At 51.2% G+C, this 57,671-nt stretch carries 52 protein-coding genes (2 of these 52 cut by a window edge); 23 read left to right on the top strand and 29 right to left on the bottom strand.

The features are described from left to right. Both ACE5KN_RS08770 and ACE5KN_RS08765 read right to left on the bottom strand, forming a co-directional pair. Positions 1–1,919, bottom strand: partial view of an alpha-glucuronidase family glycosyl hydrolase gene (locus ACE5KN_RS08770; RefSeq protein WP_375526617.1) — the 5' portion only. 202 nt of this gene lie to the left of the window's left edge; the window shows 1,919 of its 2,121 coding nt (coding positions 1–1,919); it begins with the start codon at positions 1,917–1,919; its stop codon lies beyond the left edge, outside the window. Positions 1,920–1,943: 24 nt separating this feature from the next. Beyond that, positions 1,944–4,166 (bottom strand): glycoside hydrolase family 52 protein, encoded by a 2,223-nt coding sequence (locus ACE5KN_RS08765; RefSeq protein ID WP_375526616.1) that lies wholly within the window; start codon positions 4,164–4,166, stop codon positions 1,944–1,946. 172 nt (positions 4,167–4,338) lie between these two features. Here ACE5KN_RS08765 and ACE5KN_RS08760 point away from each other — a divergent pair, with 172 nt between their 5' ends. Further along, on the top strand, positions 4,339–5,256 hold the full coding sequence (locus ACE5KN_RS08760; RefSeq protein ID WP_375526615.1) for an AraC family transcriptional regulator: 918 nt from the start codon (positions 4,339–4,341) through the stop codon (positions 5,254–5,256). A gap of 165 nt (positions 5,257–5,421) precedes the next feature. On the opposite strand, the gene ACE5KN_RS08755 is transcribed toward ACE5KN_RS08760, so the two are convergent. Beyond that, complete coding sequence (locus tag ACE5KN_RS08755; protein WP_375526614.1) at positions 5,422–6,165, bottom strand: SDR family oxidoreductase; 744 nt, start codon at positions 6,163–6,165, stop codon at positions 5,422–5,424. A 230-nt stretch (positions 6,166–6,395) separates the two neighbouring features. On the opposite strand from ACE5KN_RS08755, the gene ACE5KN_RS08750 reads away from it, so the two are divergent. The 7 genes from ACE5KN_RS08750 to ACE5KN_RS08720 all read left to right on the top strand — a co-directional run bounded on the left by ACE5KN_RS08750 (position 6,396) and on the right by ACE5KN_RS08720 (position 12,737). Then, the gene (locus tag ACE5KN_RS08750; RefSeq protein ID WP_375526613.1) at positions 6,396–6,773 is read left to right on the top strand and encodes a MerR family transcriptional regulator; all 378 of its coding nucleotides are present in this window, start codon (positions 6,396–6,398) and stop codon (positions 6,771–6,773) included. 448 nt (positions 6,774–7,221) lie between these two features. After that, positions 7,222–7,794 (top strand): hypothetical protein, encoded by a 573-nt coding sequence (locus tag ACE5KN_RS08745; protein WP_375526612.1) that lies wholly within the window; start codon positions 7,222–7,224, stop codon positions 7,792–7,794. 39 nt (positions 7,795–7,833) lie between these two features. After that, positions 7,834–8,160 (top strand): hypothetical protein, encoded by a 327-nt coding sequence (locus ACE5KN_RS08740; RefSeq protein ID WP_375526611.1) that lies wholly within the window; start codon positions 7,834–7,836, stop codon positions 8,158–8,160. A 134-nt stretch (positions 8,161–8,294) separates the two neighbouring features. Further along, positions 8,295–9,652, top strand: a protein-coding gene (locus ACE5KN_RS08735; protein ID WP_375526610.1) for an IS1182 family transposase whose coding sequence is annotated in 2 segments (ribosomal slippage) — positions 8,295–8,862 and positions 8,862–9,652 — 1,359 coding nt in all. Because the reading frame shifts where the segments join, the coding sequence is not laid out codon by codon here. Positions 9,653–9,988: 336 nt separating this feature from the next. Further along, positions 9,989–10,498 (top strand): RNA polymerase sigma factor, encoded by a 510-nt coding sequence (locus tag ACE5KN_RS08730; RefSeq protein WP_375526609.1) that lies wholly within the window; start codon positions 9,989–9,991, stop codon positions 10,496–10,498. Positions 10,499–10,519: 21 nt separating this feature from the next. Continuing rightward, positions 10,520–11,980 (top strand): hypothetical protein, encoded by a 1,461-nt coding sequence (locus ACE5KN_RS08725; protein WP_375526608.1) that lies wholly within the window; start codon positions 10,520–10,522, stop codon positions 11,978–11,980. A 223-nt stretch (positions 11,981–12,203) separates the two neighbouring features. Then, the gene (locus tag ACE5KN_RS08720; protein ID WP_375526694.1) at positions 12,204–12,737 is read left to right on the top strand and encodes a GNAT family N-acetyltransferase; all 534 of its coding nucleotides are present in this window, start codon (positions 12,204–12,206) and stop codon (positions 12,735–12,737) included. A gap of 128 nt (positions 12,738–12,865) precedes the next feature. Here ACE5KN_RS08720 and ACE5KN_RS08715 read toward each other — a convergent pair whose 3' ends face one another. The 13 genes from ACE5KN_RS08715 to ACE5KN_RS08655 all read right to left on the bottom strand — a co-directional run bounded on the left by ACE5KN_RS08715 (position 12,866) and on the right by ACE5KN_RS08655 (position 27,904). Then, positions 12,866–13,288: a hypothetical protein gene (locus ACE5KN_RS08715; protein WP_375526607.1), complete on the bottom strand. Its 423-nt coding sequence runs from the start codon at positions 13,286–13,288 to the stop codon at positions 12,866–12,868. A 299-nt stretch (positions 13,289–13,587) separates the two neighbouring features. Further along, complete coding sequence (locus ACE5KN_RS08710) at positions 13,588–15,354, bottom strand: polysaccharide deacetylase family protein (RefSeq protein WP_375526606.1); 1,767 nt, start codon at positions 15,352–15,354, stop codon at positions 13,588–13,590. Positions 15,355–16,035: 681 nt separating this feature from the next. Then, entirely contained in the window at positions 16,036–16,980 is a 945-nt protein-coding gene (locus tag ACE5KN_RS08705) for an aminopeptidase (RefSeq protein ID WP_375526605.1), read from the bottom strand. A gap of 74 nt (positions 16,981–17,054) precedes the next feature. Beyond that, on the bottom strand, positions 17,055–17,726 hold the full coding sequence (locus tag ACE5KN_RS08700; RefSeq protein WP_375526604.1) for an AroM family protein: 672 nt from the start codon (positions 17,724–17,726) through the stop codon (positions 17,055–17,057). A 96-nt stretch (positions 17,727–17,822) separates the two neighbouring features. Next, complete coding sequence (locus tag ACE5KN_RS08695) at positions 17,823–18,755, bottom strand: DUF1177 domain-containing protein (RefSeq protein ID WP_375526603.1); 933 nt, start codon at positions 18,753–18,755, stop codon at positions 17,823–17,825. Between the two features lie 45 nt (positions 18,756–18,800). Further along, positions 18,801–19,862, bottom strand: coding sequence for an S-methyl thiohydantoin desulfurase family protein (locus ACE5KN_RS08690; protein WP_375526602.1), 1,062 nt, complete (start codon positions 19,860–19,862; stop codon positions 18,801–18,803). Positions 19,863–19,873: 11 nt separating this feature from the next. Continuing rightward, positions 19,874–21,481, bottom strand: a complete 1,608-nt coding sequence (locus ACE5KN_RS08685) for an OPT/YSL family transporter (RefSeq protein WP_375526601.1) — start codon at positions 21,479–21,481, stop codon at positions 19,874–19,876. A gap of 19 nt (positions 21,482–21,500) precedes the next feature. Next, positions 21,501–22,394 carry a DMT family transporter gene (locus tag ACE5KN_RS08680; RefSeq protein ID WP_375526600.1) on the bottom strand — a complete coding sequence of 298 codons (894 nt, stop codon included), beginning with the start codon at positions 22,392–22,394 and terminating at the stop codon, positions 21,501–21,503. 15 nt (positions 22,395–22,409) lie between these two features. Then, the gene (locus tag ACE5KN_RS08675) at positions 22,410–23,069 is read right to left on the bottom strand and encodes an aspartate/glutamate racemase family protein (protein ID WP_375526599.1); all 660 of its coding nucleotides are present in this window, start codon (positions 23,067–23,069) and stop codon (positions 22,410–22,412) included. 123 nt (positions 23,070–23,192) lie between these two features. Then, positions 23,193–24,725 (bottom strand): PucR family transcriptional regulator, encoded by a 1,533-nt coding sequence (locus ACE5KN_RS08670; RefSeq protein WP_375526598.1) that lies wholly within the window; start codon positions 24,723–24,725, stop codon positions 23,193–23,195. A 243-nt stretch (positions 24,726–24,968) separates the two neighbouring features. Continuing rightward, on the bottom strand, positions 24,969–26,009 hold the full coding sequence (locus ACE5KN_RS08665; protein WP_375526597.1) for a DUF4179 domain-containing protein: 1,041 nt from the start codon (positions 26,007–26,009) through the stop codon (positions 24,969–24,971). Between the two features lie 160 nt (positions 26,010–26,169). Then, on the bottom strand, positions 26,170–27,348 hold the full coding sequence (locus tag ACE5KN_RS08660; protein WP_375526596.1) for a DUF4179 domain-containing protein: 1,179 nt from the start codon (positions 27,346–27,348) through the stop codon (positions 26,170–26,172). Next, positions 27,332–27,904: an RNA polymerase sigma factor gene (locus tag ACE5KN_RS08655; protein ID WP_375526595.1), complete on the bottom strand. Its 573-nt coding sequence runs from the start codon at positions 27,902–27,904 to the stop codon at positions 27,332–27,334. The genes ACE5KN_RS08660 and ACE5KN_RS08655 overlap by 17 nt, the downstream gene beginning before the upstream one ends. Before the next feature lie 218 nt (positions 27,905–28,122). Here ACE5KN_RS08655 and ACE5KN_RS08650 point away from each other — a divergent pair, with 218 nt between their 5' ends. After that, the gene (locus tag ACE5KN_RS08650; RefSeq protein WP_375526594.1) at positions 28,123–28,710 is read left to right on the top strand and encodes a TetR/AcrR family transcriptional regulator; all 588 of its coding nucleotides are present in this window, start codon (positions 28,123–28,125) and stop codon (positions 28,708–28,710) included. A gap of 70 nt (positions 28,711–28,780) precedes the next feature. Continuing rightward, positions 28,781–29,491, top strand: coding sequence for an MBL fold metallo-hydrolase (locus ACE5KN_RS08645; protein ID WP_375526593.1), 711 nt, complete (start codon positions 28,781–28,783; stop codon positions 29,489–29,491). 370 nt (positions 29,492–29,861) lie between these two features. On the opposite strand, the gene ACE5KN_RS08640 is transcribed toward ACE5KN_RS08645, so the two are convergent. From ACE5KN_RS08640 to ACE5KN_RS08615, 6 genes are all read right to left on the bottom strand, one after another. Continuing rightward, positions 29,862–30,716: an SDR family oxidoreductase gene (locus ACE5KN_RS08640; RefSeq protein WP_375526592.1), complete on the bottom strand. Its 855-nt coding sequence runs from the start codon at positions 30,714–30,716 to the stop codon at positions 29,862–29,864. After that, positions 30,713–31,807: a mannonate dehydratase gene (uxuA, locus tag ACE5KN_RS08635; protein ID WP_375526591.1), complete on the bottom strand. Its 1,095-nt coding sequence runs from the start codon at positions 31,805–31,807 to the stop codon at positions 30,713–30,715. Before uxuA ends, ACE5KN_RS08640 begins: the two co-directional genes overlap by 4 nt. A 94-nt stretch (positions 31,808–31,901) precedes the next feature. Next, a complete protein-coding gene (locus tag ACE5KN_RS08630) occupies positions 31,902–32,579 on the bottom strand; it encodes a GntR family transcriptional regulator (protein ID WP_375526590.1) in 678 nt (225 codons plus the stop codon). Between the two features lie 165 nt (positions 32,580–32,744). After that, positions 32,745–33,611: an SDR family oxidoreductase gene (locus ACE5KN_RS08625; protein WP_375526589.1), complete on the bottom strand. Its 867-nt coding sequence runs from the start codon at positions 33,609–33,611 to the stop codon at positions 32,745–32,747. A gap of 84 nt (positions 33,612–33,695) precedes the next feature. After that, the gene (locus ACE5KN_RS08620; protein ID WP_375526588.1) at positions 33,696–34,019 is read right to left on the bottom strand and encodes a DUF3219 family protein; all 324 of its coding nucleotides are present in this window, start codon (positions 34,017–34,019) and stop codon (positions 33,696–33,698) included. A 226-nt stretch (positions 34,020–34,245) separates the two neighbouring features. After that, positions 34,246–35,619 (bottom strand): alkaline phosphatase, encoded by a 1,374-nt coding sequence (locus ACE5KN_RS08615; RefSeq protein WP_375526587.1) that lies wholly within the window; start codon positions 35,617–35,619, stop codon positions 34,246–34,248. A 346-nt stretch (positions 35,620–35,965) separates the two neighbouring features. Between ACE5KN_RS08615 and ACE5KN_RS08610 the strand changes: the two genes are divergently transcribed. Beyond that, entirely contained in the window at positions 35,966–37,348 is a 1,383-nt protein-coding gene (locus ACE5KN_RS08610) for an exosporium glycoprotein BclB-related protein (protein WP_375533063.1), read from the top strand. A gap of 81 nt (positions 37,349–37,429) precedes the next feature. Here ACE5KN_RS08610 and hxlB read toward each other — a convergent pair whose 3' ends face one another. Both hxlB and hxlA read right to left on the bottom strand, forming a co-directional pair. After that, positions 37,430–37,987: a 6-phospho-3-hexuloisomerase gene (gene hxlB / locus ACE5KN_RS08605; RefSeq protein ID WP_375525708.1), complete on the bottom strand. Its 558-nt coding sequence runs from the start codon at positions 37,985–37,987 to the stop codon at positions 37,430–37,432. Between the two features lie 5 nt (positions 37,988–37,992). After that, the gene (hxlA, locus tag ACE5KN_RS08600; RefSeq protein ID WP_375525709.1) at positions 37,993–38,631 is read right to left on the bottom strand and encodes a 3-hexulose-6-phosphate synthase; all 639 of its coding nucleotides are present in this window, start codon (positions 38,629–38,631) and stop codon (positions 37,993–37,995) included. 246 nt (positions 38,632–38,877) lie between these two features. Between hxlA and ACE5KN_RS08595 the strand changes: the two genes are divergently transcribed. Continuing rightward, on the top strand, positions 38,878–39,729 hold the full coding sequence (locus ACE5KN_RS08595) for a polysaccharide deacetylase family protein (protein ID WP_375525710.1): 852 nt from the start codon (positions 38,878–38,880) through the stop codon (positions 39,727–39,729). Positions 39,730–39,817: 88 nt separating this feature from the next. Here the strand turns inward: ACE5KN_RS08595 and ACE5KN_RS08590 are convergent, their stop codons facing one another. After that, positions 39,818–40,147, bottom strand: a complete 330-nt coding sequence (locus ACE5KN_RS08590; RefSeq protein ID WP_375525711.1) for a winged helix-turn-helix transcriptional regulator — start codon at positions 40,145–40,147, stop codon at positions 39,818–39,820. Between the two features lie 128 nt (positions 40,148–40,275). Beyond that, positions 40,276–41,532 carry a peptidase T gene (pepT, locus tag ACE5KN_RS08585; protein WP_375525712.1) on the bottom strand — a complete coding sequence of 419 codons (1,257 nt, stop codon included), beginning with the start codon at positions 41,530–41,532 and terminating at the stop codon, positions 40,276–40,278. Between the two features lie 162 nt (positions 41,533–41,694). On the opposite strand from pepT, the gene ACE5KN_RS08580 reads away from it, so the two are divergent. Then, positions 41,695–42,777, top strand: a complete 1,083-nt coding sequence (locus tag ACE5KN_RS08580) for a DNA alkylation repair protein (protein WP_375525713.1) — start codon at positions 41,695–41,697, stop codon at positions 42,775–42,777. Positions 42,778–42,782: 5 nt separating this feature from the next. Here ACE5KN_RS08580 and ACE5KN_RS08575 read toward each other — a convergent pair whose 3' ends face one another. Continuing rightward, the gene (locus ACE5KN_RS08575) at positions 42,783–44,237 is read right to left on the bottom strand and encodes an alpha-amylase (protein ID WP_375525714.1); all 1,455 of its coding nucleotides are present in this window, start codon (positions 44,235–44,237) and stop codon (positions 42,783–42,785) included. 368 nt (positions 44,238–44,605) lie between these two features. Between ACE5KN_RS08575 and ACE5KN_RS08570 the strand changes: the two genes are divergently transcribed. Continuing rightward, positions 44,606–45,322, top strand: a complete 717-nt coding sequence (locus ACE5KN_RS08570; protein ID WP_375525715.1) for an HNH endonuclease — start codon at positions 44,606–44,608, stop codon at positions 45,320–45,322. 77 nt (positions 45,323–45,399) lie between these two features. On the opposite strand, the gene ACE5KN_RS08565 is transcribed toward ACE5KN_RS08570, so the two are convergent. Then, positions 45,400–45,795, bottom strand: coding sequence for a rhodanese-like domain-containing protein (locus ACE5KN_RS08565; protein WP_375525716.1), 396 nt, complete (start codon positions 45,793–45,795; stop codon positions 45,400–45,402). A 463-nt stretch (positions 45,796–46,258) separates the two neighbouring features. On the opposite strand from ACE5KN_RS08565, the gene ACE5KN_RS08560 reads away from it, so the two are divergent. The 3 genes from ACE5KN_RS08560 (at position 46,259) to ACE5KN_RS08550 (ending at position 49,140) form a co-directional block, all read left to right on the top strand. Beyond that, positions 46,259–46,690 carry a DUF1641 domain-containing protein gene (locus ACE5KN_RS08560; RefSeq protein ID WP_375525717.1) on the top strand — a complete coding sequence of 144 codons (432 nt, stop codon included), beginning with the start codon at positions 46,259–46,261 and terminating at the stop codon, positions 46,688–46,690. Positions 46,691–46,739: 49 nt separating this feature from the next. After that, on the top strand, positions 46,740–47,921 hold the full coding sequence (locus tag ACE5KN_RS08555) for an NAD(P)/FAD-dependent oxidoreductase (RefSeq protein WP_375525718.1): 1,182 nt from the start codon (positions 46,740–46,742) through the stop codon (positions 47,919–47,921). A 376-nt stretch (positions 47,922–48,297) separates the two neighbouring features. Further along, complete coding sequence (locus ACE5KN_RS08550) at positions 48,298–49,140, top strand: hypothetical protein (RefSeq protein ID WP_375525719.1); 843 nt, start codon at positions 48,298–48,300, stop codon at positions 49,138–49,140. Between the two features lie 37 nt (positions 49,141–49,177). Here ACE5KN_RS08550 and ACE5KN_RS08545 read toward each other — a convergent pair whose 3' ends face one another. Continuing rightward, complete coding sequence (locus ACE5KN_RS08545) at positions 49,178–50,236, bottom strand: stalk domain-containing protein (protein WP_375525720.1); 1,059 nt, start codon at positions 50,234–50,236, stop codon at positions 49,178–49,180. A gap of 497 nt (positions 50,237–50,733) precedes the next feature. On the opposite strand from ACE5KN_RS08545, the gene ACE5KN_RS08540 reads away from it, so the two are divergent. The 6 genes from ACE5KN_RS08540 to ACE5KN_RS08515 all read left to right on the top strand — a co-directional run. Further along, a complete protein-coding gene (locus tag ACE5KN_RS08540; protein ID WP_375525721.1) occupies positions 50,734–53,037 on the top strand; it encodes a copper amine oxidase N-terminal domain-containing protein in 2,304 nt (767 codons plus the stop codon). Positions 53,038–53,147: 110 nt separating this feature from the next. Beyond that, positions 53,148–53,360 carry a cold-shock protein gene (locus ACE5KN_RS08535; protein WP_375525722.1) on the top strand — a complete coding sequence of 71 codons (213 nt, stop codon included), beginning with the start codon at positions 53,148–53,150 and terminating at the stop codon, positions 53,358–53,360. 111 nt (positions 53,361–53,471) lie between these two features. After that, positions 53,472–53,615, top strand: coding sequence for an RAxF-45 family protein (locus tag ACE5KN_RS08530; protein WP_355322539.1), 144 nt, complete (start codon positions 53,472–53,474; stop codon positions 53,613–53,615). 101 nt (positions 53,616–53,716) lie between these two features. After that, entirely contained in the window at positions 53,717–55,657 is a 1,941-nt protein-coding gene (gene abc-f / locus ACE5KN_RS08525; RefSeq protein ID WP_375525841.1) for a ribosomal protection-like ABC-F family protein, read from the top strand. An 83-nt stretch (positions 55,658–55,740) separates the two neighbouring features. Further along, positions 55,741–56,697, top strand: a complete 957-nt coding sequence (locus tag ACE5KN_RS08520) for a nucleoside hydrolase (RefSeq protein WP_375525723.1) — start codon at positions 55,741–55,743, stop codon at positions 56,695–56,697. Between the two features lie 196 nt (positions 56,698–56,893). After that, a protein-coding gene (locus tag ACE5KN_RS08515) for a HipA domain-containing protein (RefSeq protein WP_375525724.1) crosses the window boundary here: on the top strand, positions 56,894–57,671 show its 5' portion. It continues 482 nt past the right edge of the window; the window shows 778 of its 1,260 coding nt (coding positions 1–778); it begins with the start codon at positions 56,894–56,896; the stop codon falls past the right edge of the window.

The raw sequence follows: 57,671 nt of genomic DNA, 5'->3' as shown, positions 1-57,671 counted from the left end.
TGGGAGTCATAAATGTGCTGGATTACTGTTTTGCCGGAATGCAGAACATGGGTATACGGTACGTGATGGAAGAAGAGCAGCAGCTCATCGGGGCAGCTCTCCAGCGATTCGTACAGCTCCGTATTGGGACCGATGTACTGTGCAGCATATCCGGTGCCGCCGGCGGCCGTCCGGTTGACGCCGATCCCGCTGCAGTCGGCAAAATGGTAGGTGCCCCATTTGGAGTATTCGTAGCCGTCCACGTTCGGGCCGTAATGATGATCCGGATTCACCATCCAGCCGACCCCGAGCGGGGCGGTGTAGGACTCATAAATACTCCAGGAATCCAGCAGCATGCGGGACACGGCCGCTATGACCCGTTCATTGGAACCAAAGGTCATTCTGATCCATTCGTTAGCAATGCCTTCGGCGGACAGCTCGGGATTCCACGTCAGACGGCCGTACCCGTATAAATTGGATTGGGCAAGCAGATGGCCCGTCCAGTTAGCGTCGGAGCCAATGTTGGAGACGGCGGCAATGCCGCATGTCCCGCTCTTGCCGAACAGCGAACCGTCCGCGATCTGCTTGACCGTCGAACCTTTACCCCTGGCATAGGTGTCAAAGTTCAGCACTTCCTTCCATTGCGGAACAAGATAGCATAAATGCCGCTGCTGCCCGGTGTACTCCTGCGTGATCTGGAATTCCAGCATCAGATTCGTCCGTTCCATCGCGCCAAAGAGCGGGGAGACAGGCTCCCGCACCTGAAAGTCCATCGGGCCGTTCTTCACCTGCAAAATGACGTTGTCATGGAACAGGCCGTCCAAAGGCTTAAAATGGTCATAGGCAGCCCGTGCGCGGTCGGTGGAGCGGTCGCGCCAATCCTGCTTGCAGTTGTACACGAAGCAGCGCCAGATGACCAGCCCGCCGTACGGCTGCAGCGCCTCTGCCAGCATATTGGCTCCTTCCGCATGATTGCGCCCATAGCTGAACGGCCCGGGACGGTTTTCAGAATCGGCCTTTACGAGAAAGCCGCCGAAGTCCGGAATGGCCGCATAGATCTTATGCGCGGTCTGCTTCCACCATTCCGCCACCTCAGGGTCGAGCGGATCGGCTGTGGCCAGTCCGCCGACTTCAATGGGGCTGGCATAATTGATGCTGAAGAAGGTCCGGATGCCGTAAGAGCGGAATACAGCCGCCAGCCTCGACGCGTCGGGAAGGAAGCGCTCCGTTATGAGCTGCGACTCCACCCGGTGCACATTCACATTGTTGATGGCAATGGCATTCAGCCCGGCGGAGGCGAGTAGGCGGGCATAATCGCGAATCCGGCCCATATCCTTGGTGATTTCGTTATTTTTGTAAAAAATGGACCTGCCCGCATAACCGCGCTCAATGCTGCCGTCCATGTTATCCCACTGATTGATCATGCGCAGCGGATTGGACGGGTTCTCCAGCAAATCAAGCTTCTGTACATCCGCGCCGGTCTGCAGCAGCCGCAGCAGGTGAAAGGCGCCATACAGCACGCCCTTCGCCGTCTGCCCGGCCACCGTAACGCTCCCGTCCTCCACATTCGTCCGAATGCGGTAGCCTTCCTCGGCCGTCTGCTCCTGCTCCGCTTCGGTGAAAGCCTGCCGCACCTGCGGATTACCCGCAAACGTGCCGATTAAGATGTGGCCGCCGTCCGTGGTGGCCGCCGCCTGCTGGATTGAGCCGGTGTACTCCCGAATCAAGCCGGTGCGCTGCCGAATGAGGCTGGGGCGCAGCCGGAACAGGGAAGCGATCCCCCGCTCCAGCTCCTGTACGGCCGACTCCAATATTTCATCCGCTTCAGTGACGGCGATGCTGGCGCACCACTCCGGCATACTGGCTCCCGGTACGGGGCGGTACCGCAGCCAAGCCTCATACCCGGACTGAACCCTGTCAGCGCTGATGTAGTTGTACATGTCATGTCCTCCCGGAAAATGCCGTCAGGCAAATTGCTTGAATTGCTCTTGCAGCCCGGCTGTCAGCCGGTTTCCTTTTCCTTCAAATAACCACAGAATGGTGGTCACACCGCGCGGATAATATTTGCTGCCGATAATGTCTCCGGCCAGAATCTGGTCGCTCCAGGCCCAATAGGAGTGCTCTGGATGGGTCAGCCACGCGGTATGGGCGGCATCGGCGGCGTGCCCTTCCTGCTCCCAGGCAAGTCCGAGGAGTTCGCGGGCGATGAATTGGCACAGATAGATTTTGCTGAGCCAGGAGTTGTTGCTGGTGGAGGAGAGCTTCCAGCCTCCGTCCTCGAACAGGCAGGTTCCCGGCACAAGCACCGTCTCCAGGTGCTGCTTGAGCGTCTGCAGGTAGGGACCGAAGCGGCCATCCGCCTTAAGGGCATCTTCACAGCCGGTGAAGTACGGGAAGATCAGGCCTTCGATGGCGGGAATGATTTTGGAATCATTGCCCTCCGCGATGACGGCCGGGATGTACCCGCCATCCGTCATGTGGCTGGTGATCGTAGCGGCACATCTGTCCGCCTGCTGCCCTGCTTCATGGGAAAGCTCCGTGAGCCCCCCGGCGGCAAAAAGCTTCTCCAGCGCGACATATACCGCCCAGCATTTGCCCGCCAGATAAATATTGTTTCGCGACTGCCCCAGAGAGACGTCCAGGCTGTCATACGTGGTGATTTCCGCTCCGCCGAGCGTGCGCGAGCTGTCCAGGCCCATGAGGCCGTTGCGCTTGTCGGCTTCGGGGTGATCGCGGTTCAGCATGCTCTGGAAGCATTCCTGTATAACAGGCAGCATGCGCTCCGTAAACTCCCGGTCTTCGGTCTGCTCTATATATACCAGCGCACAGCACAGCCAGTTAACCAGCTCCTCATGGCTCATATAGGAGAAGCAATCATCAATGCCGGCCAGCTCATAGGCGGAATATCCCGGACGGGAGAACACATTGGCAACACCTACGTCATGGGTGAACGCGATGCCTCCAGAATATTTGCGGTCCTCGCCCGGGAAGAACACCTGGTCATGGTAGCTGTAGCGGTTCACGAACAGCTCCAGCTCGTTGCGGACGGTCCACGGGTTCATCAGCAGCTCGAAGTACAGCTGGTCGGCCGTCAAATCCAACGTATTCATCATCCGGTATTCGCCTTCGTTAACGATCCAGAGCGGCTCTCCGTCCGCGTCCAGCAGCTGCGTGCTGCCATAGTAGCTGTGAATGGCATGTGCCAGCATAAAGGATTGGTCGGCGGACAGGCCCGTCGCTTCGATCCAGCCGTCCGCTGCAGCGCAGGAGGCGGTGAGCTCCTTGAAGCGGCCCAGAGCGTAGCCTGAGACCTCCTCAATATTGGCGAACAGGTGGGTGTAATAATACGATGCATCAATGCCGGAGGTCACCAGACCGTCGCGGTAGAAGCATACGGCAAACCTGTATGTCCGCTTTTCTCCCGCAGGCACTTCCATCAACAGCGCTCCCGTGCCGCCGAGGCCGAAGGTCAGATTTTCCGCAAGCTTTTCTCCAAGGATTTTTTCAATGGTAAAACCGAGCGCGGGCACGACGCTGTCATCGTCGGATACGATCGCTGTGCTGCGGCCCTGGCCGATTCCTTTACCGCCAGCAGCGGGCTGGCCGATGATGCGCATCGCGCTGTACGGGTCGCTTCCTTCATAGCCGAAGAAGGCTCTTCTCGGGAAATGGCCCTGTGTGTTGTCCACGGTCAGTTCAACGAATACGGCAGGCACAAGAGCGGCCTTCAGTTCTTCTTCGCCGCTTGTGCCCGGCTCCGGTACGGGCCGGACAGGGGAGTAAATTCGGAACGTCAGATCACCGGCGTGCCATGTATCGGTGCCCGCCTTATATTCGCGCGAGATGGCTGCTTCATCGAACGGCAGCAGTTTTATCACGGAAGGATGGTCCCCGCTGTTCGGATTTTGCGGATTGCTTCCATTCGGATGGGAGGGGGAGATTTCATCCGTTTCTTTATCCTTTTTCTCCACATCGTATCTGGCGCTTTCATCCTGAACAGCCGTGAAGAACGGCAGCGCTTCATAGACTTTCCCGTCGCGTGATTGCAGTCCGATATACACGTTCTCGTCGGCCGGCTTGCCGAGCTCAATGCCAAGCCCGCCTTTGGCGCCGCGGAAGCCAAGCGTGAAGCTGGCAAATGCTCCGATCGGCGCATGCTGCGCATTAAAGAATATATTTGACGTCATGACTGAAACCCCTTTCAATTAGAGTTGAATTGTGCTCCGCTGAATTGTTCAGCTACAGCCTATCACGGGGCGGACGGGGGAGCCATTGACAAATCGCGCAAACATTTACCCAAATCGGGCTCGTCCCGGTATATACTGTCATTAATCATATTACGGAACAGGAGGAGTGAAAATGGGAATAAGCTTTGTCCCGCCCAAGCCGGGCAGCAGCATGGAGGAGGTCTTTTTCCCCGATGTGCGGACGACGGTCAATCTGTTTGCCATCCATACGCGCCGGGTGAGCAGCGGCTGGGATTATCCTGCGCATGAGCATCCCCAATACGAGATTAATGTTGTGCTGGACGGAGAGCAGCATATGACTGTGGAGGGAAAACAATACGTGCAGCAGGCCGGGGATCTGATGCTGCTGCGTCCGGGGATCGTTCACTCAAGTAAAAGCGGGGGAGCAGCCTTTACTTATTTTTGCATGCATTTTGATATCGATGACAAGCTGTTTCTGTCCCTGCTCGCCCGCCTGGAGCAGGAGCTGTTCCCTGCGGACGGAGCGGTGGCGATGCAGCTGCAGCCTGCGCTCGCCAAGCTGCTTGATCTCGCGGAGTCCGAGACTGGAAATACCGTCGCCCGCCGCATGCGAATGCAGTCCGCAGTGTTTGAGCTGTTTGCCGTCCTCTGGGAGGCGGTATCAAGCGAGGCGGCCGGCCTCTCCGCGGGCGCTTATGACCGGACCGAGCTGGCACACCAGATCGCCAGCCGCCTCCAGGGCATAGCCAATCAGACATTCCGGCAGGGAACGGAAGAAACGGGACACTATGGCATCGACGATATCGCGGCTGAGCTTGGCATCAGCGTCTCCCACTGCAGCCGTGTGTTCAGGCAGGTATTCGGAGAGTCGCCGCGCACATACCTGTCCAGGCTTGTTCTGCATGAAGCGAAGCTGTTGCTGGCCGATCCCGCCATGCCTGTGCAGCAGATTGCGGCCATGCTCGGCTACAGGGATATCGCCCATTTCAGCAGACAGTTCAAGCGCTGGTCGGGGATGTCTCCAAGCGAATTCCGGCGGATGGAAGCCGTTCGGCAGGGGGAAGGATAAGAAAGTGTCTGTGGGCGTATTTTCACAGAAAATGGCCTCATTTGGAGGGGCATTTGCTGCGAATAAAAGTAGGCTTCAGCTCCGCTGAAGCCTATATGCTCTTTAATCTAAAAAAGCAAAAAGGACGAGGCCAGTTTAAGACAGGCCTCGTCCTTTTGGTCGGCTTTACAGGCTTTGCGATGTAGGTCTGACAATCAATTCATTGATCATCACATTTGCAGGCTGCTGGATGGCAAACAGAACGGTGTTGGCAATATCGCTTGGATCAAGCTGCTGCCACTCCTTGCTGCCCAATTGTTCCAGGGTAGGATAGATCGAATCGTCCGTGATGGTGCCGTACAGCTCCGTTTCCACCGCGCCGGGGGAGATCAGGGTTGTGCGAATGTTTTGCTTCGCGCCCAGCTCCGTCCGCATTCCTTCTGTCAGAACCCGTACTGCAGTTTTGGTTGCACTGTAGACGGAGCTTGAAGGGAAGGTAAGATGTCCGGCGATGGATGAGAAGTTGATAATATGTCCTTCGTTTCGTTCTTCCATATGCTTGTACACAGCCGCCATGCCATAAAGCACGCCCTTGATATTGACGTCAATCATGCGCTCCCATTCGTCCACCTTCAAATGGCGGAAAAAGGACAGCGGCATGATGCCCGCATTGTTAATCATAATGTCAATTTGCCCAAAGGTTTGAATCGTGGCTTCAGCCAATGCTTCGACATCGTTGCGTGAAGTCACATCCGTTACTTTATAGCTGGCTTCGCCTCCAGCGCTGCGAATTTCCTCCTGCAGCTGCTGCAAACGCTCTTCCCTGCGTGCGGCCAGCATGACTTTAATGTCATGTTGGGCGAGAAGTTTTGCGGTGGCAGCTCCCATTCCGCTGCTTGCACCTGTAATGATAGCCACTTTTTGCTTCATTTCGAATCTCTCCTTGTTTTGGATGTTAGTGCCCAGTCTCAACTGGCTTGAATTTATCTTAGCTAATATAGTAAACTCTAAGTCAAGTGTGGAATTGTAATAAAATAAAACATAAATAAATCCTTTATTTATAAGGTTTTATCTTGGTTTAGAGGATGGTTTTTTTGTGAAATAAGCGCTAATCCAAGGGGATTGTATTATAGTTAACTCTAACATATGGAGGGTAAATAATGTCCACGATTAAAGAAGTGTCGGAGGAAACAGGAATCACGGCGTATACGCTGCGCTATTATGAGCGGGAGGGAATACTGCCTGGGGTCAAACGCGATGAAAGCGGCAACCGCTTTTACGATGAAGAGAGTATGGAGTGGCTGAATTTTATTTTGGCGCTGCGCTCTACAGGCATGCCGCTGTCCGAAATCAAGCAATACGTTGACTGGTACCAGGAAGGGGAGAACACGCTGTCCATCCGCAAACAATTGATGCTTGATCATAAGGCAAAGGTGGAAGAGGACCTTAGACAGACTTATAAGTATCTGGAGCAGATTAATTACAAATTGGCGCTGTATGACATGCAGGAGAAGGGGTTAATGAAGATGCTGCCTTAAGAAGGAAATCTCATACCGGTAGAAGAACAACCTGAGTTTTAAATCAAAAAAAGGAAAACAACGGCTTTTCTAAGAGAATGCATTAGAGAACGGAACACGTGTGTCTATCGTCTGTGAAAATGCAGCCTTCCCGAATGGAGATGCTCAACCAGAAGGCCGTGAAATAATACAATAGTTGTATTCTCTTAATAGTTAGATGTTCTTGGCTTTCTGGTAGCAACTAATCTATTATTTTGAAAAAAATGGGTTGATTTCCCTGTGATTATATTGTATATTGAGAGTACGGATTGGGTATTTATACCAGATAAATATTCATCAAACAAGGTAAAATGTAATATTTAGTTACACAAATTATCTTATGTTAATGTATGTTTCTCTGTTGGATCAACATATGTGTAATATTTCACATATGTTATCTATAAAAAATTATTGGAGGTAGTGATTAGTTATGAAAAAGCAAATTGCCGCATTACTGATGTCAACTTCTCTGGTATTACCCATGGCTGCAGTTGCCTCTGCAGAAAGTTCCTCATCTGATGATGTTTTAATCAATGCTACTAATTCAGACTCAGAGGTTTCAATTACTAACTTAGGTCCATCCGGTAATGATGCTTACTTTGCATCCAATCCTTCAGTCTTTACAGATAAATCTAATGATTCTATAATTAAACCGATGGATACAGACGGTCAAAACATGTCTTATAAATTTAGTGGTGTAAGATCTAACATTCATTCAAAAGATCCTTTACCGGTACATAGATATGGGAAGATTAGTCTTACTTTAGTACAGACTACTGGTCCGGCTTCCCGTGTACCTGCTGCAGCTACATATCAATTTGCTACTTTGGACGGTAGTTTAAAGTCTGACGCCATTCTGGTTGATGGAGAAGTCACGAGCCCAGCGAAAACAATCACATTCTCAAATGTTCCAAAAGGAACAGCAAGTAAACCGGTATATTTATTTATTGTAAATAAAACCTCCGACGGTAGAGAGATTTCTGGAAATGGGTATACAAATTAATTGGGAAAGAGGTGCATCAAACTGCAATTCAAACACCGAATGATATCTGTGCTGGCATTGAGCGCTGTTGCTTTAACTGGAATTTCGACAAGCATTATTCATGCCAATAGCGATGTCCAAAGTGTCACATACACCGATGTCCAGAGTGATTCAGAAAGTGTCGTATATACGCCTTTACCCCCTAGTCTTCAAAATCAAGTGCCAGATCAGATCTACACGGAAAATGGACATTATGTAAAAACAGATTTGCCAGAAGAAAATTTCAGTCAGGATGAAGTCGTCCACGATTTCCGACAGACAACGGTTCAAACCAAAGTGATCATTGATTATGGAAATACTTATGTGAAGGTAGAAGATAGCAAATAGAGCTAAAGGACGGCCCAACGGGCCGTCCACAGCCTGTTGAGAAACCCTCAACAGGCTATTTTTTATTTTCGTTATTTATCTGTTCACCGCGTTAATATGATATAATATAGTTATTCTAACAAGGCGGTGGTTGCATGCTTCGCTCCAATTCCCATGTGCAAAACAGCTACGAATTTGTTTGTTTAGAAGAACTCGTTCCCCAAAATCATTTGCTTCGCAAGATTCATAAACACATCGATTTTTCCTTCATTCTAGATAAAGTGCGTCCCTATTATTGTGAAGATAACGGACGTCCTTCGGTCGATCCCATTATGCTTTTCAAAATGATGTTCATTGGTTATCTGTATGGTATTCGTTCGGAACGCCAGCTTGAACAGGAAGTTCAACTCAACGTGGCCTATCGCTGGTTTGTCGGTTTAGGTTTGACGGATCGCGTTCCGGACCACAGCACCTTGAGCTTAAATCGCAAACGACTTCAGGATAGTGATGTGATCCAAGAAATCTTCGACCATATTGTATTTAAGGCCATTGAGCTTCGGATGGTCGCAGGCCGTGTATTGATCACCGATTCAACCCACCTCAAAGCCAATGCCAACAAGCGCAAGCACGTCAAACAAGAAATCGCAAAGAGTGTTAAAACCTACCTGGATGACTTGGACGAGGCCGTTCAGGCGGATCGAGCTGCTCATGGAAAAAAGCCCTAAAACCCCGGAAGGAGGTGACCCAGACCAAGGAGACAAAAGTGAGTACAACGGATCCCGAGAGCGGGTATATGGTGCGTGACGGCAAGCCGGAAGGCTTCTTTTATTTGGATCACCGGACGGTTGACCATAAATACAACATTATTACGGATGTACATATTACACCTGGAAATGTTCATGACTCGACACCTTATCTTGAACGCCTTGAAGTGCAAACGAAGAAGTTCGGATTTGACAAGACCCTGGAGGCTGTTGCCCTGGACGCCGGCTATTACACCGCCGACATTTGCAAAAAACTGCATACCAAGAAGATTTATGCCGTCATTGGCGGTAGGAGCTACACCCCAGCAAAGGGCTTGATCGCCAAGTGGCGATTTAAGTATGAGCACGAACGCGACTTGTATATCTGTCCACAAAAACAGGAGTTGACCTATGCCACAACGGATCGGGAGGGTTACCGTCAATACAAATCGGACCCCAAGATTTGCAAGGATTGCCCGTTGCTTGAGGAGTGTACGCGTTCAAAGAACAAGCAAAGAGTCTTAACCCGACATGTCTGGCAGGACAGCAAAGAGTGGGTGAAGCAAAACGGGCGCTCGCGCTCGGGCAAATATCTGTACCGTCTCCGATACCAAACGATTGAGCGAAGTTTCGCGGATGCCAAAGAGCTCCATGGACTTCGCTATTGCCGGTTTCGCGGCCAGAAAAAAGTCTTGGAGCAAGCGCTCATGACTGCCATCTGCCAAAACGTCAAGAAGATCGCCAACCACCTGGCCAAGCTGGCCGGATAGGGCGATCTTCTTGTTTTCATAATGCTAATACTTCAGGATTTTATTTCATTATCCAAACGAGCCCCAAAAACAGGGCTTTGTCAACAATCTGAGGACGGCCCAACGGGCCGTCCATTTTTTTGAAGGGTGATTTCAAAAAGTGAAACGAAGTAATGAAGAATGAGTGTTAGCTTGTCTGATCGGCGGTCTTGCCTGGGATACAAACCGGGGAAAAGACCGCCAAATTTGTGTTATCCTAAAAAATTCAATCGTTTTTCTTCCTAGCAGCGTCTTAACTTAGGAATCAAAAATATTAGCCTCCACATATTAGACAGATAGAGAGAAAGGGGGAGGGGTATGGTGGAAAACACAATGAGCAAGCCAAGAATGTCACGGTCACAGCTTATGGATGAAGATACATTCTACGAGCGCCTGTCTGCCGAGCAGCGCAGGCTGTACACTATAGCCTTGAGCTATATGCGCACTGAAGCGGATGCGTTGGAAGTAGTACAGGAAGTATCTTGCCGTGCCTGGATGAAGCGCAGCAAGCTCAAGGATGAGCAGTCCTTCAGGCCCTGGCTGATCCGCATTACGATCAACTGCTGTATGGATGAGCTGAGGAGGCGGAAGCGTGTATTTCCTGCTGCGCATTTGCAAGAGGATGCGGCTCACGAAATGAAAAGCAATGACAGGATCGATTTGAAGAGGGCAATGGACCGGATGAAACCGAAGTACAGGCATGTTGTCGTTTTGAGATATTACCAGGACATGACGATTGCCGAGATTGCGAAGGTGCTGAAAAAGCCGGAAGGCACGATAAAAACCTGGCTGCGTGAAGGCCTCAAGCAGCTGCGTGGTTATCTCTAGGAAGCTACAGGAGGTGGATGGATGATGGGACAAAATGAAGAGCAACTATTAAGCAAGGATGCTTACGAGATTCACCGTACCGCAGAAAGGCTGGAAGAAGCAAGGCTGTCAGCCGCTGTCCGAAATGGCATGGTTCGCGGCAGAAAACGCGGAGCGCGCCGCAATTATTCTTTGGGAGCTGGAATGGCGGCATCGTTCGTGGTGCTGGTATTACTAGGCATTTCCTTTATAGGAGCTTCTACGGTTGGTGTTGGCACTGATACAGCGCAGAGAAGCACTCACCGTGAATGGAGCGGTTTTGCCCCCTTTCTCGCCATTAATGATCCCATACTCTCAAATGCATTGCAGCAGGATTTGGTCACACCTGTATATCTAGGTGTCGAAAAAAATGGATACGAGCTGGATATGGCCGGCGCGGTAACCGACGGACGGAAAATATATCTTTTGTACAGTGTGCATAACAATACGGATAAAGAAATGATGACAGCGGGCAACACCCTGAGCTATGGAGGTGTAGAAGTCAGTTCATATAGAGCGATGTTGGCTATACCGCCGGGAGATTCACTGATCCGCCCGGGTGAAACCACGTATTTTGCATATTCCGCCAACCTTTCACCAGAGGCTCAATATACGAAAGAGGTAAATTTTACGGTAACCCTTACAGAAACTTCTGCGAAAGCATTGAGTTCCAGCAGCGGCAAACACCGCACCGACCTCGAGGTTGCTTTTAATCTGGACCCTGATATGCTGAAGGACCGTATTCAAACCTATAAATCGGATCAGGTGCTTACGGTCGCCGGACAACGCATCATCGTTCAACAAGTGGAATATACTCCACTGAATTCCTACGTGGATTTGGAGTATGATCAGACGAACGACAAACAGATTTTTGAACTGATTTATCCTGTTTTAAAGGGAACGAAAGGGGAGGAGAGCGAACGATTGGGTTATCGCAGTTCAGACATACAGTACAATATAATCATGGGGAAAGACTATCCGTATGATTGCACCTTGATATTCAAAAACAGCCATTTCGATCGGCATGACAGTGCGTCGTTTGCTGTGGCGGGAATTTCCGCTTTGGACAAGGATAAAATGAAACTTGTGGTTGATCTTGACAAAAAGCGAATCATCGAATCGCCTGTTTCAGGAATAAAAATCGTAAAAAAAGACGGGGAATTGGGCAGTGCAGGGTCTGTCATGTTCCAGCATGAAGTGCCAAAATCCTTTAGAAGCAGCTTCTATTTCAACCTGCAGCTGTCCAACAAATTCATTGACGCCAAAGGCCGGACTCACCTGCCAAGCAATGGTGGCCCAATCAGCAGCTCCAGCGGGGGCGGCGAAGAGGATACGCAGCTGTACCAGGACTTATATGATTTTGGAGAAAACGCAAAGGACCTCCCTCAGCCTCTGACCGTGCCAATTGAACGGTACTGGAATCCGATTATGGAGGCGAAGTCTGTGACTTTGCATCCGGAATAATAGATTTTCCACAAGGAAGAAGCCTGCTTGAGTGGGTTTCTTCCTTTTTTTAATGGCTATGTTAATGTATTCTGTCAAGGATACGAACGTAATGCTTCGAAGGATGGCTTACTGTTGAGAGATTGGACAGTTTTATACAATGAATATTTCCGATTTTTACTTTAATAGATATAATGAGGACGTATGTTCTTATATGGGTGAAGCGAGAAATGGAGTGATAGAGATGGCAAAGCAACCACATTTAATTCAGATACGTATTGAGTCTTGGGCAGATGAAGATGCCAACATGGAATTACTACGTCTTACAAATATTCCAGAAATGACAAAGCACTTAGGGGGTCCAGAAACCGAGAAGCAACTCATTGCACGCCATAAGCGATATCTGAAAGTCAACAAAGCGGGGTCTGGGCGTATGTGTAGCATTGTGTTGCTCCCGAGTCTCGAAGTGGTTGGCGGTATCGGGTATTGGGAAACACTCCACCACGGTGAGACCGTGTATGAGATGGGTTGGAGTGTATTACCACCATTTCAAGGAAAAGGCATAGCTGTTGCAGCGACCGCAGCAGCTATATTGAGTGCCAAGTCGGAGCAGAAGCACAGGTTTGTTTACGCATTCCCATCCGTCGACAATCTTGCTTCAAATGCAATTTGTAGGAAGAATAACTTCTCGTTCATCGGTGAGTGTGAATTCGAGTACCCGAAAGGGAGTTTTATGCGGTGCAATGAATGGCGTCTGGACTTAGACACGACAATGTGAGGTAGAGTAGCATTATCGTCTATGTCTTATTTAGAATTAAACATAGCCTTTTTAATAAGTGCGATTAGTCCCTTGTACGGCTTTAATAGAGTGCAGGAGGTCTAAAATGTGAAAACTTCTTACGGTTATTACTGACTTCTTAGTTTTGTCATTTGCCCAACAGCTAAACCTAAAATACCAGATACATAACTTATCATTGTAATTGCAAAGGCAAATGTTATATCCGATGGAGCTTTCCAGAAGTACCTTATCCCATAAGAGGGCCCTGGTACGACAATAGCTGCAGGAATAAACAAGGCATCAATATTCCCGACATATCCTACCGCAAGCAACATGGCTCCTCCTACCCAGAAAATAGTGGCCACAAGAATGAAATCTCTCCATCTGGAATGGCTCATCAAACCAAATACGAACCAGACTGCAATAAATAGTACGGATGCTGCTGCTTGTAATGCACTTGGAGTATGTCCTTCTGAGTAAGCAGAAAGATTCATGATACTAAAGAGAATTGAAACAGTAACCATCAATAGAAACTGCTTGTACCGACTCATTGAACCTCCGTCAAATCATTGATTTTTTAACATCATGCCGGCATGCTTATTGGTAGTCAATTGTCCGACAAAAAGGATATGTATATTACAAGAGATACTACGTCAGATTGCTATAGATCATAATTTCAGGATTTCGGAAACCGTGGGAACCGTAACATCTCAAGACTTCAAGATTCATGCGGATTAAGCATCTGTTCGAAAATTTGGAGCTGACATTAAACTGAAGTGGGAAAATAAACAAGCTCCTGAATAGTCACATGGACCATTTCAAGAGCTTGTTCATTGTCAGGTGGTGCAACCTAGCTGCTTGTGGCTGCCAACTCCAACATCATATTAACGATTTCGACGCCATAGGTAGGACTAATTGCCCATGTTCCCCCTAATGCTTCCACCGTAGCTGCCTGCCCCATCAAACCGGGAAAATGCCTTGGATCAGGTGTAAAGGTTTTAGGGTAACCCGGCGCCCCTGCGTACAGCGCCAAATGGTCAATCTGCGCCTGAACCCCTTCCTCCCAGCTGGTAAAGCGTTGATGTGCCTCATGGTCTGTGTCGGAGCCTCCGATTGGCGTTTTTAAGCCGGCCGGATTCATAAACGATTCATCCAATATGCCCCCAAATTTTCCAAAGCCCGTCTCCTTTGCAAACTGGCAGTACACAACAGTCGGATCAACCCCCACTTGAGTCGCCTCATCCCAGACAATATCCGCCAGATCAACGAACACATCCGCTGCACCTTTGGCCGTTGCCCATGCTTTAGCTTGCTCGACAGTAGCTCTTGGGGCAGACACGATGTACGTATCGCCAGGTTGGGCCAGTTGAGTCGGTTGATCGGGTTGGGTCGGTTGAGTCTGGGCCTGCTCATCGGAGTTGTCTTTTTTTGTCTCCTTGTAAGACAGTTTAATGGTATCGCCGGTGGAGCTCCACGTAATACCCATTCCGGCAAGCTCACTCAAAAACCTTAACGGGACATAAGTTCTTTCGTGAAGCAGCATGGCGCTAGTATCCATATCTACCTGCGATCCGTTGACAACAGCCGCTTTGTCGCCGATTTTTAATTCTACGCTCAAATTGTCTTTCGTCAGAATAATACTTTTTTGGCCGCTGCTTGCTCCCCATTTCACATCAAAATTCAAGGTCTCCGCCATGAATCTGACAGGCACCTGTACTCTGCTATTTTCATCTATAAACGGTTTCGCGTCCGGAAAATTGACTTCTGAGCCATTGTATATCAAGCGAATATTACGCTCAATGGTGCCGCCGGTATCATTTGATTGGGGCTTATCGCCTGAAGAATCCGGCTTGTTAGCGTCTTTATCTCCCGTAGAAGCTGTGGATCCCTCTATATTATCAGCCACACCGTTAAGCTCGGACATTGTAACAAAAGTGTAGCCTTGCGATCGGTAATAATCGATAACTTGGGGAAGCGCCTTGAGCGTCTTGTCCCGCTTTCCTCCCCCGGAATGCATCAGTACGGTAATTTTGCTGCCAGAGCTTGACTTCACCGTTTTGAGAATACTGGCAACCGAGGAGCTCGTCGCCCAATCCCGGGTATCTACATTCCATAATGCCTGAGTATGCCCCAAAGCGCGAATTTCGGCTTTGATCTGAGCCGATGTTGCTCCGTAGGGAGGGCGTACCAGCGTTGGTGTAAAGCCAGTAATCTCATGAATCGCAGTATCCGTCTTTACGATTTCCTGGCGAACCTTCTCTTTGTTAAGCTTGGTTAGTTGAGAATGACTCCACGAATGATTGCCCAAAGCATGACCTTCTTGTACGATGCGTTTTATAACACCGGGATATTGTTTAACCCTTTCTCCTATTACAAAGAATGTGCCCTTCACTTTGTAATCTTTCAGAATATCAAGCACCTTATCGGTATAGATCTTATCTGGTCCATCGTCAAAGGTTAATGCCACCATTTTACTGGCCTTTTTCCCCGATGAGGACACCGATTCAGATCCTTTAGGCTGGTTTGAAGCCAGAGCTAAAGAATTTTGGGCTAGAACCAATGCCACCACCATTACGGTAAAGACGACCAGCCTCAATAGGTGATACTGCTGCTTCATTTAAATTGACCTACTTTCAGTGAATATTAATTTATGCGATTAATATAGTATAACTAGCAATTGTTGCAGAAACTAGAGAGATTGTACCCAAATTGTAACTTATGAAAATATGAATGAGTCTGCGGAAATAACATACTTGAAGAGAATGGGGGCATGTGCCTGGAAAATAGTATGAGACAAAAAAACCACCGGGACCAGGTTGGGACCTGATCCGGTGGTTTTTCGGCCGTGTGTCTGAAATTCTGAATAAATCTGGATTCCTTCATATATTGGAGGATCAATCCAGAAATTGGTGCCTGACCGACGGGTTTGCTCCGAGTGATTGATCTATCCGGTATATTTCATAGCTAACGGTTGTACTAGCGCTTATTCAGCTGAGAAAAACAAGGTTTCTTTTTTAACAGTTGTAGGCGCGCTTATTTAGGAGAAACAGCTCCTTTACCTGCGATAAAAAGGGAAATAGGCTCGCTGGCAACCGTTACATTTTGTAATCACCCGTTTTTACCCAAATAGCGTCGATCACAACCGTTAGAACTTTCTCGCTTTTATGCCACCACTCGCACCTAATCCCCAGTCAAGCAGGGTTTTCGGTTTTGAGCCACATTATATAATACTTTTTTGGCTAGAAAATCAAAGCAAAGGGGGATACCTGTTAAAGCATCCCCCAAGGCCCAAGCTTCCTCAAACAAACTTCCCGCTCTTCATAATCAGCTTCTCATCCAGGTACACATCCGGCTGGCCGACGACCCCGTCGAGGTGCACGCCGGCCGAGATCGTTCCGCCGAATGTGTTGTTGCTGCCGAAAGCGACGTGGATGGTGCCGTACACCTTCTCGTCCTCCAGCACGACACCTGTGATTCTCGCCTTGTCGTTCGTGCCGATGCCGAATTCGGCCAGCATGCGGCCGTCACCGTCGCCGAGAATCTCCAGCAGCCTTGGGCCGTCCGGGCCTTCCGCTTTTACAATCCGGCCCTGCTCAATCGTGAGCAGGAGCGGGGAGCTCAGCTTGCCGATGCCGGCCATGGAGCCGTCGATCAGAATCTGGCCTTCCGCCGTACCCTCCAGCGGCGCTATGTACGCTTCCCCGGACGGCAGATTGCCGGATTCCCCCGGATTCAGATACATGCCGGTGCTCGGAACGCCTTCGCGACCAGCGATGGAGAAGGTAAGGGTATAGCCGTCTTTTTCAATCCGCACTGCTTCGGCGGGAGTCAGCATGGCGGTTACTTCTTCGGTTAACGCTTTAACCTGGTTGTAATCGGCCGAGATCGCACCTTCCAGGAACATATCCTCCGTAATGCCCGGCATCGTTGCCAGGCGAGCGCCGGCGGCGGCGGCCTGCTTGCGGGCCAGCGTATGTGTCAGCGAATGCTTTGTCACACAGACAACCACATTCGATTGCGCCATGGCAGTGGCGATAGCGAGCGGCGGCTCTTCGCCGGATTTTAGGCGCTCCTTCATGATGACGAGCATCGCCTCCGCACCGAGCTGCTTGCCAGCCTCATACAGCGCTTCAGCCAGTTCTTTTTTCACATCATCCGCTACGACCAGGAAGGTTTCTTCCGCTTTCAGACCGAGGCAGCTTTGCAATACATTTTTACTGATATCCACCAGCTGTTGATTCATCCGTCATCCTCCTTCATCGCGCAGTGTCTGGAACCTCACAGTTCCATTATAACAGGATTTCCGCGCGCACTGTGTCAGATCATTTCAGATACCAGTTTGGCCATGATGGCATTGGATAAAACGACCGGCTTCCCGGACGTCCACGCGATCAGCTGGCGCGCTTCCTCCGTATACCCCATGCAGTCCAGCAGAATAATATCCGCTTTCTCCTTTAATTCCAGGGCTGCGGCGCGGTAATGCTCCGGATTATTGATATAGGGAGAAGCGACGGCGAATACCGGGTTCATCCCGTAGGGGGTGTACTTGGGCTTCAGATTCTCCCGCTGCTCTTCCAAAGGCACCAGGACGCCAAAACGGCGCGTCCCTACCAGCGCTTTGACCGTCGGCGGAATAATATGATCCGGCTCGATCAGATAAGCAGTGCGTGTTTCCAGCCCCGGGAATACGCCTGTGCAAAGCAGTAAAATCTGCTCGATCCCCCGCTCCTCCAGATCATAGATTTTTTGCTGCAGAATCGGCTGGATTTTGGAACGTCCCATAACAGCCGACTCACCATTCACCAGACGGGAGGTCAGCACATAGTCGCCCGCCTCGGGCGCAAGCTGCTCATCAATATACTCCTTGGTCATGCCGTCCAGTACACCCACCTGTACCAGCTCGGCCCGTCCATCCAGATATTTCTCGATAATTGGCGCCACATCGGTGCGCGGTGCCTGGCCGATCGTGATCATGCCCAGCTGTTTCATTGCCATTCACCTCCGTAATTTTTGCACATTGCACATATCGAAGCGGGAAAAGGAAACAGCGGGGGAATGCTTCCCCCGCCGCCATCCGTCAGCGGATTAATTTCCGCTTGTCTGCAAAATTTTCATGGAACCATACAGGGAAGTAATCCGGTCAAACTCGGCGGCGTCATAGAATGCGCAGGTGCCGTTTGTTGTTTCTTTGGCCACCTCAACGGCAAAACGGACAGCGTCTGCAATATCCACCTCATGGCTTGCCCCGGTTCCGCAGCCTGGTACGATGGATTGAGCGGTAATGGCAACACCGACCACCGGCGCATCGGTTGCTACTGCAGGCTGAAGAATGGAGTTGATATGATACAGGTCATTTCCGTAAGGGGTAATATCCTGCATCGTAACCGGGAAGGTGACGGCCAGTTTGCCTGTCGCCATTTCTTTGATGCGCAGCAGGTCCTCGCTGACACGAAGAATGTATCCTTCCTTGACGGTCGGGGAAATGGCAATGCCTTTATGATTGATGACACGGTTGCCCTTGGTTGTGTCGATGGATAAAATAGCATCCATTTCCGGCACCACTTCATGGGTGTTCATGGTCAGAATATCTACAGGCGAATCCATGAAATCCACCGGCTCATGCGGGCGGGTCGGCGCATCCGGACAGATATGTGTCGTTACGATCACATCGCCCTTCAGCTTGTCGCCTTTGGTCTGCATGTCAGCCAGCTTCAGCGCAGAAGCCACGGCTGCTACGGCGCCGTCGGCGTCCGATACAAGACCGATCCGGCTCGGGCGCGCGCCGATGCCGCCAAGACGCCCCACGATGCCGAAGGTTGGAGCGTCGCCGCCGCTGCTTTTGCCGTTCGTGCCGGGAATGAGAATTTTGATGAAATCCGTGCTTCCCTTCTCGCCTGTAACCTTGGTGACGGTAAAAGTCACGTCCGGATAACTGCTGAACAGCTTTTTAACCTGCTCGCCGTTTACAGATCCATTGTCCAGTTCATCAATTGCAATCAGTGTTTGCTTGAGTGTCATGTTGTTATCCTCCAGTTAAATAATATTGGCAATCCCTGCCGGGTATTAGCCCAAATAAGGGATGACGGGTTTTTGAATGATATCCTCAACCGACTTCAACAATTTGGTGTTGCTCATGGTGGTGCTGAGCAGCAGATTTTCCTTCGGAACGGTGATGATGGCGAGCTGCTGGCCTTTTTCCACTGTAGCCGTAATGACAGGCTTGCCTGTCTTGGCATCCAGCGTCATGATCAGGTCCGGGAAGGTGGCATAGCGCTGCCCGTCCTTTTCGAGCGTGATATATTCGTTCCAGAATGTCATTTCGTAAGCGTCGTCGATGACGACCGTGCCGACGTCGAAGCCGCCGGTGGTCTCCAGGCTGAAGTCCGTAACGTTGCCCATAGCGGCCACCTGGCCGCCAAGCAGGGATACGACAGCGCTGATTGCAGCTTCTCCCTGATTGGAGAGCAGCGCTTCGCCAACGGCGATCGCCTGTGTAATGGCGCCAACCGCCCCGTTTGCTTTCGCATAGGCTGCGGTGACCGGATTCCGGGCTACCGCCACAAGACCGCCAGCTTCCACGGAAGCCTTGCGGACCATCGTGGAAGCCACGTCGAGCGATCCCGAAATGACCATTTCCACATAACGATCCCCTTGACCGCCGACCGCCGCCTGGTGGGAGACGTAACCCTCCACCTCCGTCAGGTTCATCGAACCCATCGTGCCGGTAGGATGCGCACGGCCATTACAGGCGAAGTCGACGAGCGGGATGCCCGTCATGGCGGACTGGAACCAGCCGTTCACGGACGTGCCGGCACCGTTCTCGTTCGTATGGATGGCCTGGATCGGCCGGCCGATCTTCTGTGCCAGCAGCTCCAGCGTTCTGGTGTAATGGATCGGCTTGACGAACTGCTCCTTGGCAGCGGGAGCGCCCACCAGGGAGACGGTGACGAACACATCGTCATCGGCGAATTCATCCATGGTGACCAGCTCGGGCTGGCCGACCTCAAGGGCCAGCCTTCCGATCTGCAGCCCGTCCTTGATCCAGCCGCCGCCTCCGCCGCCCAGAACAGCACCGCCGTATACCGCATATTTCACAATTTGTTCATCCAGTTTGATTCTGGTCAATCCGGCTCACCTCACTTGTTCATTTTAAAGATCGAGTTGAAGAAGCTGTAAAGCGCATCCCCGGCGATAAAGCCGGCTGCCAGAATGCTGAGGTTCGTTTCGGCTCTTCTATCGGTCACCTTCAGCACAATGACACGGATGAGAATACCGACCAATACAGCCCAGCACGCATTCGGGGTAGAGATTAACAGGCCTGTTGCGAACAGAACCCCAAGCTGGCGGTGCGGACCGCCGATCAGCTGCACGATGGCTCCGGGAATAGCCCAGATCAGAAGCTGAAGGGCGACATCGCCGGACGTACCAGCCTGAATGGTAGACACATACACCTTGTCAATCGGCGGTACGAGGTTTTGTGCGAAAAAAGTCTGGTAAGTCACAATAACAGTGATCAAGGCTACACCGAACGCGATCAGAGAAGCAAGATACTGCTGCTTCCGGCCCTGCACCTCAAACTCTTTATCCTTGCCGTACCCGCGCAGAATGTATCCGGTCTTCAGATCATAGCCCATGTCTGCAAAAGCTGGGCCGGTAGCGGCACTGAAGCCTGCGAGCAAAGCCAGGGCCAGCAGCGGGAACCCGATCATCATGCCAACCAGCAGGGTGATAAAGGCGACCGCGAAGGCCGGGAACCAGCCGGAATGCATGGCCGCGATGCCGACGATAATTTCGTGCACAAAAGCGGCAAAGGCAGCAAACACAATGAAACCGATCAGCATGCCGATGGACATGTGCGTAATCAGGCCGCCGATGATGGCGATGAGGAGGGCGATGACCAGGTAGAGCAGGAAGCCAATGCCCAGTACCCGCCGTGCTTCGTTGATCGGACGTGTGTACTCCTCCGTCTCAGCCGCTGCCTGAACGGCTCCGTCTTGTGTCTGGGCTTTGGGCTTCGTTTTGCTGAAGATCAGGAAGCCGGCCTGAATCAGGGCGACGATACCGGCGCCGATCATGATGCCGTGGGCAATATACATCTTGTCTACGTCAATGTTGAAGAGGGGGCCGGAATACTGCCGGATCAACAGCCCGATGCCGAACATGGTCAGAGCCCAGATATTGCCGATGAAGGCAACGCCGAAGGCGGACATCGGGATATGCAGGACGGAGCCGATGAGGCCAATCAGCGTTCCGACACCGAGCAGGCCCGCGCGTTTGCCGCCCTTATCCCCGGCGAGAATCGACTCGGCTGTAGCGACGCCCGGAGCCCATGTGCCAGACGCCGGAAACAGCTTGGAGTCAAAGATTTTGTACAGAATCGCCGCATCGAGGAACATGGCGAGCGCCGCCCCGATCAGCATGGGCAGAATCAAATCGGGCTTACCCATCACAAACGGAATGCCTATGGGAATCAGCAGGCTGTTGGCCGCTCCGAACGTGGCCGATGATATGGAGGTCTGCACAAGATTTTGCCGGTGAATGGATTTGAATTTATTGAGAATGGCGATGGGTATTCGGGCAATCAGCATGGCGATCAGAGCGCCGATAATGGCGGTATTTGGCGTCACACCCAGTGAGGTTACAATCTGCATGCCGATAATGGCTCCCAGAACGCTGGTTACGATGATCAGAATCAGGGAGACAGGTTCAAAAATCGTGGGATGCTGCTGTTTTTGATTATCCATGGTTAACCCTCCTGTAGATCTATGATTTGAGTGCTGTCTTTACGTTTTTTTTGGAGTGAAAGAGCCCTTTTGACAATGTCCCAAAGAGCACGCCTGCGAGAACAAGGCATGCGCCCAGAATCTGCTGCAGAGAAACCGTACTGCGAAAAATAAGGAAATCCAGCAAAATCGTCATGAGAGGCTGTAAATTCAGTATGATGGATGCCCTGGAAGCGCCTGTGGTTTCCATCCCTTTGTTCCAGGCCGCACTCGTTATCCCTTGCCCTATGATGACGGAAGCGAAGGCGAGCGCCCAAATTCCGGCAGGCTGAGTCCAGCGGATATCGGTCAGAGACAGAACGAAGGGATCGAATATAACCGCACTCAATGTAAAGCTGTAGACCGTTACAATGAAGGGTGAGAGCCGACCGGACAGCATCCGTGCAAAGATCAGATTGCAGGAAAAGCTGAAGGTGGCCCCAAGCATAATCAGGTCACCAAGGCTGAACTGCAGCCCCTTCAAGTTCAAGGCTAAAAAAAGACCGATGACGGCAATCATGCAGCCTGTGACCATACGCCAGGTGATTTTCTCCCTCAATACCAAGGCTGCGAGCCCGGCAGTCATAAGGGGAGACATGCAGAATATAAGCGAAGCATTCGTTGCGGACGTATGCTGCAGTCCCTTGAAGAGCAGGAGCTGGTTGGCGATCAGTCCGATGGTTGCCGACAGAAACAGGATCAGGAGGTCTCGGCCGCCGGGCTTTGCCATCCTTTTCCGGACACAGGCCCAGATTAAAAAGACGACGGATACGACGGTGAGACTGAATGCTGATAAGAAAACGGGAGAAAAATACTGTAATAGTATCTGCCGGATAATGTAGTTCAATGCCCATATGAATACGCATCCTGCGAGTGTCAGATAAGCTCTTGCCAAAAAATCATCCCTCTTTTAGTGGATCGGGCTATCGGTCACCGTTTGCTGGTAGAGGGAGGAGGCGAACAGACCCTCGGCTTCTACCGGATCAATCACGGGAATCCGCAGTTCGTTTCTAAGCATATCGGCAAGTCCGATGGTGGAGAAGCCGGTGCAGGCAAACTGGATGACCTTGGCTCCTTGATCGATAAGAGATTGCGCGGCCTCGATAGCTTTTTCACGTCCGGCTGGCGTCAGAATATCTGTCGTATTGGTGACTCCCTCGGGGCGAAGATATTTGATCAGCCGGCTGCCAAGCAGGTTGGATACAGCCGCAGGAGCCTCCTTTGTGATGCCCATTACGCCGACGGGGAGACCGGTTGCCAGCGCGCTGTAGGATGCGGCGCTGCCCGCGCCAATGACCGGGATGGACACGCTTTGTCGAAGGGCTTCGATGGCCGGGTCTGCCGCACAGCTGATAATCAGCACTTTGCAGCCATCGCGCTCCATGCTTTTTCCAAGCTCAACGATCTTGGGATTTGCGATTTCTTCCGTTTTATCATCATAGATGCCCAAAGGCTGATCCGGGATGCTCCTGCTCATCACTTGAACACCGTACTTTTCTGTAATAACTCTTCCGTGCTGTTCCAAAACGTCCTGGTTATCCGTTGTAAAGACACGTATTACGCCTATCATTCAGTTCAACCTCCCCTGTGTGATGTTATTTAACATTCTAGAGAGCCGCATAAATATAAACAATGTACTCATATGCCAAAACAAACAGAGGGTCATTGTGCTCTCAGCACAATGACCCTCTGTTTAATCCGTTTTTTTAACCAGATAAAAAGCACTGCACAGCTGGTACATCAGCCGGTTTACAGAGTTATCCAGATCAATGTTGGTCAGCTCTTTAATCCGGTCAATCCGGTATTTGACGGAGTTGCGGTGAATGTACATGCGGTTGGCTGTTTCGATCAGACTGCCGCCGGTCGTCAAATAATAATAAAGTGTCGTTACCAGGTCCGTATCGTTTTCTTTGTCATATTTGGCCAACTGGCCCAGGTTGCGGTCGATGACCGTATCGAAGTTAACAAAGCTGCCAGCCTCCAGCATCAGGCTGAGCATTTCGATCTGGTCAAAGGTGTAAACATGCGGCTCGCGATCCAGCCTGGTGCCGATGGCAATCGCCTTGCGGGCCTCCATGTACCCGGCATGAAGCTCCCACAGCGGCCTTTTGCTTCCGAAGCCGGCGCGGATGCTATTCCAGCGTTGAAGAAATGGACGCAGGCTCTGAATCCACTCCTTGTGCGGCTGCTTTCTCACTGGAGAATCACTCTCCGTGGTGGACAGCAGCAGGAGCAGCCGTTCCCCTTGCGGGAGCACATAGCCGCGTACCTTGCGCTTCACAGCCTCCTGGTGGACGAGCTCTTTCAACTGCACCGCAAAAGAGGAGCCTTCATCGAATAGCTGCTGGCCCCCCTCAATCAGGCAGACCTCCCATGTCCAGTGGGGCTGCAGGCCGAGCTGCCTGCTTTTGTCCTCAACCTCCTGTCTGGATAAGTGGACGCCCATCAGCAGCTCCTCAAAAAAGCTGCCCTGCAGTCTGAGCTCCGTGTCCTTGGCGATTTTACTCCGCATCAGCTCCAGAGCAAACACCAGCCTTGCCTGCTCGATACACACCAGGTCCAGCTCGTCCAGCTCTTCCTTGGCCACGACCAGCTTGCCCACGAGCTGATTGTCCACTGTGACGTCCCATTGAGAGCGGTCCCCGCTGCGCTCGACAGAGGCATCATACGAGGAGGAAACAAGGATTTCCCCGCTTCTGTCTACAATGCAGATGCCTGACCCGATCAGTTCAGCCACATGGTCGGCCACGGCCTGAATGCCGCGGTTATTCAGCACGAGATGTGTCAGTGTCGTGTACACCTCTTCAGACCTTCTGAGCAGGGCGGCCTGCCTGTCGACAATCTGTTCCATCACTGTAAAAGTAATGTCTATATAAGGCATGCCTGGCGGCAGCTCAATCACGGGAATATGATAGAGGTTGCTCATCTCAACCATGTCCTGGGGAACACGGCCGATGAAGCGTTCCGGCTTGAAGGCAAGCGCGGCCCCGTCGGCATGAGCCAATTCTTTCACCAGGCCTGCCAGCAGAGAAGGGTCATCCCGCACCGAATAGCCAGTCGTCATGATCATTTCCCCTTCGCGCAGCCAGGACTTGATATCAGGCACTTCCAGAATATCAATGTAACGCACAACCCGGTCGAGGCCCTGCTCTCCGCTGATCAGTCTTGCATCCTTGAAGAAAGGAAGCTTGAGCAGCTCCCGTACCGTCAATCCGCTTCGATTCATATTCCTCACCCTGTTTCCGCTAATAGTTGTCCATAAGTCTATCCCAATTTTTCTTATATGTCATGACATTCTATGTAATTTGTTGAATGAAAAGTATGGATATATTCTTACCATTGGTCAATTAATGTGACATGATGATGAGAATATGGAGCAGCAAAATACAGAAACAAGCAGCCCACGGAGTTAAAACGAGAAATGCGATGCTCATTATGAGCATCGCATTCTGTTCTTCAAATCTGTTAACTATTTAACAGGAATGGTGATTTCCAGGTCTTTATAGTAGTTCTTTTTCGTAGGGTGTTTCGTTTTTTCATCTACTCCGCCTACAATGCTCCAGTCTGATGTTTTCACGGTATAAGTATAAGGTTTAATGGTAATGGATTTAGGCGTTTGGGCAAATGGGGCATACAGCTCATCCACATGGTATTCGGTATCCGGTTCTCTGTTAAAGAAAGGAAGCATCCGTTGGTCCACCGCATTTCCGTTTTCATCAACGATGTCATAGTACATCATGGTTGCGCTGTACTCGCCTGTCTGTTCTTCCGTTTTGGGAACTTTGCCTTTGCTGTCGATAACCAGCCTTGTCGAGATCGGGGTCAGTTCTACCTGTTTCACGGTATAATTGAAGTCCTCATAGGATTTGGTTGCCTCCGGTTTCAAATCGACATTCGACGGGTTGATTTTGATCGGAATTTTGAACACGAAGGGCTCTGCTACCCGGGTCACCTCCGTTTTAAGGGTGAGGGTGAATTGGTCAGGCAAATCAAGTCCTTTAGTGATCTCATACAGCACTGTATTGTCTTGTGAAGGGTAATCCCCGAAGCTGGTCCCGCTCATTTTGAGTTCCTTTCCGTCTACGGAAGCTACCGGGAATCCCAGGTACCCTTTCTCTTTTTCTTCCTCAGGAATAACGGGAACTGGTTCACCTGTAGCTGTCAGCGCGCCTTCTGAAGGATATGGCGACACCATGTCGAGGTTGTTTACACCCTCCCTTTCAATGGCTACGGACAGCCGCGTTCCGTCATAAAGCACTTCTTTTACCTTTAACGTGATACCGTCATGTGAAATACTGAGGTCGGGGGCTGTTACCATTCCTTGATCTATGATCGCTTGCAGCTGCTCACCCTTAAGGCCGGTAAATATTGAGCCGACCAGCGGCACTTTTTTCAGTGCATCAGCCATGACAGGCGATGCAAATCCGCTTCCGATGACAGTCACGCCTAAAACGGCCGCAGCGGATGCTGTTAAGATGGTCTTTTTCATAAGCTTTCTGTTCTTCTTCATTTCAAGTTCTCCTTTTCTTGATACGTTTTATTCATCTATATAACAAACAAAAAACCCCAAATGTGACATTTTGTGTGAAATAAAAAATGCGGGACTCCTAAAGAGCACCGCATTTTTGTTCTTAGTGAAGTACTTGTTGTTTAATCAGGCCGAAATGAGCTTATTTAACAGGAATAGTGGTTTCCAGTTCTTTGTAGTAGGTCTTTTTCCTAGGGTGTTTTGTTGATCCATCGACCTCGCCGACAATACTCCAGTCCGATTTTTTGACTGTAAACGTATAAGGCTTGATTGTGATGGATTTAGGCGTTTGGGCAAATGGGGCATACTGCTCATCCACATGGTACTCGGTGTCTGGTTCTTTGTTAAAGAAGCCCAGCATCCGTTGATCCACCTGATTACCGTTCTCGTCAACGATATCATAATACATCATGGTTGCACTGTATTCACCTGTCTGTTCTTCCGTTTTAGGAACGGGTCCGGTGCTGTCGATCACCAATCTTGTAGAAGCCGGTGTCAGTTCCACCTTCTTAATGGTATAACTGAAGTCTTCATAGGATTTGGTAGCATTCGGCTGCAAAACGACATTTGACTTGTTAATTTCGACCGGAATATCGAACACGAACGGCTCCGCTACCCGGGTCACTTTTACCTTTAGAGTAAGAGCGAACTTATCCGGCAGGTCTAATCCTTTGGTAATCTCATACATTGCCGTGTTAGCTTTAGGAGGGTAATCGCCAAACCCGGTTTGCATCCCTTTCTTGATCTCCAACTCTTTGCCGTCTATCAAGAGGTCCGGAATTTCCAGATATCCTTTCTCTTGCTCTTCCTCGGGAACCACAGGTATCGGTTCACCTGAGACCGTCATCGCACCTTCCCCGGGATACGGTGACAACATGTTTTCAAGGTTGCTTGCCCCTTCCCTTTCAATGGCCACGGATAAACGTGTCCCGTCATACAGCACATCGCTCACCTTTAGAGTGATTCCGTCGTGAGTTACGCTGAGATTTGGTGCAGTTACCATTCCTTTATCCACGGCCTCTTGCAGCTTCTCACCCTTAAGCTCGGTAAATACGGAGCCAATCAAGGGCACATTCTTCAGGGCATCCGCCATGACAGGCGATACGAAGCCGCTCCCGACGACGGCCACGCCCATGACGGCTGCAGCGGATGCAGTCATAAGGGTTGTTTTTAAAAGCCTTCTATTTTTCTTCATCTCAATTTCTCCTATTCTTTGCAGGAGGTTTTCGCGAAAATGTCCCGAAGGTCCCGAAGTATCACGAATCAGCTGCTCCACCTGTTCCACATCCCGGAAATCGGCTCCGTTATGCATATCTGCCATTGGTGACCCCTCCCTTGTCTAATTTGTGCTGGATCAGCTTCTTGCGCAGCCGCTCATATTTTTTGCGGACGGTAGCAGGCTTGAGATCCATGATGCCGCTGATTTCCTCAAAGCTGCACTGCTCCACAGCCTTGAGAATGAGGATATGCCGCTCTTCGTGAGTCAGCAGCTCCAGAAGCTCGTGGATTGCTGACTCCTTGGGGAGCGGCGAATCCACCGTGTATTGTCTCTTGACCTCGGAGAACGCCCGAAACCAGCGCTGCTTTTTTTTCATCAGATTGATGCTATGGTGATAAGCGATTTTGTATAGCCAGGCGGAAAAGGAAACCTGCTGCCGGTAAAGGTGGATATTTTCATAAGCTTTTATGAAAATATCCTGGGCGGCATCCTCCGCTTCTTCACGGTTCTTCAACAAATAGTAGCAGTAAATGTAAATCGGTTTCTCAAAACGGCGTATGACTGTGCCATATGCCTGCTTGTCGCCTGCTTTTACCTGCTCGATGCATAGCTCTATTTCCTTTTTTTCATCTTCAGCCCCGGGGATGAGTGATTCCAAAGGATCACCTCCTTGATGTTTTCGCCTATATAACAAACAGAAAGCCCGGAATGTGACATGTCTGAAAAATTGTTATAGCCCCATTTTCTACATAGGACACCATAACGTCTTTTTTTTATTTTGTCTAAACTAAGAAGATTAGTTAAAATAACGTGTGAGATTGTGCTTATTCTATGATGACCGCTTTCATAAAGCGGTGAGCAGAGGGGGATCCGAGTATGTCACCAAGGCAAGGGCTTACCCTGCAGAGGGTGCTGCAGGCGGCGGAGGAGATCGCCAACGAGCAGGGGATGGAGGAAGTGACGCTGACGACACTCGCAGGCAAGCTGCAAATTCGCCCGCCTTCCCTGTATAACCATATCAGCGGAATGGCGGGATTACGCAGGGAGCTCGCGATCTACAGTATGAGGGAGCTGGAGAAAGTGCTCGCCCGGGCTGCCGTTGGCCATGCGGGACGGGGGGCTGTTCTGAACATGTCGGCGGCCTATATTGAATTTGCCCGCAGCCGCCCGGGGTTATACGAGGCCATTATGCTTGCGGGCAATTTAAAGGATGAGGAAGTTAGACGTATTAGCGATAAGACGGCGGAGGTTGTGTTCAGAGTGCTGTCTGCCGGATACTCTTTGACGGAAGAGGAGGCCGTGCATGCGGTGCGCGGATGGCGGAGCTTGCTGCATGGATTTGCATCCATTGAGGGCAGCGGCGGTTTCCAAATGCCTGTCGGGAAGGATGATAGCCTCCGGTTTGTTATGGACATTTTTATAGCAGGTCTTGAGCAAATAGGTCATCGCAAATCCGAAAACTAAATTTATTATTGATAAAACTAATTATATTAGTTAAAATCAAAGCATCACATTTAAAGGGGGACTCCGCCCTATGCGAGTTCAAAGCAGACAGCATTTGCATCAGTTGACTTTTCTTCCGGATTTTTTTCCTGTGAATTGTTATTTGGTCGAGGAGGAGGGGGAACTGACACTGGTGGATGCTGCGCTCCCTTTTAGCGTTAAAGGTATTATCAGTACTGCGGAGCGGATCGGAAAACCGATTACCCGCATTGTGCTTACCCATGCGCATAATGATCATGTCGGCTCTCTGGATGCATTGAAGCAGCATTTACCGGAGGTTCCTGTATACATTTCGCGCCGTGACGCGCGGCTGCTGGCCGGCGATGTGTCCCTGGATCCTGCCGAGCCCAACGTTCCAGTGCGGGGCGGGGTTCCGTCCAAGCTGCATACCCGGCCGGATATTCTCCTTGATGAAGGAGACCTGGCAGGGTCGCTGCAGGCTGTCAGTGCCCCCGGACATACGCCCGGCTCCATGGCATTCATGGATACCCGGACAGGGGCGCTGCTGGCGGGCGATGCCTTTACAACACGCGGAAGAGTTGCCGTTGCCGGGAGAGTGGTCCCGCTTTTTCCCTTTCCGGCACTGGCGACCTGGCATAAGGAGACGGCATGGCGCAGTGCCCGCAAGCTGCTGGAGATGAAGCCGTCGCTGCTGGCTGTCGGCCACGGGCCCATGATTGACGCACCGCAGGCGGCCATGCAGGAAGCGGTGGAGGATTTCGGGCGCCGTCTTGGTATTTAACAATTCTAACGGGTGCGACAGCCGCTATTGGTGCCAAGATCCTTGATTTCAAATTCTAGCGGTTGCCATGGCGCTTATTTCACTAAACCTGGTTATTTTCGCTTAGATTAAGGCAAATAACGGCGGTTGCAACCATTAGAATCTAGAAAAGGCCTTTTTTCGTAACATAACAGCAGCTGCAACCGTTAGATTTCCGACGGGCGCAATATCGGCTCGAAAACCTGAGCTTTTGCGGAAATCTGGAAAGGATCAGGGCTGCAAGTTGTTTTGTGAAAAGTTAATGCAGCACTAACGAGGCTGTCCCTCAGCTATAATCATAGCTTTTGGAACAGCCTCGTTTATGCTCTCGATATATCCGACAACCTGAAAATTATACCCCCGAATAAGCCATGAAGCCGCCGTCCACCGGAATGACAGTGCCGGTGACGAAGCCGGAAGCGGTATCGTCGGCGAGCCAGAGCAGCGTGCCGAGCAGATCCCCCGGCACCCCGAAGCGGCGCATCGGGGTGTGCGCGATGATCTTGGCCGAGCGCTCGGTGAGTGACCCGTCTTCATTGGTGAGCAGCTGCCGGTTTTGCTCTGTCAGGAAAAATCCCGGAGCGATTGCGTTCACCCGTATGCCTGATTCGGCCAAATGCACAGCCAGCCACTGGGTAAAGTTGTTGATGGCCGCTTTCGCGGCGCTGTAGGCCGGAACCTTCGTCATGGGGCTGGGAGCGCTCATGGAGGAAACATTGAGCACGACAGCGCCAGGACGCCCGATCATTCCTTTGGCGAATACTTGCGTCGGAATTAAAGTCCCGACGAAGTTCAAGTCCAGCACATTGCGGAAGCCTGGTACACTCAGATCAAAAAAGGTCGTCACTCCCGGCTGATCCAGGTCCTCGGGGGAAAATATCTCGCGGCTCGTGTTGGCGCTCGGATGGTTGCCCCCGGCCCCGTTAATAAGGATATCGCAAGGTCCGAGGAGACGGCGCACCGTCTCCTCGGCCTGCTTCATGCTTTCGGGATCTGTCACGTCACAGGCGACCGAAACAGCTTCTCCGCCATTCGCCCGAATCTCCTGAGCCAACTGTTCACCTTTTTCGGCAGTACGGTTCAGAATGGCGACCCTGACGCCCTGCCGGGCAAGCTCTTTCGCCATGGCGCTGCACAGCACGCCGGAGCCGCCGGTCACGACGGCTGTTTTTCCGGATAAGGCCGGATGAAGGGGAAGGGCGGTCATCGTACGGCCTCCTTAGCACCTGCGGGCACATCCGCACCGCGCTGGTAGGCGTCCCACAGGCCCCACAAATACATGATGCCGAGGGCCCGGTCATACAGGCCGTAACCCGGTCTGCACTGCTCATCCCAGATATGACGGCCATGGTCCGGCCGGGCATAACCGGTAAAGCCGACATCGTGGTAGGCCTTCACGATACCGGAAATATCGACAGTCCCGTCCTGTGTCCGGTGCGAGGTCTCGATAAAGTCGCCGTTATCGAATACCCGCACATTGCGGATATGAGCGAACGGAATGCGGTCGGCAAATTCGTGAATCATCGCGATGATGTCGTTATCCGGGTTGGCGCCAAGCGAGCCGCTGCACAGCGTGATGCCATTGGACGGACTGTCATGCAGCGCCAGAAATTTACGCAGATTGTCCTGGCCCGTGATGATACGCGGCAGCCCGAAGATCGGCCATGGCGGATCGTCAGGATGGATGGCCATTCTAATTCCGTTCTGCTCCGCAACAGGGACGACGGCATCCAGGAAGTACTGCAGATTTTTCCACAGATCCTCTTCAGTCACGCCTTTATAAGCTTCAAACAGCGACGTCAAATGCTCCAGACGCTCCGGCTCCCAGCCTGGCATCGTAAGGGCGCTGTTCTCGTTAATCCGCCGTACCAGCTCTAACGGGTCGATACCGTGAATTTTGGATTTCTCAAAAAAGAGCGCAGTAGCCCCGTCTTCCGTTTCCTTGTGCAGATCTGTCCGCACCCAGTCGAACACCGGCATGAAGTTGTAGCAGATCACCTTAACGCCAACCTGGGCCAGCTTCTCAATCGTTCTTATATAGTTCCCGATATAGAGATCACGTGTAGGCCGTCCCAGCTTGATATCCTCATGCACATTGACGCTCTCCACCACATCCAGATGCAGCCCGGCCTGATCGGCCTGCCGCCGGATTTCCAGGATCTTCTCCATAGGCCATTCTTCGCCTGCAGGCACATCATGCAGGGCCCATACAATGCCTTCTACTCCCGGAATCTGCTTAATTTGCTGCAAAGAAACCGTGTCATTGCCTTCTCCAAACCAGCGAAATGTCATTCGCATAGCGGCACCGCCTTTCATTTGAATGGATAACGCTTACAAAATACTGCCGCTCCCGCGGAACAGACGGCTGGCGCCTGAACCTCGAAGCAGGAGCTCATTTGAAATATTCGGGATACTGCTCTCGGAGGACACTTAAATCCGTTACGCCGAGATTTAGATGATCATGCATGATCCGTTCAGCTGCGTCCGGGGACTGCTCACGGACCGCTGCCACCATCCTGCTGTGCTGCTCATAGAGGTGGTCCCATTGGGGATTCGTGTCAAGCCGCAGCATACGCACCCGGTTAAAATGGATGTTCATCTGCTGCATGACGCTCCAGGTTGCGAGCTTGCCGCAGCCTTCAAACAGGATGCGGTGAAACTCCTCGTCCAGATCGAACAGCCGGTGTCCATCATGGACTTCAATGATGTCCCGCTGCTGCGCCAGATTCGCTTCCAGCTCCGCTAGCCGGGCCTCAGGGAAGCTTGTGCAGGCCAGGCGTATCACGGCGCATTCCAGCTGCTCGCGCATGAAGCGGGCCTCCTCCACAAGTCCAGTGTCGATCAGGGATACTTTTGTCCCGCGCTGCGGCAGCACGAGCACCAGCCCTTCCTGAGCGAGTCTGACGAAGCTCTCGCGTACCGGAGTCCGGCTGACCTGAAAGCGGATGGAGGTTTCTTTCTCGGACAAAGCGGTACCGGGCGGCAGCTCGAGGCTCATAATCTGCTCCTTCAATCGGACATAAACGGAGTTTCCGGCCGATCCGCTGTGGCGGTACATGGTTTCATCCATGTATTCACCTCCTTGTTCACCATACTACCATACAAGTATGGCAGTTAGCATCAACTTTTTTCATCGCAGACGAAAATCCGGGGCGGCAGGCAGCCGAGAACGCCAAAAAGCCGCGATCGCAAGCGATCACGGCTTTTTCAGAATGCTGTGTCAATGTCTGTTTACTTATGCTTTAAGTTGATTTACAAGCTTGGCAACAGCTTCGTCCAGTGCAGCAGCCGGCCTGCCGAGCAGGGCTTCAAAGTCGCTCCGCTTAACCTCAAGCGCGCCTTCCCGGATGGCGGACTGGATGCCGGTCACGATCGGCAAAGCCTCCTGCGGTACCCCCGCTTCGGCCATGATGCGGCCGTAGGCCTCATCGTCGACCTGTTGTACAGGCACCTCGCGGCCGAGCGCTTTGGAGAGCGCAGCCGCCAGGTCGTCATAGGTTGCGGGAGCGCCGGACAGCTCATAGACCGTATTCTCATGACCGCTGCCTGCCAGCACAGCCGCAGCGGCTGCGGCATAATCCTCGCGCAGTGCCCAACCGACCTTGCCGCTGCCTGCGGATACGGTTACGGGAGCACCTGCCAGCACCGCCTGAAATACGCCGAGCTCATTTTCAAGATACCAGTTGTTTCTCAGGAAGGAGTAGGGAATGCCTGTCTTCTTGATGCCTTCCTCCGCGGCCCGGTGAACCGGGGCGAGGAATAACGGATTTTCATCAGCGTTGGACACACTGGTGTAGGCGATAAAGCCTACTCCTGCGCGCTGTGCTGCGGAAATGGCGTTCTGATGCTGGCGAATCCGTGTATCGTTGTCATCTGTAGCGGAAATGATCAACAGGCGGTCGATGCCTGCGAAAGCTTTGTCAAGTGAAGCGGGATCGTCAAAATTACCTTGTCTGACTTCAACGCCGCGAGCGGCCAGGGCGTCTGCTTTGCGGGGATCACGTACACTTACGGCTACGTTGTCCGCTGCAACTTTGGCGAGCAGGTTGTCGACCACTTTTGAACCGAGTTGCCCGGTCGCGCCGGTTACCAGTATTTTCATGTGAAATCTTCCTCCTTAACATTATGGAGCAGCTATATTAAAGTTATCATCATGTAACCATAATAGTTACAATAGAGTTTGCTGTCAAGCGTTCTTTTCAATCAGCTCAAGCCTGAAATCTACTGTATCGTCCCCTGGCGTCATTTTTGGTATGGAGGTGGAGTAGTTGTGGATCGTCCCTGTGAATTTTAGCTGCCGCGACGGGACGGCTACTTCGAACATCTGCTTGTACAAATGTACGGTAATATCATGGTACTGTTCAGGGCCTGCAACTATGAAATCAAATCCAATCAACTGCCGCTCGCTCCCGTTCACCTCATCCTTCAGTGTGCGGGCAGTAAAGTTAAGAGCCTGTATGGTGATATGATCCAGAAGAACCTCGATGGGATGGGTATCGGTCTGTGGCATGGTTATTTTCCTCCTTGGTATCGGATAAGTATGTTGAATTTCTTTCGGCCTATTATAGCAAATTTTTTCCTGATCCATGTGCGGGGAGACCGTGTGAAATTCTCGCCAAGTTTAGCTGGAATTAAGGCAGGTTTGTTAAGAAGGGCGCTTATCCAAAGTTGAATTATTCCTGACACAACAAAACCGCGAAGCATCAATGCTCGCGGCTTTGGCGGGTTTTGGCGTATTATTTTGTTGAACCCAGCAGATCGAAAATAATTTCCGCATTCTGGGTGTTGTCGATCAGTCCGGCAAACAGCTCGCTGCCCGGTCCGTAGGCATACACAGGTACATCCTCTCCGGTGTGGCCGCCTGTGGTCCAACCGGTAAATGAACGGGTGTCAAAAATCTTCTCGATCGCATTATCAATTTCAGTGACATCCTTCGCAGCAGCGGCTGAATCCTTAACGGATTGAAGCTCTTCTTCCGTGAACTCCAACGATACATATTTCTTCAGTGTTTCTTCCGGATCGGCGCCTGCCGCAATTTCAGCAGCCATGAAATCCGGCGTGCGTGTAGCGGCTTTGATTGGCGTGACATCAAAATTGTATTCCCCATTTGCACCCACAGAGAAACCGCCGGTGGAGTGGTCAGCTGTCGCTACGACCAGTGTGTTGCCGTCTTTTTTGGCAAAATCAATAGCCGCCTTGAAGGCTTTTTCGAAGTCTGCCATTTCACTCATCGCGCCGACAACATCGTTATCATGTCCTGCCCAGTCGATTTGACTGCCTTCCACCATCAGGAGGAAGCCGTCTTTATTTTTGCTCAGGCGCTCAATAGCCGCATTGGTCATTTCCTCCAGGGAAGGAGTCTCTGGTTTGCGGTCAATGGCTTTATCAAGTCCGCCGTCAGCGAACAATCCCAGCAGCTGGTCATGCTTGTCATTAAGCAGTCCCTCACGGTTGGTTACATACCCAAAGCCGGCATTCTGGAACTCCTTCGTCAGGTCGCGGTTTTCACGCACAAAGTTCGTCAGGCCGCCGCCGAGCAGCACATCGATTTTATGCTGGCCGTTGATCATTTCGTCGAAATAATCGTCAGCGATGGCATCCATGTTTTTACGGCTGATATCGTGAGCGCCGAAGGCCGCCGGTGTTGCATGGGTAATCTCGGAGGTGGCGACAAGACCCGTGGATTTGCCCAGCTCTTTTGCCTGCTCCAGTACGGTTTTTACTTCAGTTTGGTCGTTGTCGACCGCGATGGCGGCGTTGTAGGTTTTAACACCAGCCGACATGGCCGTGGCTGCGGATGCGGAGTCCGTAACGTTCTGGGACTCATCCTCAGGATAAGTCATCTGCGTTCCGACCAGGTATTTGTCAAACTCCGTTTTTTCCATCACAGGTGTGGAAGGGTCGTCCTTCATATAGCGGTAAGCTGAAGTATAGGATTGTCCCATGCCGTCACCGATCAGAAAGATCACATTTTTCACTTTGCCTTTGGCGTTGGAGCTGGCGTTAGCGTTGGCGGCATCTGCGGCAGGGGCTCCGGACAGAATGGCTGAAGTGCCCAGGGTCAGACCGAGCGCAACGGGAAGCATTTTTTTCATTATTCTCTTTTTCATCATTAACCCTCCCATTTATTTGAATACATGAAAGCTTGTTCATACAAACAGTAGCCGTTAATTGTTAGGGGGAAATGGGATATATGTAAACTTTGTGTAAATGGTGTTTTGAGACAAAAAAATCAAGATCCCGGATTTGGAACCTTGATGATGGAGAGTGTCCTATTTGGATCGTTCACTATATTTAATGCAAAAAAATAATAAGTGCTTGGACGCTTATCAGATGAAGTCATCTCAATTTCATAATGGAAAAAACGCGTTTACCTATAAATAGGTATCCGCCTAGCGTCATTAACCCATGCGGTTTAAGAGAAGCAACCGTATTATAAACCAATTCCATAAGGAGGTGTCTAAACTGGATCGTTCAAAAAGAAAGAAGTTTGGATCACTGCAGAAGCTGGAGAAAAAAGTGATTCACACGGATAATCATCCGATCATCATTGATCTCGCCCACAAGGGCAAACACAAGCACGTCCGCCGCCGCAGCTTCAGAGGTCCCATTGGTCCCCAAGGCCCTGCAGGGCCGCAGGGCTTAGCCGGTCCTGCAGGGCCTCCGGGGCCGCCCGGACCTCCCGGGCCAAGGGGAACTGCGGGGTCGCCCGGATCACCCGGGCCCGCAGGGCCGCAGGGATTTGCTGGCCCTCCGGGACCAGCCGGCCCTCCGGGACCAGCCGGCCCTCCCGGTCCTAAGGGAGATCCGGGATATTCGGGAGATCCGGCGATTCCAGGCCCAACCGGACCGACAGGCCCGGCAGGTGTGACAGGAGCGACAGGCCCGACAGGAGCGACGGGTCCGACAGGAGTGGGCGACCCCGGAGCCACAGGAGCGACGGGTGTGACAGGAGCGACAGGCCCGACAGGAGCGACGGGTCCGACAGGAGTGGGCGACCCCGGAGCCACGGGAGCGACGGGTGTGACAGGAGCGACAGGCCCGACAGGAGCAACGGGTCCGACAGGAGTGGGCGACCCCGGAGCCACGGGAGCGACGGGTGTGACAGGAGCGGCAGGTGCAACGGGAGCAACGGGAGCAACGGGAGCAACGGGTCCGACGGGAGCGACAGGTACGGGTGCAACGGGAGTAACGGGAGCGACGGGTGTGACAGGAGCGACAGGTCCAACAGGAGCCACGGGTCCGACAGGAGCGACAGGCACCGGAGTAACAGGTCCCACCGGACCAACCGGCGCTACGGGTCCCACAGGCCCTACCGGTACAGGAGCCGTTATTCCTTTTGCATCCGGCACCCCCCTTACACTAACCACGGTTGCAGGCGGGCTGGTTGGAACCGTTGGGCTTGTCGGATTCGGCAACTCAGGCCCTACGGTCACCTTGGCGGGAGGAACCATCGACCTTACGGGCGCAGCAGGCACTCTTCTTGATTTTGCCTTCAATACACCACGGGCCGGCACCATAACAGATATATCAGCTACGTTCAGTAATACACTCGCGGTCAATCTTCTTGGCGCAACCGTTACAGTCACGGCTCAGCTGTACAGCGCAGCGGGAACAAGCAATATTTTCAGCCCCATCGCGGGAGCACTGGTTACTTTGGCTCCGCCGCTTTCCGGTCTGGTTGCCATTGGCACGGTAAGCAATGGTTTGGCTACCGGGTTGTCCATCCCGGTTGCGGCCAACACTCGCTTGTTAATGGTATTCTCCACTACAGCCGCCGGTATTGATCTTGTTACAGTAGTAGCCGGGTACGGCAGCGCTGGAGTTAATATAGTGTGACACTGAATTGACTGCAAAAAAGTGGCGTCCCGCAGAATATTAGGGGACGCCACTTTGATTAGAAAGGATACAGTCTTTTGTCTATTCAAGGTTGGCATGCTTGCCGTACATGCTTTCCGTTGTTTGCTTTGTGCGCTCCATAATCCTCAGAATAACGGCATCTCCGAACAGGAGCATACTCTGTTCAAAGAGAGATCCCATCGGCTGGATGGTTTTGTAATGGGCATTCGCCTGATCCTTCTGAGAGCCCGGGAGCTGAATCACCGTATCCGCAAAGGAGCCGATGTACGACTGTGGCGACGTGGTAAGCAGGGCTACGTCAGCACCCACCGATTTGGCTTTATCGGCCATGGCTGCCAGACTTTTTGTCTCGCCGGAGCCGGAGCCGATGAGCAGCAAGTCTCCTTTGCCGATACCCGGCGTAACCGTCTCGCCTACCACATAGCTGTTCAGACCGATATGCATGAGCCGCATGGCAATGGATTTGACCATATACCCGGAACGGCCTGCGCCAGCAACGAAAATCCGCTTGGCATCCATAATGGCGGAGGCCAGCTGCTCAGCCGCCTCGCCGGAAATCAGCTCCGGAGCCCTATCAAGCTCCGAGAGAATTTCCTTGAGATATTGAACCGTCTGCATGGTGCTCAGACGCCCTGCTTAACCAGCTGCTGCATTTGTGCTGCAACAGTCTGCTTGTTGTCTTCCCCTGTGATGCCGCCTCCTACAATAACGAGGTCCGGTTTTGCAGCAATGACCTCTGGCAGTGTGCCCAGCTTGATCCCTCCAGCTACCGCAGTCTTGGCGTGCTTCACCACGCCTTTGACGGTTTTAAGAGCTTCAAAAGGACTTTCGCCTTCAGCCTGCAAATCATAGCCTGTATGCACACAGATATAGTCTACACCGAGCGAGTCTACTTCTTTAGCCCGCTGCTCCAGGTTTTTTACGCCGATCATATCCACAAGGATCTTTTTCCCGCCTTGCTTTCTGGCCTCCTCCACCGCGCCCCGGATGGTTGCATCCTCCGCTACCGCCAGAATCGTCACGATGTCCGCTCCTGCCTCGGAAGCCTTCATGACCTCATAACCGCCTGCGTCCATGACTTTTAGATCGGCCAATACCTTCAAATTAGGGAAGGCTTCTTTCATCGCTTTTACCGCATGTAGCCCTTCGTTGATAATGATAGGGGTACCGATTTCCACCACATCTATAAAAGTTTCAACCTCTTTTACCAGTGCGATCCCTTCCGGAATGTTCACCAGATCCAGTGCCAATTGCAGTTCCATTCTTCTATTCGCTCCTTTAATCGTTTTGAAGTCAGATTCATTGTACTTGCCGTCTTTTAAGAATGTAAGTACGCACTTTTTCGGAACGCAGTACCCATGAGGTAAGGCAGTTACTAGAAGGGAACCAGGGAAAAGCACCTTCACGGCCGCTGTATATTAACAAACTTCGTTATATACTATTTTGAAAACGGCCTCATAAAATAGCTCTAGCAGCCATTGCAAATAAGGAGCCGAGGAGGATTAGACATGTCCAATGAGCGTTTGTTAATCATTAATGCAGATGATTTCGGAATGTGTCATTCAACAAATCACGCTATAAGCAAGCTGCTGGCTGATGGTGTCACGGCTTCGACAAGTCTGATGGTGACTTGCCCCTGGGTGCTGGAAGCCGCAGCTTTCCTGAAACAGAACCCGAATGCGGATGTGGGGATCCATACTACATTCACGAGTGAATGGGAGCATTACAAATGGGGGCCGTTGAATACGCAGTTGTCAACCTTGACGGATCAGTTCGGATATTTTCCGGCAGATACAGAGACTGTTATCGCGAATGCCGCCCCTGAAGAGATTCGCGAGGAAGCGACCGCACAAATTGAATTCGCTCTGCGCTTGGGAATAGACCTTACTCACGTGGACAATCATATGGGCTCGGTATATCATGTCACTGAAATTCTGCTTGATCTGTGTGAGACATACCGGCTCCCGCTGCGGTTTTCCAAGCTAAGCGGCATGTTCTTGCAGCATCCCCGGCATAAAGAGATGGTGAAGCTCGCGGAAGAGAAGGGCGTGCTGCTTCTCGATCACTTTGAAATGCTTCCTTTTTCCTCAGAAGCTGGTGCGAAGGTCCCTTATGCTTTTACGAAGGAAGCGGCAATTCATGTGATTAAAAATTTAAAGCCTGGCCTGACAGAGCTGGTTTTTCATCCATCCCGGGATACCCGGGAGTTAAAAGCAATCACGGACACATGGCCCATTCGCCGTTATGAATATGATTTGTTCCGTGATAAAGACATTATCCGGTTATTGCGGAAAGAGGATATTCGCGTGGCCACTTGGCGGGAAATTCGCGATAGACAGCGCTCGATGCAGTCCACATGAAAAAAATAACCGGACCGGAAAGGATAGGCCCCTTTCACGGTCCGGTTGATTTTTCAATCCGGCTGCAATAGGTATGTTGGGATTTTCATTATTCGACCTGGTTCAGATGCTGCTGGTGTTGTGTTCCCCAGTCCGCCATTTCATCCAATAGCTGCCTGACCGTCAGACCATATTCGGTAAAAGAGTATTCCACCTTGGGCGGTACCTGGGAATACACCTTCCGGTGAATAATACCGTCCTCTTCAAGCTCGCGCAGCTGCTGAGTCAGCATTTTCTGCGTGATCCCCGGCATATCCCGGCGCAATTGGCTGAATCTTTTGGCGCCATCCGTGAGATGGCAGAGAATAACCGGCTTCCATTTGCCGCCGATAACCTTAAGTGTGAGCTCAACCGCTGTTTTGAATTGTTGATTACCCATATACTCCGACTCCTTAAAAAGCTAATCATTATATTGTATATGAGGCTGATGCAAAAATCCATTGCGCTGAAATGTGTAAAAACGGCCCCGGAATCTTGAGTTCCGGGACCGCCTGGCTTATCAAACAATTACACTTTGGAGGTGCTCGGGTTGTCCCCGCGCTCCTCATACAACCGGATGATCTCAAGAATCACTTCGGTGGCCTGCACCATGACATCGGCGGAGATGAATTCATATTTACCGTGATAATTTTCGCCGCCTGTGAAAATATTGGGTGTAGGCAGCCCCATATAGGAGAGCTGGGAACCGTCTGTTCCGCCGCGGATGGGTTTGATTTCAGGCTCAATGTTCAGATTGTTCATCGCCTGCTCCGCGATTTCCACAATATGCTTTACCGGCTCGATTTTTTCCCGCATATTGAAGTATTGATCCTTGATCTCCAGCAGTACGCGTTCTTGCCCATAAACGGAACGGGCTTCCTCTACGATTTCGGCCAGCCGGGCTTTGCGCTTCTCAAACTGCTCCCGGTCAAAGTCGCGGATCAGGTAGTGCATTCGGGTCCGCTCAATATCTCCCTGAATCGACATCAGGTGATAGAAGCCCTCGTATCCTTCCGTATGCTCCGGCGCCTCCAGCGGAGGGAGCTTGGTATGTATGAACATCGCGATTTTGGCGGCATTCACCATCTTGTTCTTGGCTGTTCCGGGATGGATATTGACGCCCAGGCAGGTGATTTTGGCCGCTGCGGCGTTAAAGCTTTCATATTCCAGCTCGCCAAGCGGGCCTCCGTCCATCGTATACGCGTATTTTGCGCCAAAGGCGGCGACGTCAAAGCGCTGCGGCCCTCTACCGATTTCCTCATCAGGGGTAAAAGCGACGCGGATTTTGCCGTGCTTGATTTCCGGATGGCGGATCAGGTAATCCATCGCTGTCATAATTTCGGCAATACCGGCCTTGTTGTCCGCTCCCAGAAGCGTGGTGCCGTCTGTGGTGACAAGGGTATGTCCTTTGTAGTGGGCCAGGCTCGGGAAATCCCGGGGTGAGAGAATGACCTGCTCCTGCTCATTCAGGACAATATCCTGCCCGTCGTAATTTTCCACGACTTGCGGGCGGACGTTTGCGCCCGTAACTTCCGTTGCTGTGTCGAGATGAGCCAGAAAGCCGATGACCGGCACGGTTTTATCCGTATTGGAAGGCAGGGTTGCCATCACGTAGCCGTTCTCGTCCACGGTGACCTCCTGCATGCCTATGGCATTCAGCTCTTCGACCAGCATGCGTGCAAGGGTTAGTTGGCCAGGTGTCGAGGGGCAGGTTTCGTTGTCCTCGTTGGATTGTGTATCGACCTGGGCATAGGTGCTCAATCGTTGAATCAGCTCTTGTTTCACGGATTCAGACTCCTTTCCAAAGGCGAATTTGCTGATCTTAGTTTAACATGACGGGCGGGGCTTTTTCTAAGCTGTAATTTTTTCGTTTGAAATGGGAACGTATGTGCTATAATATCAAGCTATATGAGAAAACCACTAAGGGAAATCCCCCGGAGGTAAAAGATGTCCACATTCAAAGAATTGTTTACCCCTGAATTTTTGGAAAATACGGCGGCGGTGTTCCGCAAGGTCTACCCGTCCTTTGATGGTGACCGCTTCGTGGAGCTTGTCCAGGACGGGGAATGGGAGCAGGAGGAGTTCAAGCAGCGCATCCGCCATATTGCACGCGCACTCACGGAGGTGCTGCCGCCATCCTACCCGAAGGCGCTGGATATATTATGCGCGGCAGCGTCTGATTGTAAAGGAGTCGAATATATTTTCTTGCCGGATTTTGTTGAGCTGAATGGGCTTGAGCATGAGGAACTTTCCCTGGAGGCGCTGAAGCTGCTCACCCGGTACTCGACCTCCGAATTTGCCATTCGCGCCTTTATCGGGAGGAACCCGGAGGGCGTCATGAGCCGTATGCGGATATGGGCGACGGACGAATCCGAGCATGTGCGGCGGCTTGCAAGCGAAGGCTGCAGGCCCCGTTTGCCATGGGGAGGACAGTTGAAGCAGTTCATTGCCGACCCGGCCCCGGTCATTGAACTGCTGGAGCTGTTGAAGAGAGATCCTTCCTTGTATGTGCGCAAAAGTGTAGCCAACAACCTGAACGATATTGCCAAGGATCATCCGGAGCTGGTGTTGAACATCGCCCGCGTGTGGAAAGGGGAACACCCGGATACAGACTGGATTGTCCGGCACGGCTGCCGGACCCTGCTCAAGAAAGGTGATCCGCAGGCCCTGGAGCTGTTCGGACTGCAAAGAGCGGAGGGAGTGGAGATTCGTGATCTGCACCTGGCGCGGCCGTCGATTACAGAAGGGGAGGAACTGGAATTTTCATTTGCCGTATTCAACCCTGCCGGGCAGCCGCAGCAGCTCCGGATTGAATACGACATCCTGTACATGAAGGCCAACGGAAGAACGGCTCCCAAGCGGTTCAAGCTTTCAGAAAAGGAATACCCACCTGGAGTGAGCCTTGTTTCCAGGCGGCATACGATCAAGCCCATCACCACGCGGAAGCATTACCCCGGCACGCATGGATTGGATATTATCGTCAACGGCGTGAAGCAGGTATCGGCCGAGTTCGAGCTGATCATTCCGTAACCGCCTCAACCATTAAGAGCCCACACGGATACACTGCGCCCGGTGACCGGAAACTCAGCCCATCCGTTCTGGTCGATTTTAACGCTGTCTTTCCGGTTGCCTGTCAGGTCAGTCCATATTTCACCTGCTCTGTGCTGGCCGACACGCATCCGCTTCTTTCCGTCCTTGCCATTGGATATTACGACAGCCAGGCCGGATTTTCCGATCTCAGGTACTCCCAGTCTTACCCAGCCGATGGTGCTGGGATGATCAAAATAATCCTGCTGATCGCCGTAAGCTTTCTCATAACGGGCATAGAGCAGAGGGTCGATCTTATCCTGCTTGCCTTTGACAGGCTTCTCACCGCCAATTCCGTAATAATCGCCGTAGAACACACAGGGATAACCATCCTTCCGCAGCAGCACCAGAGCATAGGCGATCTGTTTAAACCAATCCTCCACCCAGGATTCCAGCGCCTCATTCGGCTGGGAGTCGTGATTGTCCACGAACGTAACAGAGTTGAGGGGATGTGTGCCGACCAGTGTATCCTTAAAAATGGTGGACAGATCAAAATCGCTTCCGGCCAGAGAAGCACTATGCAGCTTGTAATGAAGGGCCACATCAAACAGATCGATTTTATAGTTGACGGCGTCCAGGAATTTCTGGCAGGCCTTCAAATCGGGTTTCCAGAACTCGCCTACAATGTAGAAGTCCTGTCCGCGCTTCTTGATCATCTCCACCACAAACTCCCGGATAAAATCGTGGTTGATATGCTTAATGGCATCCAGCCGGAACCCGTTGCATTGCAGCGTATCGATGAGCCATTTGCCCCACCGGATCATCTCTTCCCGTACAGCCGGATTATTGTAATCGATATTGGCGAACATCAAATAATCGTAGTTGCCGAATTCATCGTCCACATTATTATTCCACTGCTTGTTCTTGCCCAATATACGGTAAATACCCGTCTTGTTCCGGCTGGCATCATAGTCGGTTCCATTGAAATGCTCGAAATTCCATTGAAACGCCGAATACCGGTTTCCACGCCCCTTAAAAGTAAATTTCGTCCAGCCTTTAATGTCAAAAGGCTTGGAGATCACCTCGTTCCGGTTATCCGGATTGACCTCGACCACCTTGAACAGCTCGGTTTCATCCGCCCCTGCCTTATGGTTCATGACCAGATCGACATAGACGGACATACCGTGCTTGACGCAGGCGGACATGGCTTCCAGCAGCTCGTTCCTGGTGCCGTATTTGGTTCTCACTGCTCCTTTCTGGTCAAATTCACCGAGGTCGTACAGATCGTATACACCGTATCCTGTATCATCCGGAGATTGCCCTTTGGTTACAGGCGGAATCCATAATGCGTCAATCCCTTTTCGTTTCAGTTCGGGGACTCGCTCAATCAGCCGCTGCCAGTGTTTCCCGTCAGCCTCTACATGCCATTCAAAAAACTGCATCATCGTATGATTTCTTATCATGTACGTCCCTCCCTTATATAACAAGTTACCCATCAGGCAAGGCAGGCTAAACTCCCGTGCCGCCGAAGAGCGTACAAAAAACAGCAGATGAATGGAGGAGTCCGTCAGTCTTTTCCGTTGTAGTTATTCTTTCCAGCAAAAAGAATACCTATGTTCTCCGGTATGGCACGCAATCTCCTCCCGGTCAGCAGGGTGCGTGCGGCAGTCATACGTCTTGATTTGAGCTGAATGTGATACAATACAGGAAGCAGGTGGGAATTTTAGTTAGAAGCCGGGTTGGTGTTTAATTGAAATAAATTTGTGGACAAATATAGATATCGGACAAGCTTAAGGAGGTGACCCGAAGAGCAGAAGCTTTCTGCCTGGGCATGATGGAAGCAGCCGAACAGCCATTACTGAAATACTGTAATTATTGTAGGGAATACAAACCTTTGACCGGATTCCAGCGCAGAACCGGCCGTAAAGCAGGCCCGCTGTCGCGCAGGGGGGCATGTCTGGACTGCAGGCGCCGGAAGCAGAAAGCCGGTCAAGCCTCGCCTGACACACAGCAGGGAGAAAAGGGAGCTGTAAAAGCGGCAGCGAAGCCTCCCGTTGTGGGGAACGACGCTGCCCGTGTTCATGGTAAGAGGACTGCCCGTACGCTTCCTGTTCATCATGAGAGGCGGCAGCTGCCCTCCAAGGACAATAAACCGCAGCTGGACCCAACGGACCCGAAGGCGCTGCATCCGAACCGCAACGGAATGATCCGTCTGCGCGGCAAAACGGATAAAGGGCGGCGCTGGCACCAGGAGATCGACCCGGAGCTGGCGGCAACTCTGGTAAAGGAACGCATGGCGGTGGTGGTTAATCGCTCGACAATCCGGCGTTTATATACGAATCGGGAATTCCGCCGTTATATCATGACGAGAGACAAGTATACCTGTTATTTCTGCGGCAAATACGGCGACACGCTGGATCATCTTCTTCCCCGTGCCAAAGGCGGGCACACAACCCCTGTCAATTGTGTCTGCGCGTGCAATGACTGCAACCAGTCCAAGGCTGACCGGGATGCGGATGAATTTATACGGGAGAGGGCACGGGATTAGAATCAACCAAAATGATCTGACAAAAAAAGCTTCCGTTCATGGAGAATAGGAAGCTTAATTGTTTTGTATCTCGTTAATCAGTATATTTCCACGTCGTAGCCGGCGTCCTTCCAGGCTGCCGTTCCGCCTTCAATGTAAGCCACGTTGGTGAAGCCCATCTGTTTTAGCAGATAAGCAGCCAGGGCGGCTTGTCCGCCTGCGCCGCAGGTGGTCAGAATAGGACGGCTGCGGTCCGCCAGACGCTCATCGCGCAGATTTTGCGGCAGCTCCAGATCAGCGCGGATGGGAAGCATGCCGAGCGAAATATTCGCGCTTCCGCGAATCAGGCCGCATGCGCCTGCATCAGTGGCATCCTGAACGTCAATAATAAAGGTGTTCGGATTTTCTTCGATCATCTTCTTTGCTTCCTGGGAGCTTACACCTTTTACGTTTGCCTGGGCTTGCTTAAGCATATCCATAAATGTCAGTGCCATGCTTGTAGCCTCCATTCGTTGGGATTGGGTTCGACTATATGATATCCAATGATCACCAGCTTCGTCAAAAAAACAGCCTTTCAAACCGAAAAAATGGAGAGGATTTCAGATGCAATCCCTTATTTCATGAAAATTAAGGTATTAAATATAAGATTTTTATGTAAAACTAAAAATTTTTTCGACGTTGGGCTTGTGAAAGGTGTAATATATAGTTATAGGATTCCGTTTCGGCCTGTTTGATTCACGAACATGAAATGCGTGGTCATTGCAGCAGCAAAAACACCGAAGACCGAGGCAGCCATGCATCAGGGCCCGTGTGCCAAGATTCCGCCTTTCGGCGGCGCGGGCTTTTTCAATATGTTATGGATTTGTTTGACCGGTATTCGTTGAGCCGTTTAATGCAAAGCAGGTAACGAGAAAGGAATGGACTTCTATTTTTACAGTAAAGGAGGACGTTCACGTCATGTCAGAAAATCAACAAGAGGTGGCAGCAATACAGGAAGCTACCACGGAGTCCCGCGATGTGCTGGACCAATTGATGAAGCCGGAGGTTCAACAATCGTTGACCGTTCTGGTTGAAAATCTGCCAAAGCTGACCGAGATGGTCACGGTTATGACCGGCGCTTATGATGTAGCGCGCAGCCTCGCAACAGACCCGGTATTTATCGGGGATATGAAAAACTCCATGACCGAGTTTGTGAAGCCTGTAACAGAATCGGCCAAAGGTATTGCTTCTGCTGCTATTGAAGCGGGCGACCGTGTTCAAACCGAATCGGGCACGATCGGCCTGTTTGGTCTGCTGAAAATGCTCAAAGATCCGAATGTGCAGAAGGGCTTGCGCTTCGCTTCAGCTTTCCTGGACATTATGAACGAGCGCCAGGCGCAAAACAAATAACTGCTGATTCATTGTTAGGTAACAGGTAGAACAAGAACGGAGGATGGAAATGTCGAAGCAAATTTTGATTCTTGGCGGCGGATATGGCGGCTTGCTGGCCGCTCTGACGGCTCGTGAACATATGGGCCCGCAGGAAGCTGCGATTACGGTTGTAAACCGCTATGCGACACACCAAATTATTACTGAACTGCACCGGCTGGCTGCAGGCACCATCAGCGAGAAAGCTGTGGCTCTGCCGCTGGAGAAGCTGCTGCGCAACAAGGATATCACGCTGAAGGTGGATACAGTCACTGAAATCAAGCCTGCGGAGCAAAAAGTAGCTCTGGCAAGCGGCGCAACACTCAGCTATGACGCGCTCGTTATCGCTCTGGGCAGCCAAACTGCTTACTTCGGAATCCCTGGATTGGAGCAGTACAGCCTGACGCTGAAATCCGTGGATGAAGCGAACAAAATCCGCGCGCACGTGGAAGCACGTCTGGATGCATACAAGAAATCCGGCAATCCGGCAGATGCTACCATCGTTATCGGCGGCGGCGGTCTGACAGGTGTCGAGCTGGTCGGCGAATACGCGGATAAGCTGCCTGAAGTATGCCGTGCAAAAGGCATCAACTACGATGATATCAACCTGTACTGTGTTGAAGCGGGTCCTTCCATTCTGGCAGGCTTTGCCCAGCCATTGGTTGACCGTGCAGTAACAAGCCTGGAAAAACGCGGCGTTCAGTTCATCACTGGCGTGCCAATCACAGAAATGAAGGCTGACGAGGTGCTGCTGAAGGATGGACGTTCCATCAAGACGAACACCCTCATCTGGACGGGAGGCGTTCAAGGCAATGTGCTGGTTGGAGCATCCGGTATCGACGTAGACCGCGGACGCGCTACAGTAACCGGCACACTGCAATCCACTTCCCACGAGAATATCTTCCTGGCTGGCGACAGCGCGGTTGTGTTCCCTGGCGAAGGGCAGCGTCCATATCCGCCAACGGCACAGCTGGCTTGGCAGATGGGCGAAACGGTTGGCTACAACATCTTCGCACTCTTCAATGGACATCAAATGGAAACCTTCACCCCTGTATTCTCCGGTACACTGGGAAGCCTGGGCAGAACGGACGCCATCGGTACCGTGGGTGCGAACCAGACCCAACTGAAAGGCGCAGTAGCGACTTTGATGAAGGAAGGAAGCAACATCCGCTACCTGTCCCACATCAAAGGCTTGTTTGCGTTAGCTTATTAATATTGAATCCTTATGATCAGGAAACCCGCATCTGCTTCAGGATGCGGGTTTCTTTTTTGACATGCTGTTTAGTCTCTGCCTGCGGCTAATGATGTGTGGCAGGCCCGTGAAATGTGGGAGAGTCATGTCCATTAATGACTAAATAATAAAAAAGCAACTCTGCTAACTGCCAATAAGAATAGTAATAAAAGAGGAATGATGGGTCGTATTGTCCTAAAAAGACGATTTCTGAACCCTGGATACCGCGAAATTGCAGAAACTAGATTTAACAGTGTAAACATGATACGATTTAAACAATCGAATATTTATTTTCTACGGAAGAACTGTGCTAAATTTTTTATTAAGCATGGTTTTTTTTGTTGAGGAGGTTAGAATATTGGAACATTCAGTGGAAAGTATCTCGGAACAAATAAGAAACAGGGTCGATGTAAGATTTTCAGTATTATTGGCTAATTTAGCAGAAGAGTTGGCGTATGACTTCATGTTCGCACCTAAATATAAAATCACTCACAGGTATGACCCGCCTTGGGATTGTTCGGGCATGCTGATCCGGACAAATGAATTGTTTTCAATTGATGAGTATAACAGTGTTGAAGACTTTTTTGATGAGTATACAGGTCAAACTACGGCTAGCTATATGAGTGGTATGGGTTTGTTACATAATAGATTTGAAGAAAAATACGAATATATAATCAGAGAGTTTGTTTTTCAATGTTGTATTGAAGTTCTGTCTGAAATAGATGACAACCTGCTTGTTCAGCTGTTGTTGGAAAATGGACATGATATCTCGGAGATAGATAAAGATGATATTATACAAACGGTCATGGAATATGAGCTTTTTGAAGATCCATTCTGGTATCATTACGAAATTATTGAGCGTGTGAAGCCGATTAGTCTCAAAATGATGATTGCTCATGGTAAAAATGAAGCCATAAAAAAATATCACCTTCAATTGGAAAGGCGGATGAAAGAAGAGGAAAAAATAAGTTTTGAAGAGAAAGGTGCACAAAAGCTTTGGAATAAACTCCAGAAACTATTTAGATTACAAAGGGGATGTCCACTCCCCAAAATTGAAATGAAGGACTATGAAATGTTTCGGAAATTTTTGGACTATAATCAAGTATCGATCGAAGAAAGGATCATTTTAGCTAAGTATCTGGGTGATAAATTTTCCAACAAAGTTTGCATGTGTTTAAGGAATGGACAAAAGCCGGAGTGAGAAATTCACTCCGGCCCTTTTGCCGTGCTGAAAGTAATTAGTTATTGATATTATCCAGTCTGTTGCTGCTGTCGTTCTTATCAAGAATCGTTCCTCTAATTTCAACATCGCTGTATTCGTCCTCAATAGCATCAATGATACCTTGCTTGAAGTCGTACCGTTGGGAAGTGTTCAGATTGCTCCAGTCGTCCTTGTTAACGTAGACTGTTACTTTCACTTCATCTTCGTCGCCGGTAAGTCTAATGTCGAATTTAACATTTTTCCAGTTACCGTAATCATCCCGGATGTCACTCTGAAGGTCACTAATGTCTTTACCAGAGGACTTTTCGTTCAGTGATGCGGTACCCGAGCTTCTTACAGAGATGTCGGCTAACGTACTTCCACCATTGTCATCACGTACGGAACCGGAGATGTCGGCATCTTTGTATTTGTCACGGATGTCGTCCACGATGTCCTGGATCAGGTTCGTTTTCTTGTTGCTGGACAATTTGTTCCATCCAGTCTTGGAGACATTTACACGAAGTGTAACTTTGTCGGAGTTACCGCTCAATTTAATTTCGGCCTTCGTGCTTTCATAATTACCGTAATCATCGTTCAGGTCATCTTCCAGGTCGCCAAGGCTGGTGCTGCTATTGTTGTTGTTTTTCTTGTTGTCATCAATTTGCTTCTGCAGGGCTTCTTTATCCTTCTGAAGCTGGGCGATGGTTGCGTCCTTGGTCGCTGCTTCTGACTTTGCCGTAGCAAGCTGCTGGTTCAAGGTAGTAATCTGATTGTTAAGAGCTGTAATTGCATTCGGATCAACGGCAGGTGCGTTGTCGGTGATCAGAACGCGTTTGTTGGAACCGTCCCATTTTACATCCTTGTTCAGAGCTGTACCTACCATACGCAGCGGCAGGTAAGTTGTACCGTTAATCATGAACGGTTCTGTGGCTGCGTCTGAAGGCACTGTGTTGCCGTTATACACGATGGCAATGTTGTTGTACACCGCTTTGATGGTCTTGGTAGCTTGTGCGGCATATGTAGGCTGCGTTAAAAGCGCTCCGGATACGGCCAAGGCTGACACTGCAGCAATAATGACGGGTTTCTTGAATTTCATGCGTTTGTCTGCTCCTTTTTCTTAAAATGGATGTCCGCTGACGGTGCGGATGACCCGTTTCCCATTCTAGCAAAAGATGGGTAACGAAAAACATACTACTAGAGTACCATTAATAAAAGAAAGAAAACAACATCATTAATGTAACCTGTTGCCAGAATCTTTCTTCTACATGTTAGACGCACAGAGATGGGAATAGGTTGCTGTTAATTGCTTAATTTTAATTATTTTCGAAATCTCCCCGTTTACCAAGCGCAGGCTCCCAGAGATTTTTACAATTTTCAAAAAAACGTTGGCATAATACTTGACATGATAAAGGGCAGGTTTTAACATGTTGCATAATGATAATGATTATCATTATCAAAAAATGGTTGGAGGTGTCTCCATAGACAGAGGAAATCACAGCCAAGTCATGCATTATCCTAAAACCTTGATTTTGGAATGGGGGTGAGTGCCAAAAAACATGAATAATTAAATAACACTAAAGGAGCTTGGTGAAATTGGGGAAATTACATAAAAACAAATGGAAAAAAACGATTAAGATGATTGCCGCTGCATCTTTGCTGGTAAGCGGCTTGTCCGGATTGAGGCCTGTTCATGCGGCAGGAGGTGGGAAGCTGGAAGCACTGGGCAGCGGGATATTGCCAGCCAGCGGAAGCGGATCCATGCATTCTATTAAAGTAACGATTCCGGCATCCACCGTGTTTGACGGAGGAGACCAGCTGTATATCTCGCTTCCCGGAGGCATGGACTTGTCGACAGACTCCAGTGGCAACGTTATCGATCCAATGGATGACAGCGGTTTGAATCGGATCAACATACTGGGCAGCTCCAATCCGCTCAGGGATTTAAACGGCCCGGCTCCGGGTGCACCGACCATCGAAGTTGTAAAGGCGGACGAGGATAGCTTCCTGCTGGAAATACCGGACCGGGGAGAACGTTATACACTGGAGGAGGACGCCTCCTTTGTGATCCAGCTGGGCGATGTTACCTGGGAGGATATGGACGAGGGAGCGGTGGAAGTTAAGTTTGAAGCTCCTGGTCATAGCTCTTTCCCTGCAGGTAAAGTCCCCATAGCTACAGTAGGCGGAGGCAAGGTCGCTGTAACCGCCGGTTCCAAGAAAGGAACGGACAGCGATTACTCATTCAGTCTCACTCTAGAGGAAGCATCCGCCGGGGCGCTTGAGCCGATGAATGGGAGCGTTAGAGTTAAATTGCCGTCAGGATATAAATGGAACATGAATGATAGTATCCGAAAAGTGGAATATGGGTCGACTTATGGACAAGACATGTACTTCCAGCTTACCTCCACGGACGACGAACTGACGGTAGACGTTCTAGGTACGACATGGGAGGACGAGGACGGAGATGGCCGCGTGCAGCCCGTGGAAGTTACCGGGGCAACCTATGAGATGAGTGAATGGACTTTGAGCGGTTTGAAATTTACCTTAACCAAGCCTGGAAATGCCGTTGATGGAGATATAAAAGCCCGAATTAGCGGTGAAGCCGATCTGGATGTGACGGAACTGGTTGTAGGTACTCATGCAAAGTATGGTGTCACTGTGAGTGCGGCATCGGAGAAGCTGCCTTCCATATATGCCGGACGCGAAGAACAGCGGATTTCGGATATCGTCATTAAAGAAGCACTGTATGGAACGCTGCCCGAAGGGCGCACCCTTACCTTGACTCTTCCCGAAGGCGCAGCGTTTCAGAAGGTTTATGAAGGCAGCTCGGAAAGCCCCGCCGGAGAGACCGACAATAAGAATGATTTGGAGCTTGCATTTGTGCGATATACCGGAACGGATGACCGGACAGCTGTATTTGAAATAACCGGAGCATCACCGTCCAGTCCCGGGACATTTTCGCTGCAGGAGATTGATATTGTTACTGCGCCCGATTTTGCGGGAGATCTGACAATGGAAATTGGCGGCAGCGCGGGTGCCAAAGGAAATGTTAAAGCTGCGGATGTTCACGCAGGGCTGACTGTATCTGCATCGGACGTTCCCGATGTGACTATTGGGTTATCAGACCAGGAGGCTGCTGATTTCACCCTGGTTGAGACCGTTGCCGGCGGCCTGAAAGATGGGGAGCGGATCACACTTACCCTTTCTGAAGGGGTGACGTTTGCAGCCACACCTACTGTTGATGTTTATCAAGGGGATTTGCAATTTGAACCGTTGAAGCTGGTAAATAACGACCGGTCGGCTGCTTTTACAATTACGGGCGAGAGCGATGAAAGCACCACCCTTCAGTTCAGTAATGTCATATTCACGTTAGACCGGACGGTTGCCGAAGGGGAGATTGAGTTGAAGGTGGCCCGTTCGACCGAAGTGAGCAGCTACTCTCCGTTTAAAAACCTGGGAAAAGAAGTAAGGGTTCCGCTGGCGCGGGTCACCACTTCGGCTGCGGAAGAGAGCGTTAGCCAGGCCAGCTTTAAAGTCGGGGAAACGATGTATACGGTGAATGGCACAGAGAAGGCAGCGGATGTCGCGCCGTATATCCATGAAGGGCGGACATATCTGGCGCTTCGTTATGTAGCGGATGCGCTTGATGTCTCGGATAACAACGTGTTATGGGACCCTGAAACCAAAACTGTTACCTTAATCAAAGAGTCACGGATCGTACAACTGCAGGCGGGCAACACCACAGCCTCCATAAATGGCGTGCAAATCTCATTAGATGTGCCCATAACCATCAACAATGGAAGGGTGTTTCTTCCTATCCGGTCCACTTCTTTGAGCATGGGAGCTTCTGTAGAGTGGCATGACACATCCAGAGAAGCCAGAGTCGTCAAGAGTTTATGATTCATTCGCCGCCCGGTAAAGGCATGTTTTGTTTTTCTTTCAAAAGTATGCATGAATTTGGCCATCGGGAGCATATTATTATGGTCTACATACATCAAGGGGGGATTCCCATGTATAAACGCCATGTTCCCGAGCCCATACCGGAGGAGAATACGGAGGTATGGTCTTGCACGAATAATGACTGCAACGGGTGGATGCGTACGGGGTTTACGTTCAACGGTGAGCCAAGTTGTCCTCTATGTAACTCGTCCATGACTCAGGAGATCAGAATGCTGCCCATATTGAATGCTGCAGGCAGCTCGTTCCCGGGAGCACGCTCCTGACCGCGGGCCTGAACTTTATAACAGGAAAAGAAATCCAGACGAATTGCCGCTTGCGCAGGCGAATGATTCTGTGCTAAATTGTGTTTAACTATGTTAAGGAGGTGATGGTAGGTGAATTTCGAGATGGTGAACGACCGTATTAGCCAGCTTCCAATTGCTATGGCTGGCATTGTACATGCTTTTTCCGTCAACGGGAGAAGTCTGTCCATTTTTAACCATACGGAAGTTACTATCGCGAGAAGACGCCTACCTTAACCGAACGGATTGCTTTATCCGAAAGGGCCGCAGGCATATTCCTGCGGCCCTTTTTGTGCTGTGCGGGTCAGGGTCTTCATCACCTGAGGAGGACCTATATGATGTATATTGTAAACGGACAACAATTGAAGGCTTATCATGGAGCGAATCTTATTTTGGACGGAGTGGTTTTTGAAATCCATGAAGGCGAGAAGGTGGGGCTGATCGGACGCAACGGCAGCGGGAAAACGACGCTGCTCAAGCTGATTGCGCGCCAGAACAAGCCTGACGAAGGCTTGCTTACACATAAGAAGGATATCCGCATCGGATACCTGCCGCAAATTCCGGAGGAATTCGATGTGATGACGGTCTATGAGACGCTTGCTTATGGTTACCGGGAGCTGCAGGAGTGCCGCCGTCAGATGAACCGGCTGGAGCAGGAGATGTCCCAACCGGGAGCGGCGGATGACGGAGAGCGGATGGAGAAGCTGCTAAAATCTTATTCCACGCTGCAGGAGCGCTTCGAACAGGCCGGCGGCTACGAAATGGAAGCCAACATCGATCAGGTCGCGGACGGACTGGATATACCCAAGTCCGCTTATGATCGCGTCTTCGGCAGCTTGTCAGGGGGCGAGAAGACCAGAATCGTGCTTGCTTCGCAGCTGATCGGGAAGCCGGACCTGCTGCTGTTGGATGAGCCGACCAACCATTTGGATTTGAAAGGGCTGGAATGGCTGGAGCAGTTTCTGCGCAGTTATGCGGGGGCCTGTATGATCGTGTCCCATGACCGCTACTTCCTCGATGCTGTCATCGGTAAAGTGATTGAAATTGAGGACGGTGAGGCGCACACGTACCTGACCAATTACAGCGGTTATGTGCGGGAAAAGGAGGAGCGCCTCCTGATCCAGTTCGCGGATTACCAGGAGCAGCAGAAGCGGATCAAGAAAATGAAGGAAGCCATCCGGCGCTTTGAGGAATGGGGCCGTATCGGCGACAATGAAAAGTTTTTCAAAAAAGCCGCCTCCATCCGCAAAGCGCTGGAACGAATGGAACTGATCAAGCGCCCTGTTTTGGAGCGGCAGAGTGCCGAATTTGACTTGAATCCACAGGACCGTTCGGGCAGAAGGGTGGTGCGCTTTGAAAATCTGCATAAAGCGTACGCTGGACGAACGATCCTAGCCGGTGCCGAGGGCAGCCTTGAGTTTGGCGAAAAGGTCGCGCTGCTCGGAGATAACGGAGCGGGGAAATCCACGCTGCTGCGCCTGCTGCTGGGTCAGGAGCAGCCTGATGCCGGCAGTGTGGAATGGGGTTCGCGCGTGGAGTACGGTTATTTGGCTCAGCAGGGGGAACGGGAGGAGCTTTCAGATACGGTGCTGTCCTTTTTCCGGAGGGAAGCCGGGGTGGAAGAAGGCGAGGCCCGCGGAATTCTGGCGAGGTATCTGTTCTATGGGGCAGACGTCTTCAAGCCTGTACGCATGCTGTCCGGCGGGGAGTGGTCCAGGCTGCGGCTGGCGCTGCTGGTAATGAAAAAGCCCAATCTGCTGCTGCTGGATGAACCGACCAACCACCTGGACATCGATTCGCGGGAGGCTTTGGAGGAGGCTCTTGAGGACTTCCCAGGCACGGTGATGGTCATCTCCCATGACAGGTACTTTGTCAACAAACTCGCGCAACGGGTGTGGGAGCTGGAGCAAGGCCGTGTGACTTCTTACCTGGGAGGGTTCGACGATTACCGGGAGAAGAAGCGTCAGCTCGCAGATGCCCGCAAAAGTCTGGAGGAGCGGGAGGAATCCGCCGCGGTCAAGGGGAAAGGAGCGGCCGGACTCCAGGCGAAAAAAGCGCCGCCAAGCCCTGGCAAAGCGGAAAGCGCTGAGCGGGTCTCGGCTGTCCGGGAGAAGCTGGAACAGCGCATCACTGCCCAGGAAGCAGCGCTGGCCGCTGCGGATGCCGAGCTGGAGCAGGCCGGTGATGATCCGTTTAAGCTGCAGGAGCTGTGGGCGGCCCGTGAGGAGCAGCAAGAACGGCTTGATGCGCTGCTTGCCGAGTGGATTGAACTGGAATAGTTGCGCTGACGCCCCCGGAATGCTTCAATAAATAATGACGATGAACCGGAAGGTTCGATAAAGCAGAAGGGGGAAGCAAGGCAATGACGGACAGAAAAAAAGTCATCATAGACACCGATACGGCAGGGGACGACACGATAGCCCTTCTGACGGCCATGCATTATTTTCAGGTCGAAGGCGTAATGATTACCGGCGGCAATGTGCAGTTTGATCAGCAGGTGGAAAATGCGCTTTATACGATTCAGGTTGCCGGCAAGGGTGGCAGCATCCCGGTATATAAAGGGCATGAGAAGCCGATGCTGGCGATCGGAGAGCAGCGGCACCGGACGGTGGAGGATGTGCACGGCTCGGACGGCATGGGCGGAGCGAACTTTCCGCGTGCGGTGCAGCGGCCGGAGCAGGGACATGCGGTGGATTTTCTGATTGAGAAAATCCATACCCACCCGGGCGAGATTCATCTGCTGGCGATTGCGCCGCTGACCAACATTGCCATGGCCATGCAGAAGGACCCGGCGATCATCCCGAAAATTCCGCACCTGTACATCATGGGCGGAACGAATAATTCCCTGGGCAATATTACGCCTGCGGCGGAATATAATTTCTGGGTTGACCCGGAAGCGGCCAGAATCGTACTGCATTCCGGTGTGCCGATCACCATGGTTGGCTGGGATATGTGCACCCGTTACTCGGTGATGGAGGATGCGAACCACGTGGAAATTGAGCGGATGGGGACGGCGGGAGCGAAGTTTTTTATCGCCATTAATAAAGTTGTTAAGCAATTTAACAAAGAGGTGCACCGGCTGCCGGGCACGACGCATCCGGATACGCTGCTGATGGCAGTCGCGGCCGATGAATCGATCATGACCCGTTCCGGCATGTATCATGTGGACGTGGAGACGGCGGGCGAACTGACTCGCGGCTACAGCCTCGTGGACATCAACAACCGGCTGGAGCGTCCGCGCAACGTCAGAGTGTGCGAAGAAGTGAAGCGGGAGGCATTTACGGCCATGCTCTATGAGGTGCTTGGAGCGATTCGTTAGGTTTTTCAAGATACACAGTGGAAAAACAAAGTACGGTCTCGGGAAGTGATCCTAGGCCACAGGTGAAATTGTTGGACAAAAGGGAAGCAAAAAAAGGACATTTGAGCTATGATAGAAATAATCGTACAGTTGCTTGTTACATGAAAGGATAACTGCGTGTCGGGTCGTACAAGATGAGGCTAGAGGAGTGGATGACATGGCGGATGCATGGAACAAAAAATACGTTTTGAAACACAAAAACGTACCGGTTGCGGAAATTGAGCTTGACGAAGCGACCGGCGCCATTTCCGCTATCGGTGATGTGTACAACGAACGCCACGTTCCCATTGGAATACCGGTCAAAAAAGGACGTGTCGACCGTTCGGCGCTCAATGAATGGTGGCGCGGGCGGGCTATCCCCGCAAGCCGGGACGGCATCAAAGAAGCGCTGCTCGAATTGAAGCTGGCCACCACCCAAAAACTTTTGGATAAAAGTCTGGGCCTCAGCCTGTCCGACAAATATTGGATATGCCCTACGGGTTCCGATGTCGATTGGTCACAGGTCAATTTTTTCGATAACGCTTTTTCCGAGGACGTCGGGAATGTGCTGTTCGGCAGAGGTTTATCTGGAGAAGGGATAAGCTTAATGTCGCCGGATAACACTTCGGATGGCTGGTTAAAAAAGAAATGGGCAATATTGGATGGGAAACGCTGCCTCATCAAGGGCGGAAGCGGCGCGATTCAGCAGGAACCTTATAATGAAGTGCTGGCAAGCCGAGTGATGGATCGTTTGGGCATTCCTCACGTTCCCTATACGCTATGGGTACAAGAGAATTACCCATACAGCGTTTGTGAAAATTTCATCACACCACAGACGGAATTGGTGACGGCATGGCATGTGATGCAAATCCGGCAAAAATCAAATCATATTTCGGTTTATCAGCATTATGTGAATTGCTGCGAGGCGCTCGGCATTCCCGGTATCGTCGATGCGC

It is taken from the genome of Paenibacillus terreus, from assembly GCF_042138595.1.
Classification (GTDB): Bacteria; Bacillota; Bacilli; order Paenibacillales; family Paenibacillaceae; genus Paenibacillus; species Paenibacillus terreus.
This window is presented reverse-complemented; position numbering and strand designations above follow the sequence as displayed.

Bases quoted from the DNA above. Each gene is read 5' to 3' on its own strand.
- ACE5KN_RS08765 (WP_375526616.1), bottom strand. From the start codon at position 4,166: ATGACGTCAAATATATTCTTTAATGCGCAGCATGCGCCGATCGGAGCA.
- ACE5KN_RS08760 (WP_375526615.1), top strand. From the start codon at position 4,339: ATGGGAATAAGCTTTGTCCCGCCCAAGCCGGGCAGCAGCATGGAGGAG.
- ACE5KN_RS08755 (WP_375526614.1), bottom strand. From the start codon at position 6,165: ATGAAGCAAAAAGTGGCTATCATTACAGGTGCAAGCAGCGGAATGGGA.
- ACE5KN_RS08750 (WP_375526613.1), top strand. From the start codon at position 6,396: ATGTCCACGATTAAAGAAGTGTCGGAGGAAACAGGAATCACGGCGTAT.
- ACE5KN_RS08745 (WP_375526612.1), top strand. From the start codon at position 7,222: ATGAAAAAGCAAATTGCCGCATTACTGATGTCAACTTCTCTGGTATTA.
- ACE5KN_RS08740 (WP_375526611.1), top strand. From the start codon at position 7,834: ATGATATCTGTGCTGGCATTGAGCGCTGTTGCTTTAACTGGAATTTCG.
- ACE5KN_RS08730 (WP_375526609.1), top strand. From the start codon at position 9,989: ATGGTGGAAAACACAATGAGCAAGCCAAGAATGTCACGGTCACAGCTT.
- ACE5KN_RS08725 (WP_375526608.1), top strand. From the start codon at position 10,520: ATGATGGGACAAAATGAAGAGCAACTATTAAGCAAGGATGCTTACGAG.
- ACE5KN_RS08720 (WP_375526694.1), top strand. From the start codon at position 12,204: ATGGCAAAGCAACCACATTTAATTCAGATACGTATTGAGTCTTGGGCA.
- ACE5KN_RS08715 (WP_375526607.1), bottom strand. From the start codon at position 13,288: ATGAGTCGGTACAAGCAGTTTCTATTGATGGTTACTGTTTCAATTCTC.
- ACE5KN_RS08710 (WP_375526606.1), bottom strand. From the start codon at position 15,354: ATGAAGCAGCAGTATCACCTATTGAGGCTGGTCGTCTTTACCGTAATG.
- ACE5KN_RS08705 (WP_375526605.1), bottom strand. From the start codon at position 16,980: ATGAATCAACAGCTGGTGGATATCAGTAAAAATGTATTGCAAAGCTGC.
- ACE5KN_RS08700 (WP_375526604.1), bottom strand. From the start codon at position 17,726: ATGAAACAGCTGGGCATGATCACGATCGGCCAGGCACCGCGCACCGAT.
- ACE5KN_RS08695 (WP_375526603.1), bottom strand. From the start codon at position 18,755: ATGACACTCAAGCAAACACTGATTGCAATTGATGAACTGGACAATGGA.
- ACE5KN_RS08685 (WP_375526601.1), bottom strand. From the start codon at position 21,481: ATGGATAATCAAAAACAGCAGCATCCCACGATTTTTGAACCTGTCTCC.
- ACE5KN_RS08675 (WP_375526599.1), bottom strand. From the start codon at position 23,069: ATGATAGGCGTAATACGTGTCTTTACAACGGATAACCAGGACGTTTTG.
- ACE5KN_RS08670 (WP_375526598.1), bottom strand. From the start codon at position 24,725: ATGAATCGAAGCGGATTGACGGTACGGGAGCTGCTCAAGCTTCCTTTC.
- ACE5KN_RS08665 (WP_375526597.1), bottom strand. From the start codon at position 26,009: ATGAAGAAGAACAGAAAGCTTATGAAAAAGACCATCTTAACAGCATCC.
- ACE5KN_RS08660 (WP_375526596.1), bottom strand. From the start codon at position 27,348: ATGGCAGATATGCATAACGGAGCCGATTTCCGGGATGTGGAACAGGTG.
- ACE5KN_RS08650 (WP_375526594.1), top strand. From the start codon at position 28,123: ATGTCACCAAGGCAAGGGCTTACCCTGCAGAGGGTGCTGCAGGCGGCG.
- ACE5KN_RS08645 (WP_375526593.1), top strand. From the start codon at position 28,781: ATGCGAGTTCAAAGCAGACAGCATTTGCATCAGTTGACTTTTCTTCCG.
- ACE5KN_RS08640 (WP_375526592.1), bottom strand. From the start codon at position 30,716: ATGACCGCCCTTCCCCTTCATCCGGCCTTATCCGGAAAAACAGCCGTC.
- uxuA (WP_375526591.1), bottom strand. From the start codon at position 31,807: ATGCGAATGACATTTCGCTGGTTTGGAGAAGGCAATGACACGGTTTCT.
- ACE5KN_RS08630 (WP_375526590.1), bottom strand. From the start codon at position 32,579: ATGGATGAAACCATGTACCGCCACAGCGGATCGGCCGGAAACTCCGTT.
- ACE5KN_RS08625 (WP_375526589.1), bottom strand. From the start codon at position 33,611: ATGAAAATACTGGTAACCGGCGCGACCGGGCAACTCGGTTCAAAAGTG.
- ACE5KN_RS08620 (WP_375526588.1), bottom strand. From the start codon at position 34,019: ATGCCACAGACCGATACCCATCCCATCGAGGTTCTTCTGGATCATATC.
- ACE5KN_RS08615 (WP_375526587.1), bottom strand. From the start codon at position 35,619: ATGAAAAAGAGAATAATGAAAAAAATGCTTCCCGTTGCGCTCGGTCTG.
- hxlB (WP_375525708.1), bottom strand. From the start codon at position 37,987: ATGCAGACGGTTCAATATCTCAAGGAAATTCTCTCGGAGCTTGATAGG.
- hxlA (WP_375525709.1), bottom strand. From the start codon at position 38,631: ATGGAACTGCAATTGGCACTGGATCTGGTGAACATTCCGGAAGGGATC.
- ACE5KN_RS08595 (WP_375525710.1), top strand. From the start codon at position 38,878: ATGTCCAATGAGCGTTTGTTAATCATTAATGCAGATGATTTCGGAATG.
- ACE5KN_RS08590 (WP_375525711.1), bottom strand. From the start codon at position 40,147: ATGGGTAATCAACAATTCAAAACAGCGGTTGAGCTCACACTTAAGGTT.
- ACE5KN_RS08580 (WP_375525713.1), top strand. From the start codon at position 41,695: ATGTCCACATTCAAAGAATTGTTTACCCCTGAATTTTTGGAAAATACG.
- ACE5KN_RS08575 (WP_375525714.1), bottom strand. From the start codon at position 44,237: ATGATAAGAAATCATACGATGATGCAGTTTTTTGAATGGCATGTAGAG.
- ACE5KN_RS08570 (WP_375525715.1), top strand. From the start codon at position 44,606: ATGATGGAAGCAGCCGAACAGCCATTACTGAAATACTGTAATTATTGT.
- ACE5KN_RS08565 (WP_375525716.1), bottom strand. From the start codon at position 45,795: ATGGCACTGACATTTATGGATATGCTTAAGCAAGCCCAGGCAAACGTA.
- ACE5KN_RS08560 (WP_375525717.1), top strand. From the start codon at position 46,259: ATGTCAGAAAATCAACAAGAGGTGGCAGCAATACAGGAAGCTACCACG.
- ACE5KN_RS08555 (WP_375525718.1), top strand. From the start codon at position 46,740: ATGTCGAAGCAAATTTTGATTCTTGGCGGCGGATATGGCGGCTTGCTG.
- ACE5KN_RS08545 (WP_375525720.1), bottom strand. From the start codon at position 50,236: ATGAAATTCAAGAAACCCGTCATTATTGCTGCAGTGTCAGCCTTGGCC.
- ACE5KN_RS08535 (WP_375525722.1), top strand. From the start codon at position 53,148: ATGTATAAACGCCATGTTCCCGAGCCCATACCGGAGGAGAATACGGAG.
- abc-f (WP_375525841.1), top strand. From the start codon at position 53,717: ATGTATATTGTAAACGGACAACAATTGAAGGCTTATCATGGAGCGAAT.
- ACE5KN_RS08520 (WP_375525723.1), top strand. From the start codon at position 55,741: ATGACGGACAGAAAAAAAGTCATCATAGACACCGATACGGCAGGGGAC.